The sequence below is a fragment of the Massilia scottii genome, from assembly GCF_030846495.1.
Taxonomy (GTDB): Bacteria; Pseudomonadota; Gammaproteobacteria; order Burkholderiales; family Burkholderiaceae_D; genus Telluria_A; species Telluria_A violaceinigra.
Map to the genome: position 1 here is coordinate 1 of NZ_JAVCWM010000001.1, position 57,671 is coordinate 57,671.

At 64.7% G+C, this 57,671-nt stretch carries 44 protein-coding genes (1 of these 44 running past the window's edge); 15 read left to right on the forward strand and 29 right to left on the reverse strand.

Annotated features, from left to right (window positions below):
* Positions 1 to 140, forward strand: a 140-nt coding sequence (locus RBA41_RS00005) for a transposase domain-containing protein (protein WP_306620618.1), incomplete at its 5' end; no start/stop codon positions are given.
* Entirely contained in the window at positions 137 to 646 is a 510-nt protein-coding gene (locus RBA41_RS00010; RefSeq protein WP_306619744.1) for a hypothetical protein, read from the forward strand. The genes RBA41_RS00005 and RBA41_RS00010, both read left to right, overlap by 4 nt.
* Before the next feature lie 673 nt (positions 647 to 1,319).
* On the opposite strand, the gene RBA41_RS00015 is transcribed toward RBA41_RS00010, so the two are convergent.
* Positions 1,320 to 3,683, reverse strand: coding sequence for an RHS repeat-associated core domain-containing protein (locus tag RBA41_RS00015; protein WP_306619746.1), 2,364 nt, complete (start codon positions 3,681 to 3,683; stop codon positions 1,320 to 1,322).
* Positions 3,680 to 6,157: a DUF6531 domain-containing protein gene (locus RBA41_RS00020; protein ID WP_306619748.1), complete on the reverse strand. Its 2,478-nt coding sequence runs from the start codon at positions 6,155 to 6,157 to the stop codon at positions 3,680 to 3,682. Before RBA41_RS00020 ends, RBA41_RS00015 begins: the two co-directional genes overlap by 4 nt.
* Before the next feature lie 839 nt (positions 6,158 to 6,996).
* On the opposite strand from RBA41_RS00020, the gene RBA41_RS00025 reads away from it, so the two are divergent.
* Together RBA41_RS00025 and RBA41_RS00030 are read left to right on the forward strand one after the other, a co-directional pair.
* Positions 6,997 to 7,746, forward strand: coding sequence for a class I SAM-dependent methyltransferase (locus RBA41_RS00025; RefSeq protein WP_306619750.1), 750 nt, complete (start codon positions 6,997 to 6,999; stop codon positions 7,744 to 7,746).
* A gap of 120 nt (positions 7,747 to 7,866) precedes the next feature.
* A complete protein-coding gene (locus RBA41_RS00030; protein ID WP_306619752.1) occupies positions 7,867 to 10,974 on the forward strand; it encodes a CHASE domain-containing protein in 3,108 nt (1,035 codons plus the stop codon).
* Between the two features lie 16 nt (positions 10,975 to 10,990).
* On the opposite strand, the gene RBA41_RS00035 is transcribed toward RBA41_RS00030, so the two are convergent.
* Positions 10,991 to 11,302: a YdhR family protein gene (locus tag RBA41_RS00035; RefSeq protein ID WP_306619754.1), complete on the reverse strand. Its 312-nt coding sequence runs from the start codon at positions 11,300 to 11,302 to the stop codon at positions 10,991 to 10,993.
* Between the two features lie 186 nt (positions 11,303 to 11,488).
* Between RBA41_RS00035 and RBA41_RS00040 the strand changes: the two genes are divergently transcribed.
* Positions 11,489 to 12,052: a hypothetical protein gene (locus RBA41_RS00040; RefSeq protein WP_306619756.1), complete on the forward strand. Its 564-nt coding sequence runs from the start codon at positions 11,489 to 11,491 to the stop codon at positions 12,050 to 12,052.
* A 41-nt stretch (positions 12,053 to 12,093) separates the two neighbouring features.
* Positions 12,094 to 12,660, forward strand: a complete 567-nt coding sequence (locus RBA41_RS00045; RefSeq protein WP_306619758.1) for a hypothetical protein — start codon at positions 12,094 to 12,096, stop codon at positions 12,658 to 12,660.
* 42 nt (positions 12,661 to 12,702) lie between these two features.
* Here RBA41_RS00045 and RBA41_RS00050 read toward each other — a convergent pair whose 3' ends face one another.
* On the reverse strand, positions 12,703 to 14,025 hold the full coding sequence (locus tag RBA41_RS00050; RefSeq protein WP_306619760.1) for a sigma-54 interaction domain-containing protein: 1,323 nt from the start codon (positions 14,023 to 14,025) through the stop codon (positions 12,703 to 12,705).
* Between the two features lie 212 nt (positions 14,026 to 14,237).
* Between RBA41_RS00050 and RBA41_RS00055 the strand changes: the two genes are divergently transcribed.
* The 6 genes from RBA41_RS00055 (at position 14,238) to RBA41_RS00080 (ending at position 19,642) form a co-directional block, all read left to right on the forward strand.
* The gene (locus RBA41_RS00055; RefSeq protein ID WP_306619762.1) at positions 14,238 to 15,119 is read left to right on the forward strand and encodes an MBL fold metallo-hydrolase; all 882 of its coding nucleotides are present in this window, start codon (positions 14,238 to 14,240) and stop codon (positions 15,117 to 15,119) included.
* A 14-nt stretch (positions 15,120 to 15,133) separates the two neighbouring features.
* Positions 15,134 to 16,804, forward strand: a complete 1,671-nt coding sequence (locus RBA41_RS00060) for a bifunctional protein tyrosine phosphatase family protein/NAD(P)/FAD-dependent oxidoreductase (protein ID WP_306619764.1) — start codon at positions 15,134 to 15,136, stop codon at positions 16,802 to 16,804.
* Positions 16,805 to 16,814: 10 nt separating this feature from the next.
* Positions 16,815 to 17,612, forward strand: coding sequence for a sulfite exporter TauE/SafE family protein (locus RBA41_RS00065; RefSeq protein ID WP_306619766.1), 798 nt, complete (start codon positions 16,815 to 16,817; stop codon positions 17,610 to 17,612).
* A gap of 136 nt (positions 17,613 to 17,748) precedes the next feature.
* A complete protein-coding gene (locus tag RBA41_RS00070) occupies positions 17,749 to 18,180 on the forward strand; it encodes a hypothetical protein (protein ID WP_306619768.1) in 432 nt (143 codons plus the stop codon).
* A complete protein-coding gene (locus tag RBA41_RS00075; RefSeq protein WP_306619770.1) occupies positions 18,177 to 18,620 on the forward strand; it encodes a hypothetical protein in 444 nt (147 codons plus the stop codon). The genes RBA41_RS00070 and RBA41_RS00075 overlap by 4 nt, the downstream gene beginning before the upstream one ends.
* Complete coding sequence (locus tag RBA41_RS00080; protein ID WP_306619772.1) at positions 18,614 to 19,642, forward strand: energy transducer TonB; 1,029 nt, start codon at positions 18,614 to 18,616, stop codon at positions 19,640 to 19,642. Before RBA41_RS00075 ends, RBA41_RS00080 begins: the two co-directional genes overlap by 7 nt.
* A gap of 42 nt (positions 19,643 to 19,684) precedes the next feature.
* On the opposite strand, the gene RBA41_RS00085 is transcribed toward RBA41_RS00080, so the two are convergent.
* The 18 genes from RBA41_RS00085 to RBA41_RS00170 form a co-directional block, all read right to left on the reverse strand.
* A complete protein-coding gene (locus tag RBA41_RS00085) occupies positions 19,685 to 21,262 on the reverse strand; it encodes a chitinase (protein WP_306619774.1) in 1,578 nt (525 codons plus the stop codon).
* 525 nt (positions 21,263 to 21,787) lie between these two features.
* On the reverse strand, positions 21,788 to 24,628 hold the full coding sequence (locus RBA41_RS00090; protein ID WP_306619776.1) for a hypothetical protein: 2,841 nt from the start codon (positions 24,626 to 24,628) through the stop codon (positions 21,788 to 21,790).
* 6 nt (positions 24,629 to 24,634) lie between these two features.
* Entirely contained in the window at positions 24,635 to 26,005 is a 1,371-nt protein-coding gene (locus RBA41_RS00095) for an ATP-binding protein (RefSeq protein ID WP_306619779.1), read from the reverse strand.
* A gap of 10 nt (positions 26,006 to 26,015) precedes the next feature.
* Positions 26,016 to 32,522, reverse strand: coding sequence for a contractile injection system tape measure protein (locus RBA41_RS00100; protein ID WP_306619781.1), 6,507 nt, complete (start codon positions 32,520 to 32,522; stop codon positions 26,016 to 26,018).
* Between the two features lie 4 nt (positions 32,523 to 32,526).
* Entirely contained in the window at positions 32,527 to 35,016 is a 2,490-nt protein-coding gene (locus RBA41_RS00105; protein WP_306619784.1) for a contractile injection system baseplate wedge protein, read from the reverse strand.
* Positions 35,013 to 35,285, reverse strand: coding sequence for a hypothetical protein (locus RBA41_RS00110; protein WP_306619786.1), 273 nt, complete (start codon positions 35,283 to 35,285; stop codon positions 35,013 to 35,015). Before RBA41_RS00110 ends, RBA41_RS00105 begins: the two co-directional genes overlap by 4 nt.
* Positions 35,282 to 36,124 (reverse strand): contractile injection system tail -fiber like adhesin, encoded by an 843-nt coding sequence (locus RBA41_RS00115; protein WP_306619788.1) that lies wholly within the window; start codon positions 36,122 to 36,124, stop codon positions 35,282 to 35,284. Before RBA41_RS00115 ends, RBA41_RS00110 begins: the two co-directional genes overlap by 4 nt.
* Positions 36,111 to 39,806 (reverse strand): baseplate J/gp47 family protein, encoded by a 3,696-nt coding sequence (locus tag RBA41_RS00120; RefSeq protein ID WP_306619790.1) that lies wholly within the window; start codon positions 39,804 to 39,806, stop codon positions 36,111 to 36,113. Before RBA41_RS00120 ends, RBA41_RS00115 begins: the two co-directional genes overlap by 14 nt.
* On the reverse strand, positions 39,793 to 40,227 hold the full coding sequence (locus RBA41_RS00125; RefSeq protein ID WP_306619792.1) for a gp25 family contractile injection system sheath assembly initiator: 435 nt from the start codon (positions 40,225 to 40,227) through the stop codon (positions 39,793 to 39,795). Before RBA41_RS00125 ends, RBA41_RS00120 begins: the two co-directional genes overlap by 14 nt.
* Before the next feature lie 7 nt (positions 40,228 to 40,234).
* A complete protein-coding gene (locus RBA41_RS00130) occupies positions 40,235 to 40,537 on the reverse strand; it encodes a PAAR domain-containing contractile injection system baseplate protein (protein ID WP_099878580.1) in 303 nt (100 codons plus the stop codon).
* Positions 40,538 to 40,593: 56 nt separating this feature from the next.
* Positions 40,594 to 42,429 (reverse strand): type VI secretion system tip protein VgrG, encoded by a 1,836-nt coding sequence (vgrG, locus tag RBA41_RS00135; protein WP_306619795.1) that lies wholly within the window; start codon positions 42,427 to 42,429, stop codon positions 40,594 to 40,596.
* Between the two features lie 17 nt (positions 42,430 to 42,446).
* Entirely contained in the window at positions 42,447 to 43,154 is a 708-nt protein-coding gene (locus tag RBA41_RS00140; protein WP_306619797.1) for a CIS tube protein, read from the reverse strand.
* Positions 43,155 to 43,361 (reverse strand): DUF5908 family protein, encoded by a 207-nt coding sequence (locus tag RBA41_RS00145; RefSeq protein ID WP_306619799.1) that lies wholly within the window; start codon positions 43,359 to 43,361, stop codon positions 43,155 to 43,157.
* Between the two features lie 2 nt (positions 43,362 to 43,363).
* Positions 43,364 to 43,840 (reverse strand): phage tail protein, encoded by a 477-nt coding sequence (locus RBA41_RS00150; RefSeq protein WP_306619801.1) that lies wholly within the window; start codon positions 43,838 to 43,840, stop codon positions 43,364 to 43,366.
* Positions 43,841 to 43,851: 11 nt separating this feature from the next.
* Complete coding sequence (locus RBA41_RS00155; protein WP_306619803.1) at positions 43,852 to 44,310, reverse strand: phage tail protein; 459 nt, start codon at positions 44,308 to 44,310, stop codon at positions 43,852 to 43,854.
* A 50-nt stretch (positions 44,311 to 44,360) separates the two neighbouring features.
* Positions 44,361 to 46,361, reverse strand: a complete 2,001-nt coding sequence (locus RBA41_RS00160; protein WP_306619805.1) for a contractile injection system sheath protein — start codon at positions 46,359 to 46,361, stop codon at positions 44,361 to 44,363.
* A 23-nt stretch (positions 46,362 to 46,384) separates the two neighbouring features.
* Entirely contained in the window at positions 46,385 to 47,236 is an 852-nt protein-coding gene (locus RBA41_RS00165) for a contractile injection system cap adaptor (protein ID WP_306619807.1), read from the reverse strand.
* A gap of 3 nt (positions 47,237 to 47,239) precedes the next feature.
* A complete protein-coding gene (locus tag RBA41_RS00170) occupies positions 47,240 to 47,818 on the reverse strand; it encodes a contractile injection system cap protein (protein ID WP_306619809.1) in 579 nt (192 codons plus the stop codon).
* Between the two features lie 18 nt (positions 47,819 to 47,836).
* Between RBA41_RS00170 and RBA41_RS00175 the strand changes: the two genes are divergently transcribed.
* The 3 genes from RBA41_RS00175 (at position 47,837) to RBA41_RS00185 (ending at position 49,316) form a co-directional block, all read left to right on the forward strand.
* A complete protein-coding gene (locus RBA41_RS00175) occupies positions 47,837 to 48,112 on the forward strand; it encodes a hypothetical protein (RefSeq protein ID WP_306619811.1) in 276 nt (91 codons plus the stop codon).
* Entirely contained in the window at positions 48,102 to 48,734 is a 633-nt protein-coding gene (locus RBA41_RS00180) for an eCIS core domain-containing protein (protein WP_306619813.1), read from the forward strand. The genes RBA41_RS00175 and RBA41_RS00180 overlap by 11 nt, the downstream gene beginning before the upstream one ends.
* A 336-nt stretch (positions 48,735 to 49,070) precedes the next feature.
* On the forward strand, positions 49,071 to 49,316 hold the full coding sequence (locus RBA41_RS00185; protein ID WP_306619815.1) for a hypothetical protein: 246 nt from the start codon (positions 49,071 to 49,073) through the stop codon (positions 49,314 to 49,316).
* 21 nt (positions 49,317 to 49,337) lie between these two features.
* On the opposite strand, the gene RBA41_RS00190 is transcribed toward RBA41_RS00185, so the two are convergent.
* From RBA41_RS00190 to RBA41_RS00220, 7 genes are all read right to left on the reverse strand, one after another.
* Positions 49,338 to 50,486: a branched-chain amino acid ABC transporter substrate-binding protein gene (locus RBA41_RS00190; RefSeq protein ID WP_306619817.1), complete on the reverse strand. Its 1,149-nt coding sequence runs from the start codon at positions 50,484 to 50,486 to the stop codon at positions 49,338 to 49,340.
* 102 nt (positions 50,487 to 50,588) lie between these two features.
* Complete coding sequence (locus RBA41_RS00195) at positions 50,589 to 51,692, reverse strand: HAF repeat-containing protein (RefSeq protein WP_306619819.1); 1,104 nt, start codon at positions 51,690 to 51,692, stop codon at positions 50,589 to 50,591.
* A gap of 191 nt (positions 51,693 to 51,883) precedes the next feature.
* On the reverse strand, positions 51,884 to 52,150 hold the full coding sequence (locus tag RBA41_RS00200; protein ID WP_306619821.1) for a hypothetical protein: 267 nt from the start codon (positions 52,148 to 52,150) through the stop codon (positions 51,884 to 51,886).
* A gap of 336 nt (positions 52,151 to 52,486) precedes the next feature.
* Entirely contained in the window at positions 52,487 to 52,858 is a 372-nt protein-coding gene (locus RBA41_RS00205) for a CCDC90 family protein (RefSeq protein ID WP_306619823.1), read from the reverse strand.
* Between the two features lie 371 nt (positions 52,859 to 53,229).
* Positions 53,230 to 53,514: a hypothetical protein gene (locus RBA41_RS00210; protein WP_306619825.1), complete on the reverse strand. Its 285-nt coding sequence runs from the start codon at positions 53,512 to 53,514 to the stop codon at positions 53,230 to 53,232.
* Between the two features lie 375 nt (positions 53,515 to 53,889).
* The gene (locus RBA41_RS00215; RefSeq protein ID WP_306619827.1) at positions 53,890 to 56,001 is read right to left on the reverse strand and encodes a TonB-dependent receptor; all 2,112 of its coding nucleotides are present in this window, start codon (positions 55,999 to 56,001) and stop codon (positions 53,890 to 53,892) included.
* A gap of 127 nt (positions 56,002 to 56,128) precedes the next feature.
* Positions 56,129 to 57,671 carry the 3' portion of a DNA polymerase II gene (locus RBA41_RS00220; RefSeq protein WP_306619829.1) on the reverse strand. Its footprint extends 836 nt past the window's final position, so only the last 1,543 of its 2,379 coding nucleotides appear in the window; its start codon lies beyond the right edge, outside the window; its stop codon occupies positions 56,129 to 56,131.

Below are 57,671 nucleotides of genomic sequence, written 5' to 3' on the forward strand. Positions count from 1 at the left end.
TTGAACCGTATCAATGGCTGTGCCAAGTGCTGCGTGATTTGCCCGCTGCAAAAACCGTCGACGATGTGGAGGCGCTGCTACCTTGGAATATCGGGGCGGAGTCCAGCCGCCAAATTAGTTCGGCAGGCGCAGCGCCATGAGCCGCGTTTCGCAGAACGCGGTTGTTAGCGCCATCAAATCGGTGAGCGCCATGGACCTGCGGCAAAAGGAAGCGCTTGCCGACGAGTTGTTCCGTGCGCAGCCAAACATGTTCGGCTCGGTGCTGGTTCTGCAGCGCATGGGAGTCTCGCCGGAGAAAATGGACTTCGCGCTTAACCTGCTGTTCATTTGCTTCCAAGCGATGAAGGAAGCCGGCTTGCCCTGGCCGCTGATTACCGAAGCCGAGCAGGACAAGCAAATGGCGCGCTATGTCGCCGCTGTTCGCTTCGGCGAAGACCTGAGCCCGGCGCAGAGCCAGCGCGCCATGATGCAATACCTCAATGCTCACCCAGAAAAGCAACTACTGGCCTACGTCACGACAGAACTCACGAAATGGCTCGGCAGCGTTGCCCCCGATGAATCCGACAAGTACGTCATGCTGGGATGCGCCAACCTGGTGAACTGCATCGCCTTCGTCCCTATGCCCGCCACCGGCAAGAAAGCCTAATACGGACCGGACTCAGGCCATATGATGCTGGTCTTAGGTGCAGGCGGCAAGGCTGGGGTTCATGGATCGCTTACACTGCATCGCCTTCGTCCCTATGCCCGCCACCGGCAAGAAAGCCTAATACGGACCGGACTCAGGCCATATGATGCTGGTCTTGGTGCAGGCGGCAAGGCTGGGGTTCATGGATCGCTTACAACGTTCAGCTTCGTGCGATGATATTTCCCGCCACAGAAGGCAATTCTTTCGAGAAAAGGCCAGGCTGGAGGAGATGGGGAGAGCCAGGACGAGAGCTCCTGGCGATCCAGCGGACCGTTGCCGCAGGCAGCGGCGGGCCGCGAACTGCCCCCGTGCCGCCAAACCGCCGGGGAGGGGGGCAGTGAATCCGTGTCATGCGCTTACGGATTTTTTGTTAAATCCCATCCACAATTGGCGCATTTTTTACGAAAAAATGCCTTTGGTATCTTAAGATTCGGATACCGGCTAGGCTCTTCAAAAACTAATGAAACTCCACACTTGGGACAAGTAACTTTATCCAGTACCAATCGCGCACCAAATATTATAATGGCAAATGGAACTATAAACCAGGAGGATACGTAGATTATAAAAATTCCTAGTGTCCACGCACTAATCAAAATTATCGCCCACGCAATCCGATTTTTTGTATAAGCAGTCATTATTTTTTTGGTGGGCAATTTTTCGTATTTCGATTGAATCGATCATAAATGGAGCGCCCGATCCAACCACCTATATCACTTAATCCCCACGCACCAGTATTTGCATAAGTTGCAGACAAGCCAAACCCGACAGCCGGCCCTGCGGTGACACCAATAACGTTTCCATCCGCATCAAACATGACCGTACCGCCCACTGGCGCCACGCCTCCGTTAATATTGTAAGTCAACCCTCGAATATCGCTCACATTCCCTTTAATTGCACCGGCCTGCCAACCCATTCCGGTATTATATCCAGCTGCCATTCCTCCGGTAACATAAACGCCGACGTCGAAGTTATTATTCCCGATAAACGGCAAAGTAATGTAAATTCCGGCAGATCCTTCAATTCCAGCTGCCCTAACCCAGCTCCCGCCGCCGCCTAGCACTAAATTTGCTAATCCGAAAGGATCTTTGCCGTCTACAGGGCGTGAGTGAACATACGCGTAAGTATTAATACCATCAGCCAAGCCGGTAGGATCAGATTGAATGTAACGTCCAGTCTGCGGATCGTAGTCCCTGTGATAGTTGTGAAACAGGTTGGTGCTTCGGTCGTAGTACTGGCCTGGCATCCGCAAATTGAATGTAAAGGTGCCTGATCCATTGAAATACTCGGTCGGCGGTGTCAGTCCGAACGGGTCACTATTGTCCCAGCGCCAGACAATCTTGTTGTCGAGCGTACGTGTGATCATTCGTGGCGTTCCCAGATGATCCGGATGAATATGGAACACGTTAGTCGCTGTGCTTTGGGCAGGTGCCGTACCAGTCACTGTCTGCGTCAGCACTGCGACCGGCAGGTTGCCCAGGTACACCGTATCGCGCGTCGCCTTGCCGGTGATATAGCTGTACTCACCTACCAACTGTCCTTGTTCGTCATAGACGAATATACCACCACCGTAAGTCTGGAATACACGCTGATCCAAGCCGTTGAACAGCTGGTGGGTTGTGACAGCACCGTTCTGGTTACGGTACGGCCGTGCCCGTCCGCTATAAGTGATGACGTGCGTGCCATCAGTCGTACGATCACCCACGCCATTATAGACATTTGTCTTTGCCGGCCCCGGACCGGTGGTCGCGCTCAGCTTGTTGCTGAGCGGGTCGATGGTGTTAGTGTAGCTGTTCGCCCCGAAGCTGGCCTTGGTCCGGTTACCGCTGGCATCGTAAGCGTAGGTCTGGCTGGTGCCGTTGCCGTCGTAGCTGGTCAGGCGATTCAACTCGTCATAGCCAAACGTCTGATTCAGGCTGGCCGGGCTAGGCGCTGTTCCTGTGCCGGCGTGAGTATATCCCTTGATGCGGCTGGCGGCATCATAGTTGACCGTACGTACAACACCGTTGGCCGTTGGGCTTCCCAAGGTATAGCTGCTGATCCGGCCATCGAGGTCGTAGGTGCGCACGTGTGCGTACTGGTTTGCTGGAGTGCCATTGCCCCATGTCCAACCGGTGGTTCCGCCAAACGGTGCATAGGTAATATTGTTCAGTAAAACAATGCTGCTGTTGATGTTGGTGTCGGTACCGTTGGCGTCCACCGGGTTCAGCGTGATACTGGTGACTTGGCCCGCATGGTTGTAGCCATAGTTAACGCGGTTCCCGCTCGGGTAGGTCACGCTCGCCAGCCGGCCGTCCGCATCGTATGCATAGACAAGCGTATGCGTGTTGGTGTAGCTCCCCAAGCCGGTGGTGGTCTGGGCTTTGGTCGCGAGCCTCCCGTATGTGTCATAGGTATATTTCGTATAACCCGATTCATCCGTCATCAGCGTCATTTTGCCGGCCGCATTCGGGGTCGGGGTAGCACCGCCGTCGTACTCGAACGTGGTACCGATGGTGATCGTATGGGCGATCCGGATCAGCCGGTTGAGCGCATCATAAAAATAGGTATCCGTGTAACCGCTGCCGTACGTTCTCGTTTTCAGGTTGCCGGCGGCATCGTAAGTCGATTTTGTGAGGCCCGTATCGGGGCTTCCCAGCTCGCTGCGGTTACCCAGGCCGTCGACGGCGTAACGCGTCTCCAGGTTGCGCGGATCGGTCACTGTCGCCAGCTGGTCGATGCCGTCGTAACCATATTTGATGATCGGACGGGCGCCGTTGGTCAGCGGCTGCTCCACCTGCTTTACACGGTCGAGCGGGTCGTAAGTGAAGTTCGTCACCCGTCCCAGCGGATCGGTCACCTCCTTGAGGTTGCCGACAAGGTCGTACTTGTAACTGGTGGCCACTTCCGGCACCGACTGAGCCGATGCGAGGGTGCCGGTATAGGCACCCAGCAGCGGGGTGTAGGTCATGACAACAATCAGTGCGCCGGACGTCATACGGCTAAGAATACGGCGGGTCATCGTGCTGCTCCGGTTTGGCTCGTCATACGGCCGGTTTTGTCGTAGGTACGGGTAATCTGGCGCGCCAGGTTACCGTTGGGGTCGCGCACTTCTTCCTTGATCCGATTGCCGGTGAGGTCGAGTGTATAAATGATGCTCTCGTCACGGTCGCTGACCACGGAAGTGAGGCGGTGGGCGACATCGTAGGTGTACTTCGTTACGCTCTTGTCAGGGAAGGTGACCGTCTCGACCTGACCTGACGGCTTGTAGGCGTACGTGGTCGTCTGTGTGGTGGTGCCGTCCGATACCGCTTGCGACTCAACCCATCCGCGCACTGTGTAGCTCAGCTTGGTAGTGACGCCGTTTGGCGCGCGAATCGTGTGAACCCGGCCGTGGGCATCGTAGTCCCCGAAGGTCGTTACCTGCTTGGCGGCGTTCGTTACCGTGACCAGATAGCCGGTGGATGCCTCATAGTCGTACTTGGTGAGGTCGACGATGTCGGTACGCGGACCGGCCACGCTGAGCAATTGCCCCACAGTGTTGTACGAATATGTCCACTTGCGGGCGATGCCCGTCAAGGGTGCGTTCAATCCCTGCGCGCCCGTCAGGTCGGTGGTGGCCTGCTCAGTTCTGGAGCGTACATTGCCGGAGCCGTCGTAGATGTATGTCGTAAGACGCTTGGGTTGGGCAATGGTTTCGGGCAGGCGGAATTGGGCATGCCATTTGGTCGTGATTTTACGTGCCGGCGAAACAAGTGTCTGCGCAGCCAGCAGCGAGGGACAATCTGCGGTTGAAGCACCTTCAACCCGCGTCGTTTCAAGATTGCGCCCGGCCTCGTATGCGAAGCAGCTGTAACTGCTGTTGAAATCCTTCGTCATGGAGACGTTGCCAATGGCGTCATATTTACGTTCGGCGATTGTGCCGCATTCGACGCATGGCGCGCCAACTGTCGTGGTTTTGGCAACTCCTTGCACATATGTTTTTCGGAAGTGGCTCACCGACGTCGCCGGCTTTTCCTTCGGCCCCACATAGTGAGTCACCGTTGCCAATGGCGGGCCACCGTCCTCTGGCCGACGGAAATAGGCGACCGTGACTTTGTTGACGTCTTCGCCGAGTTGCGACGATGTTGCACGGCCCCCGCAGTCGTAGGTCCAGCTGATGTGGCGCTCCTCATTTTCGTCGACCAAGCCAGTCATCAGGTTACTGAAAGCCGTCGGGCCTAAACCATTTCCGGTTGTTTCTGACAAAAGGCTGCATTCCGCACCATCGTTAATTTGGATTTTGTTCGCTTCGTTGTACCAATACGTCTGACTTTTTCCGTCAGGGTACGTCACCTTGGTCAGATTGTTTGCCTTGCAGGCGACTGTGGATTCATTGCCGGGAATGCAGCCGCCCGAGGGGCCGTCGTATTCATAAAGAGTGGACTGACCCGCCGGATCGATTAATTCGGTAATGCGACCTTTTACGTCATACCGGAACTGAAGCTGGCGTCCCCAATTGTTCGTCACGCAAAGCAGACGGCCAGCTGGAAGCACGCCGTCCGGGTGCTCGCTTGCACAAGCGGGAGCGGTCGCTGGTAAATGGCTGACGCTGGTGTTGTTGCTGACGCCGTCGCTATACGTGAATTCTTGCTTGAGGCCGCTGCGTTCCGTCACGGACAACAGCAAACCCTTGGCGTCAAAACGTTCCGTGCGGTCCTGCTGCGCGCTGAAAAGAGTCCATTCTTTCACGGCCAAATTGTCCGCTGTCATGACCGGCGAGAGCTTATCGCACACATCAGCGGAACTGGTGTACTTGCCGGTGGTGGCGGAACGGGTGAACATGGTTTGCTTCCCGTCCGGATGGCTGATGGATACCCGGCCTGGAATAGGTTCCTCGCTCCGGAAACCTGACGAACACTCGAGCGAACCATCCCAGCTAGAGCGCCAGCAGATGTTGCCATTGGCGTATTGTTTTTCTGGCCTGAGCGATTTGTTATAAGAATGGGTCCAGCGCACGCCAAACCCACGAACCACGCGGGGATCCGGATAGGTGGGCGCACTGTTATAGATACGGCTCAGCGTCAGGTTACTCGCGCCTTTCGACGCTTGGTAATCCGTAATGAGGTGCCACATGTTGCCCGTGGCTGGCTGGATCGGTTCGCCGACCGTCGGTCCAGTTGAACCGACGGTCGGTCCTTTTTCAGGACATCCCTCTCCGATGTTTTTCCCGTCCGCGTCGTCGTTTGCCTCAGGGGTGACATAGACGCATCGACCTTCCTGGGCGGAATAGCGCTGGTTTTTCGCTGAGCTGCATACCCATCGCTCGCGCGTCATGGTAAAAATACCGTCGCCATATTTTATGTTTTGGGTGCATACGCCATCCTTCATGGTATAGATGTATGCGTCTATCGGCTTGCTTGCCGAAGCCATAGTTCCATACTCACTCGTTACTTCGGGCCCGTAGACTGATGACGCGGGCGGCACAAAAGTCACGTTGCAATAGAAGCCGTTCACGTCCGGGGCTCTTATGAATTTAATCGCACTCTTTATAGCGCCAGCCTCATCCAAGTCGCGACCTGCGTCAAAAATAAAATATTTATACGGACCAAATGTGTCCGGCTGGGGCGTGGGCTCAGCGGCCCGGGCGGGGAATGCGACGCACAGAAGAACTGCGGACATCAACAAGAAAAAAAAGCGGCGGGGTGATAGCCGCGATAAAAATGGGGCACCTGCGAACGGAAAAGCCATCTCATACCTTAGGTTTTGAAAGTTGCAGAATTATCTCATAGAACGTCAATACATTTTTGTATTTGGCAACTATTTGTTTTCGAATAACTTTACACTTAAACTAAAATTAACTGTGGAATTATCTTGACATTATCGCCGGGACCATTGTTGGTTCCGATGCGAGGTCGGCAAACGGCTGCGGCGGGCTTACCCACTGCTGCGCTTATTCTGCGGTATCAAGATGGCGATTCGCGCCTTGTCGCGTCACCGGCGCCAGGGGTGAGTGCGTGGCGACGTCATTGGGAAATGTTGATGTCCTGCATGCTAAAACGGTTGACTATGTACGGCGGGTTTTTCACGCTGGGCGAGACTGCACCGATGATGTAACGATCGGTTTGAGAGGCTGCCCTTGCACTGTGGATGCTCACTGATCGCCGCAATCGGTATCCGCGCGTCTGGCGCCGCGTCGGTCCACGTCGGCGGGGTATCAGTGGGCTGGACTTCGGGCGACACCGTCCATTGAGGCTTCCAACTGCAAAAAAACACATGCGGCCCACGCAAAGTTGCTTGAATGATATTATTCCCTTCGACCCGCGATCCTGCACTTTTCCATTCATGAGGAACCCATGTCCGATTTTTACGACCGCCTGACGCCGTTCTATCACCTGATCCACCAGGACTGGCACGCCAGCGTCGCGCTGCAAGGCGAGCAGCTCGCCAAACTGATCGACACCGAATGGCCCGGCAAGCGCAAGCTGCTGGACGTTTCCTGCGGCATCGGCACCCAGGCCATCGGCCTGGCCCAGCGGGGTTTCTCCACCACCGCCTCCGACCTGTCCGAAAAGGAAATCGAGCGCGCCCGGCGCGAGGCCGGGCTGGCCGGCGCCGCCGTCGACTTCTCCGTCTGCGACATGCGCCGCGCGCACGAGCACCACGGGTCCGGCTTCGATATCGTCCTTTCCTGCGACAATTCGCTGCCGCACCTGCTCACCGACGACGACCTGCTCACCGCGCTGCGCCAGATGTTCGCCTGCCTGTCGCCCGGCGGCGGCTTCCTGATGTCGATGCGCGACTACGAGCGCGAAGAGCGCGGCGTCAACCTGGTCAAGCCCTACGGCGCGCGTACCGAAAACGGCAAGCGCTACGTGCTGTTCCAGGTCTGGGACTTCACCGGCGAACACTACGACCTGACCTTCTATTTCATCGAAGAAGACCTCGCCACCCGGGCGGTCCACACCCACGCGCTGCGCTCGCGCTACTACGCCATTTCCACCGACAAGATGTGCGCCCTGATGCGCGAAGCGGGATTTGCTCAGGTGCGCCGAATCGACGACGCCTTCTACCAGCCGATCCTGGTGGGCACCCGCCCAGCATAATTGGCGCGTCAGTGCAAGCTGGGTGAACTGACTAGGCGCTAAGTAGGCGTACTGCAACACTTTTCCTTTGGGAATGCCGCGTTTGGTGAATAATAGAGGCTGATCTTTTCGAAGAAGCCTATGCCGACCAGCGTTGACCAGCCCGACGAAAAGCGCAGTGGTGGACCAGGTATCGCCCGCCTGCGCGGTAAATACGCTCCGTTGATCCTGGCGTTGTCCATTTTCCTCCTTGCCATTATCGCAACCGGTTTTGCCTGGCAGTTCGCGCGCACCCAATTGCTGGACAGCCAGAACGCCGAATTTGCCTTCGAGGCGCGCCAGATGGAGCGGCGCATCGAGCAGCGCATGGCCACCTATGAGCAGGTCCAGCGCGGCACCCAGGCCTTCCTGCTTGGGGCGATGCAGGTCGAACGCAAGGACTTTCGCGCCTATATCGCCACGCTGAGGCTCGAAGAAACCTATCCCGGCATCCAGGGCATCGCCCTGGTCGAACTGGTCGCGCCCGCACGGCTCGACGCCCACATCGCCGCGCAGCGCCGCGAGAGCCCGGGTTACGCCGTCCGTCCCTTGGGCGAGCGGCCGGTGTTTTCAGCCATCACCCACATCGAGCCGTTCACCGGTCTGAACCTGCGCGCGCTCGGCTTCGACATGCTGAGCGACCAGACCCGGCGCGTGGCAATGGAACGGGCGCGCGATACCGGCCATGCGGCCGCCTCCGGCAAGGTGCGCCTGATCCAGGAAAACGGCCGCAACGAGCAGGCCGGGCTGGTCATGTACCTGCCCGTGTACCGGCGCGACGCCCCGACCGCCACGGTGGCCGAGCGGCGCGCGCATATCATCGGCTGGGTCGGCGCACCGTTCCGCATGGACGACCTGATGGCCGGCCTGGGCGGCGAGCGGTCCAGCGACATCATGCTGTCGATCTACGACGGCAACACGGTCGACGACAGCACCCGGCTGTTCCGCTCGGCCCGCGAAACACCGGCGGAAATGCAGCGCGAGGCGCGCTTTTCCACCACCTTGCGCGTGGTCGTCGCCGGACGTCCCTGGACGCTGCAGATGCGCTCGGCCGCGCAGTTCGAGGCGCGCCTGCAGTCGGACCGGCCGCAGTTCATCGCCATCGTCGGCGTCGCCGCCGCGGCCTTGCTGGCGCTGCTGGTGTGGACCCTCGCATCGGGCCGCGGACGCGCCATGGCGCTGGCGGCCGAGACCACGCAGCAGCTCAGCGCAAGCGAATTTCGCTGGAAATACGCGCTCGAAGGCGCCGGCGACGGCGTCTGGGACTGGAACCGCGGCACCGGTGCCATTGTCCATTCGCGCCGCTGGAAAGAAATGCTGGGGTATGGCGCCGAAGAGATCGCACCGAACAACGCCGCCTTCGAGGCGCTGATCCACGACGAGGACCGCGCGCGCGTGCTGGCCACCCTCAATGCCTACGTCGACAGCACCGATCAATCCTACGAGTGCCAGTTCCGGCTGCGCTGCAAGAACGGCACCTGGCGCTGGATCCGCTCGCGCGGCATGGCGGTGACGCGCGACGCCCAAGGCCATCCGTTGCGTACCATCGGCACCCATACCGACATTACGCGCGCCAAGGCGGACGAACGCACCCTGGTCGAAGCGAATGCGCGCCTGGCGGCCGAGCAGCACCGGGTCAGCGTCATCCTCGACCATTCGCACGATGCGTTTGTTGCGGTCAGCGCGGATGGGTGCATCACCGACTGGAACGCCAAGGCCGAAGCCATGTTCGGCTGGCCGGCGGCGGCGGCCATCGGGCACGATCTGGCCGGGCTGATCATTCCACCCGAGCTGCGCGCCGCCCACAACGCGGGCATCGCGCGCATGGTCGCCAGCGGTACCGGCACCGTGATCCGCAATGTGTTCGAGGTCAGCGCGCTGCACCGCGACGGACGGCGCGTGCCGGTGGAACTGGCCATCGCCGGCTTTCCGCAAGCGTCCGGCTTTGTGGTGAGCGCCTTCATGCGCGATGTCTCCGAGCGCAAACAGGCCGAGCAGCTCGAAGTCGAACGCAGCCGGGCGCTGGAAGACGCGCGCCATGCGCTGCAGCATTCGCAAAAACTCGAAGCGGTCGGCAAGCTGACCGGCGGCGTGGCGCACGACTTCAACAACGTGCTGCACGTCATCGGCGGCAACGTGCAACTGCTTCAGCTGAGCAACCGCGACGATGCGCGCCTGCAGAGGCGCCTGCTCAGCATACAGTCGGCGGTCGACCGCGGCGCCAAGCTGGCCTCGCAGCTGCTCGCCTTCGCCCGCCGCCAGCCGCTGCAGCCGGTGGTGCTCAATCCGCTGCAAACCTTGCAGGCCATGGACGACCTGCTGCAGCGCGCGCTGGGCGAGTCGGTGCGCATCCGCATCGAAGCCGATGAAGGATTGTGGAACACGCTGGTCGATCCCGGTCAATGGGAAAACGTGGTCATCAACCTCGCGATCAATGCGCGCGACGCCATGCCCGGCGGCGGCGTGCTGACCGTCGGCCTGCAGAACCAGCGCATCGATGCCGGCCAGGCCGGCGCGCTGCTCGACCTGGCGCCGGGCGACTACATCCGCTTCAGCTTTGCCGATACCGGGCAGGGGATGGACGGCGAGGTGATGGCGCACGCCTTTGAACCCTTCTTCACCACCAAGCCGGTGGGGCAGGGAACCGGCCTGGGGCTGAGCATGGCGTACGGCTTCGTCAAGCAGAGCGGGGGCCATATCGTTCTCGAAAGCGAGGCGGGCAAGGGCACCACGGTGGTGATCTACCTGCCGCGCTCGGCCGAGCGGGCGACCGGCAAGGTTGCCTCGGCCGAGCAGAACGTGGTGGGCGGCGGCGAGACGGTCCTGGTGGTGGAGGACGATGCGGAAGTGCGTGCCACCGCAGTGGCGACCTTGAACGAACTGGGTTACTGCGTGCTGGAAGCGCACGACGGCGCCAGCGCGCTGGCCATGATCCGCGCCGGCGCCTGGATCGACCTGTTATTTACCGATGTGGTCATGCCGGGGCCGGTGTCGAGCATCGAACTGGCGTTGCTGGTGCAGCAGGCGCTGCCGGGAGTGGCGGTGCTGTACACGTCGGGCTACACGCGCGACGCGCTCACCACCGGCGGCCGGCTCGATGAGGGCGTGCGCCTGCTGGGCAAACCGTACCGGCGCGCGCAACTGGCCCAGCATGTGCGCGATGCGCTGGCGGGACGTACGCTTGGTTTGTTGAACGATACGACACCGTAATGGCCGGCGTGGATCGCTAGTAAGTAAAGACTTGCTGAGCCACGTTGTCGACCATCACGGGGCTATCGAAGTAGGTGACGGTTGGGTCGGTGCCGTATTTTTCGCGGACGAATGCGCGCCAGGCGTCCGTGTACAGCGCTTGCGCTTCCGCCCGCGAATTCCAGAGATAGACGCCGCCTGCCGTGGCGCCATCTTCGGAGAGCACGTAGTGCTTGCGAAGCAAACCGGGCACGTCCTGGTAAGTTGGCGCGGTGCTCAGGAAGATGCTGCGCGCCTCCCCGTGAGTGAGTGGCTTCGGCAAGGCGAACGCAATAATGGCGATAATCATCTGTTACTCCTGTTGTGCTGTGTGGCCGGTGAAGACCAGCTTCCCTCGAACGGCATCGTGCCAATGTATCATGTCTGATCTTAATGCGGGACCGAGGTCCAGCCAGTGTCGCCACACTTTCATGCGCTCGCCTGGCGCTGATCGATCCGTGCGGATACCATCAATGGCGTAAGCCAAAGGAAAAAAATGAGCATATCCGTTTTGCTGCTGAAAAAAACGCTAGGACCATTATTTGCCGGAATTTTACTGCTGCAAGGATGTGCTTCCACGGTCAATAACGACGTGCTGGCATATTCAAGCCATGACTTCGGTTTGCTTTGCTTCGGCGGAGTCAGTAACGTACGGCTGACATATGGCGGTGCCCCACACAAACTGTACTATGGCAAAGGCGATGCGGCACCGGAGAAAAAAACCGCTGATGCGACGCGCATTCCCGGATTCCTATCCGGTACGTATGACACCTTCGTAGGGCCAATCGACATGCAGTGGCGCTCGCGCGACGGCTCCGAGCTGCGCCACGCCGTCGACCTCAACAAGGAAATTACCGGCCGCCATATCCCGTATGCCCACCCGGAGCGCGTCTACGCCGTGAAGCCATTCGTTAGAAAACCAGTGATCATTGTCGAGTTTGACAATCGGACCGTGAATGTCTACCTTGTCGCCACATTGCAGGTGACGCCTCTCGACGCCGCCAAGCCAACCCTCGACCATGTGCAGTCCCGCACGCTTGTGTATTCCAAGACCTTGTGATGGACCCGCGCACCCGTAGTGAAAGCCCAGGAAGAAAGCAAATGCGTATCCCCGTTTCCCTAGCAAAAAGTGCCATGAAGCCATTGTTCGCCGGGCTTTTGCTGTTGCAAGGGTGCGCTTCGATGCCCAGGGGCGATGTGCTGAAATATTCAACTCATGAGCTGGGTTTACTGTGCTACGGGGGAATCAGTAAGGTCTGGCTGAGCTACGCCGGGTCCGGACACAAGCTGTTCGACGATAAAGGCGATGTCGCCCGCGAGAAAACCCCGGCCGACGCACAGCGGGTTCCGGGCTTTACATCCGGCTCTTACAAAACGTTTGCCGGACCGATAGAAATGACGTGGCGCTCGCGCGATGGCTCCGGGCTGAGTCATACCATCGACCTCAACAAGGAAATTCCGCATCCCCGCATTCCGTACGATCATCCGGAACAAGTCTGGCGCGAGAACCCGTTCGAGGGCGGCGAGCCAACCCTCATCGTCGAAATTAATGACCGCACCGTGCATGTCTACGTTGCCGCGACACTGCTGGTAAAGCCCGCCGCTCCGGCCCAGAAATCCTTTGATCGGGTGAAGTCGTACACGCTCGTGCATTCACGAACGCTATGATTCTGCCCGGCCAGGGTGCGGCTGACCACGCCGCACCAGGAATCAGGACTTTCCCTGCTGTTTGAGGCGCCGGTACAGCGTGCGCTCACTGATGCCGAGCGACGCCGCCAGCTCGCTGCGGGTCCCGGCAAATTGGCTTAGCACGCCGTCCAGCGCGCCGTCGGCGGCCCTCGGGGTCGGGCCGGGCAGCGCCGGCGCCTCAGGCAGATGGGCGACGCGAATCACGCCATCGTCGGCGAACAGGCTGGCGCGCTCCAGCACATTGCGCAGCTCGCGGATATTGCCCGGCCACGCCAGCCGCTGCAGAACGGCCAGCGCATCCGGATCGATACTGAGCGCGCGCGTACCGCCGCCAGCGCGCCGCAGGAAGGAGTCGGCCAGCAGGGCGATGTCGCCGGCGCGCTCGCGCAGGGGCGGCAGACGGATCGGGAACGCATTGATGCGGTAATACAGGTCTTGCCGGAACTCGCCGCGCGCCACCATGGCATCGAGCGGCTTGTGGGTGGCGGCAATGAGGCGAAAGTCGGCATGCAGCGTTTCCACGCCCCCCACGCGCCGGTAGGTGCCCGTTTCGATCAGGCGCAGCAGCTTGACCTGCATCGCCAGCGGCACGTCGCCAATTTCATCGAGGAAAATGGTGCCACCCTGGGCCGTCTCCACCAGGCCCGGCTTACGTACTGCGGCCCCGGTAAACGCCCCTTTTTCATGGCCGAACAGTTCGCTTTCGAACAGGGTTTCGCTCAGGCCCGAGCAGTCGACCACGACCAGCGGGCCGCCGGCCCGTGCACTGGTGGCGTGCACGGCGCGCGCGAACAATTCCTTGCCGGTCCCCGATTCGCCCAGCAGCAGCACCGGCAGCATCGATGGCGCCACCCGCTGCAGCGCCGCCAGTGCCTGGTTGAAGGCGGGCGCGCGGCCGACCAGCCCATCGTCGCTGGGCCGCGCCGACGCGCTGCGCACCGTCGACAGACGCTCGACGTAGGCAGTGATTACCCCGTGTTCATCGAAGATCGGGCGCAGCTCGACATCCACGTGTTCGGGGCCGCGCGGGGTATGGTGAATGTGCAGCACGCGGTCCGGGCCGCGCAGCTCCTGCGCCTTTTTCATCGGGCAATGCTCGCCCGCCTGGTCGCAGGGCAGGTCGTAGTGATGCGAGACGCGGTAGCACTTCTGCCCGATGAATGGCTTGCCGGTGCCGCCGAACTGGCGCCGGTACGCATCATTGGCGGCCAGGATGTTGTAGCCCGGATCGAGCACGATCATCGGCTGCGCCTCGTGCTCGAGGAACGACACCAGCGACTGCATCTGCGCGGAGAGCGGGGCGGCTATGGCGGGAACGGCCGCACTGGTGGGATCGATGGGCATGTCGTGGCTCCTGGTCAGCGTGCATGGTGGCTCAGCACTGCCATGACTGTCAAGCGACACTGCCACATGGCAGTGTGATGGCAGTCCGCGTCCGGCCAGTAAAAATGTAAATTCCTCAACAAATCAATGATCTGGATCATGCATTTCATACCTGGATGCGCTGGCATGCGTTTTGCGTTGTCTCTCCCTGAACCACAGGAGACTGCCACAGCATGAGCACAGCACCATTCCAGGTCGAGGGTTTCTTCGACATTGCCACCAGCACCGTCAGCTACCTCGTACTCGACCGCGCCACGCGCCGCTGCGCCCTGATCGACAGCGTGCTCGACTTCGACCAGAAATCGGGCCGCACGGCCACCACCTCGGCCGACAAGCTGATCGCCCGCGTGGCCGAACTGGGCGCCACGGTGGAGTGGATCCTGGAAACGCACGTCCATGCCGACCACCTGACCGCCGCGCCCTACCTGCAGGAGCGCCTCGGCGGCAAAACCGGCATCGGCCGCCACATCGCCGCCGTGCAGGAAGTCTTCGGCACCTTGCTCAACACCGGCGCCGGCATGGCGCGCGACGGCAGCCAGTTCGATCACCTGTTCGCCGACGGCGACACCTTCCGCATCGGCGGCACCGAGTGCCGCGCGCTGCACACGCCAGGCCACACGCCGGCCTGCCTGAGCTACGTGGTCGGCAGCGGCGGGCAACTGGCCGCCTTCGTGGGCGACACCCTGTTCATGCCCGACTACGGCACCGCGCGCTGCGATTTTCCGGGCGGCGACGCGGCCACGCTGTTCCGTTCGATCAGCAAGGTGCTTGCTTTGCCTGACGACACCTTGCTCTATATGTGCCACGACTACCAGCCCGGCGGGCGCGAGGTGCGCTTCGTCAGTACGGTGGCCGAGGAGCGCGCCCACAACGTCCACGTCGGCAGCGGCATCAGCGAAGACGCCTTCGTGGCCATGCGCACCCGGCGCGACGCCACCCTGGCCATGCCGGCCCTGATCCTGCCGTCGGTCCAGATCAACATGCGCGCCGGGCACTTTCCCGAACCCGAGGCGAACGGCCAGCGCTACCTCAAGATTCCTCTCAACGCGCTCTGAGCGCAGCAGGCACCATGGACATTCACGCGCTCACGCCCGCACTGGCGGTGTCGGCCCAAATCCTGCCGGAGCAGCTCGAAGCCCTGCGGCAAGCCGGCTTTTGCAGCATCATTTGCAACCGTCCCGATGGCGAAGCCGGCGACCAGCCCCTGTTTGCCGACATCGAGCGCACCGCGCGGGCGTTGGGGATGGCCGCCCACTACCTGCCGGCCGAGTCGGGCAAGGTGACGGACGAGCAGGGCGCCGCCTTCGGTGCCTTGCTCGACAGGCTGCCCAAGCCGGTGCTGGCGTACTGCCGCAGCGGCATGCGCTCGACCACGATGTGGGCGCTGTCGCAGGCCGACCGGCTGCCGCTGCCGCAGATTGTCGACGCCGCGCGCAAGGCCGGCTACAACATGCAGGGTGTGGTGCGGCGCATCGCCAACCACGGCCGCACGCCGCTCGATGTGGCCGAGGCCGAGCATGCGGTGCTCATCATCGGCGGCGGCGCGGCCGGCATTGCAACGGCGGCCAGCCTGCTGGCGCGGGCCCCGCAGCTCGACATCGCCATCGTCGACCCGGCCGATGTGCATTACTACCAGCCTGGCTGGACCCTGGTGGGCGGCGGCGTGTTCGACGCCGCGCGCACGGCCCACACCATGGCCTCGGTCATCCCGCGCGGCGTCAAGTGGATCAAGGCGGCGGTGGCGGCCTTCGAGCCGGAGCGCAACGCGGTCATCCTGGACGGCTGCCGCGTGGTGCGTTACGGCCACCTGGTGGTGTGCCCCGGCCTGAAGCTCGACTGGCACGCCATCGCGGGCCTGGCCGACACGCTCGGCAGCAATGGCGTGACCTCCAACTACCTGTACCACCTGGCGCCATACACCTGGCAGCTGGTACGCACGCTGCGCGCCGGCCAGGCCATCTTTACCCAGCCGCCGGCGCCGATCAAATGCGCGGGCGCGCCGCAAAAGGCCATGTACCTGGCGGCCGACCACTGGAAGCGCGGCGGCCTGCTGGAGAAGGTGCGGGTCGATTTCTGCAGCGCCGCGCCGGCCCTGTTCGGCGTGCCCGACTACGTGCCGGCGCTGATGCAATACGTGAACGCCTACGGCATCGGCCTTCATCTGGGCCACACCCTGACCGCTGTCGACGGGCCGGCGCGGCGCGCCACCTTTACGCGCGTGAACGCCGACGGCGGCAAGGAAACGCTCACGCGCGCATTCGACCTGCTGCACGTGGTGCCGCCCCAGGTGGCGCCGGACTTCGTGCGCGTCAGTCCGCTGGCCGACGCGGCCGGCTGGATCGACGTCGATCCGGCCACCCTGCGCCACAGGCAGTGGGCCAATATCCACGCGCTGGGCGACGCCATCAACACCACCAACGCCAAGACCGCGGCGGCGGCGCGCAAGCAGGCGCCGGTGGTGGCGCACAACGTGCTCGCTGCGCTGGGCAAGCGCGCCGGCGTGGCCCGCTACGATGGCTACGGCGCCTGTCCGCTGACGGTGGAGCGGGGCAAGATCGTGCTGGCCGAGTTCAATTACGGCGGCAAGCTCGCCCCCAGTTTTCCTTCCTGGCTGATCGACGGCACCCGCCCGTCGCGGCTGGCGTGGCTGCTCAAGGAACGCATCCTGCCGCCGCTGTACTGGCGCGGCATGCTCAAGGGGCGCGAGTGGCTGGCCAAACCCACCCTGGCCGACGCGTGAGCATGGCCCGATGACGATGGTCGCGCTGCTCGGTTTTACGGTCGGCATCGTGCTGGCGCTGACCGGCGCCGGCGGCGGCATCCTGGCCGTGCCGCTGCTGGTGTTCGGGGCGGGCCTGTCCATGGCCGAAGCCGGGCCGATCGGTTTGCTGGCGGTGGCCCTGGCGGCCAGCCTGGGCGCCGTCATGGGCCTGCGCAGCGGGACGGTGCGCTACAAGGCGGCGCTGCTGGTGGCGGCGGCCGGGGTGGTGTGCTCGCCGCTGGGGCTGTGGCTGGCGCAGCGCATGCCGAACCGGCCGCTGACGGCCGTGTTTGCCGTGGTGCTGATGTACGTCGCCGTGCGTGCCTGGCAGCGCTCGCACTGCGCGGGAGGCACGGCGCCGCCACGGCGCGCGCCGCCGCCATGCCGGCTCGACCTCGCGCGCGGCAAGTTGAACTGGACGGCGCCGTGCGCCCGGGCGTTGTGCTGGTCCGGGGTGGCGGCGGGGGGACTGTCCGGCCTGCTGGGCGTGGGCGGCGGTTTCGTCATGGTGCCGGCGCTGCAGCGCTTCACCGACCTGGGCACGCAATCGGTGATGGCAACCTCGCTGGCGGTCATCGCGCTGGTGTCGATGTCGGGCGTGGCCGCCAGCGCCGCCAGCGGGCACCTGCAGTGGGCCATCGCCTTGCCGTTCGCACTGGGCGCACTGGCCGGCATGGGCGGCGGCCGGCTGGTCGCGGCGCGCCTGCCCGGGGCGCGCCTGCAGCAAGGCTTTGCGCTGGTGTCGGCGCTGGTGGCCCTGGCGCTGCTGATCCGTGCCCTTGGCTAAGCTGGTGCAGTGTGGTTGTTTCGCACACAGGCAGTGTCATTTCCACAAAAACCTTGAGCCTTGCTACAGTTTCAGATAAAGTTGCAGTCCGGAAATTTCCGTATTTACTTTAACTGACAGGTTTGATATGTACCGAATGCTAAGCGCACTTGCGCTCGGTCTGCTTTTAAGCGGCTGCGCCACCCAATACCAGAGCATGGGCATGACTGGTGGCCACGCCAGCGGGCAAGGTCCCGGCAAGCTCAAACGGGTGGTCTTCGCCGGCAATGGCTATACCAAGGCCGATCTGACGCAGGCGTACGCCAAGTACCGCTGCGCCGAAATGGCCCAGGCCAACAAAAAGCCTTTCTTTATCATGTACGAGTCGCTGTTTGCGGCAGCCGCCGAGCGGCCGTCGACCACGCCGCGCGTCGGAATGGTGCATAACAAGCCGGTCTCCACGGTCTTCATGCTGATGCTCGACGCCCCGCGTCCGGGCGTGCTCGAAACCGCGGTTGTCCTCCAGGAACTGGGCCCCATCGTCAATGGCGGGCCGGTCGAATCAAGTACACAAGGCGGAACGCAATGAACTTTCCATCGAACGGCGTGCGCGCGGCAATCGCATGCGGCATTCTTCTCCTGACCGCCTGCGGTACGCCGATACCGGTGTACGTACCCGAGGCGGGCGCGGCAAGCACCAAAGTGAGCCTGATGGGCGGCGGCACGCCATATATGTGCCTCGCAGGCCAGTTCTACCGGTTCGACGTGCAGGCCGGCGCCGATGGCACGTCCACCGTGCAGGTCCCGGTCGGCACGCGCCTGACCATGCGCAACGTCATGACCTATCAGGGCCATAACGTCGTCAGTACGTGCAGGCCCGCGTTCAGCGTGATCCCGAAGGAAGGCCAGACCCTGTTCGTCAATAGCGGCCTCAGGGCCGGCACGTGTTTCACTGAAGCGGTGCGCGAGGACAACAGCAAGGATACCGGCGTGGCGCTCGAACCATCGCTGGGAGCGCCGCAATGCTGAGGCTTGGCGCCCTGGTGGCGCTGACCGTGATGGCATCGGCCGCGTCTGGCGCCGACCTGCCCTTGTCCGCCTGTGCGGCCCAGGCCTATCCGGCCGAAGCCTTGCGCTATCGTATGGAGGGCGCAACGCGCGTCCAGCTCGGCGCAGACAAGGCCGCGCGCGTGATCGCCGAAAGCGGCTACGCCGTGCTCGACCGCGCATCGCTGGCCCTGGCCGCCACCTGCAAACCGGCGCGCGCCAGCGAAGATGGCACGCCGTGGGTGATCACGGTGCCGTGGAAGCTGCCGGTCCAGGCGGGCTACACCGCCGCGCGGCTGACTGCCGAGCGCTGCACGCGCAGGAATAAACTGATCCGTTTCCCCGAGCTCGATGGCCCGCCGCCCAACCTGACCGTGCGCGTGCTGGTATGGACCGATGGCGCGCCGTACACGCCGAAGATTGAAATGTCGAGCGGCGAGCCGCTGGTCGACAAGCAGGCCATCGACATCGTCGAGAACTGCCGTTTCGATCCCGCCACCCTGGCTGGCGCGGCGGTGGAGGGTGCCGTGCTGGTGCCGCTCGCTTTCGACACCGCCGGCGTGTCCGACGAGAGGATGCGCGCGGCGTACAAGCGCCTGACCGATCCGCTGGTGGGCAAGAAGGATTACAAGCTGGCGCAAATCCGCTACGAGTCCGAAACCGAAGCGACCCGGGTGATCGGGGAAATCAACGGCGGGGCCAGCTTTGCCGAAATCGCCCGCACCCGCGCAAAAACGCCGGCCGAAGCCAAGCTCGAAGGCAAACTCGGCTGGATGCGCCTGGCACAGATGGACAATCCCGTTGCGCGCGCCATCGAGGCGCACGGCGTGCCCGGATTGTTGCCGACCGCCTTGCGCGGCCATAGCGGCGGCTGGCACGTGATCGAGATCCAGCAGACGCGCCCGGCCGAGTCGGCAGGCTACGACCAGATCAAGACTGAACTCAGGCGCAAGCTGATCGAGGAACGCGACATCGTGGTGGAGCAGCCTCCTGCCGTGAACTGATGTAAATGAACGGGGCCGCATTCGCGGCCCCTTCTTTTTTGCTTACGGCAGTGTTTTCAGGGTCGCCTTCACAGGCACCGAGAAGTTATAGCCATCGTACCTGTCCCAGTTGATCGACCACGTCATCACGCCGCGGAACTCTGGGTAAGCCTTGACCGGCTTGATGGTGCCGCAGTTGAGCAGCCGGGTCAGGCAGTTGAGCGCGTTGTTGACGTCGGTCGTGGTGGTAAAGCCTGAACCGGCCGAACTTCTGCCCGACGGCACGCCAAAGCCCACCTGGTCCGGACGCAGGCCGGCAAAGGTATTGCCGCCATAGGTAAAGCCTTCGATCAGCATGCGTGCCGTGGCGACCAGCTGGTCGGTCGACCCGGCCTTGATCGGGCCGGTTGCATACGGCGTGTAGATGTCGCCGTTGTTGTAATACTGCGGATGCAGCACCGTCAGTTCATTGCGCAGCGCGTTGATGATCGGGATGTACGCGCCCCAGATCGAACCGTAGCTGGTGTAGCCGCCTTCCACATACACCCATTCCGGCGCCATCGACAGATAGAAGCCTGCGCCCACCTTGGCCTTGAGGTTCTTGACCGCGATCGGCAGGTAAGTCTGGATCGCCGCGCCTTGCGAGACGCCGTTTTCCAGATCGATATCGATGCCGTCGAAGCCGTATTTGACGATGATCCCGTGCAGCGAGTTGGTGAAGTTGGTCGCTTCGGCGGTCGAGCCGACCGATACCGAGCCGTTCTGTCCGCCCAGCGAGAGGATGACCTTCTTGCCCTGCGCCTTTTTGGCCTTGATGTCGGCGATGAACTGCGCTTCGCTGCCGGCGCTCGGGTCGACCGTGAAGCTGACGTTGCCGCCGCCAGCGTTATCGGCGAACGAGACCACGATCACGTCCCAGTCGTTGCTGACCTGGCTGATCGGATAGGTGTTGCCGCTCGGGTTGGAGAAATTATGCCAATAGCCGATCAGCGCGTGTTTGGCCAGGCCAGTCGGAGTTGGCGTTGGCGTCGGTGTTGGTGTTGGAGTTGGAGTCGGCGTCGGCGTCGGAGTCGGCGTCGGCGTCGGAGTAGGCGTCGGTGTCGCGCAGGTGCCGCCGGCGGTCCACAGCGTCGGTGAATCTTTCGGATTCCAGTTGGTGCCAACGTACGCGGTGTGAGCGACGAGCGCCTTGTACGACGCGCCGAGGTAGCTGACCACCTGGCCGGCGGTATAGGAGCTTCCTTCGGCCCACAGCGCGCAGCCTGCCGGCGTTGGGGGCGGCGTTGGGCCGGGTGGCGGGGTGGGCGTCGGCGTTGGTGTCGGCGTTGGCGTTGGCGTGGTGCCGCACGTGCCGCTCACTGTCCAGGGCTTGCCGCTTCCACCGGCCCCGTTGTTGGTCGATGGATTGTCTCCCTGCGTCCAGTAGGCGGCCGTGTAGTTGATTCCCCCGTAGCTGGCTGATTTGCCACCGTCGTAGGCGGTGGCGCTGTTCCAAGCTGCATAACACACGCTCGTTGCCGCCATCATCCTGCTTTGGGACGACTGGGCGCCGGTGGAGGTGTTTTCGCTGCCGCCGCCGCACGCGGCCAGCGATCCGCCCAGTACGCTGACGATCAGGCTGTTGATGATTGTTCTGTTCAATTGAAGCTCCATATCAAATTGTCGGGACACGTGCGTGCCGGATGTAAATCAGGTCGATCCATTTGCCGCGCGACGCTCTCCCTTGCCGGAGGGGCGACGGCGGAATCGATCTGCGCGGCCATTCTGATGCTTTATGTGCAAGATCGATATACCAATATAACACCAATATGCGGAAATATGCATACCAGATTAAGCGATATCAATACCAAAGGATGAGCCAATACCGACTACATGCAAGCGCGCACCGGCGCCAGGGCCAACCCGGCCGCCGCGCCAGCGTCCCCCAACGGCGCCTGCATGCTCGGTTTCGAGAAATACCAGAAGGGGCACGCTGGCGCCGGTCGACCTCGACCCGGGGCGCAACTTCGCTTATCGGGTGGCCTTCCAGAATTACATGGCAGGTATCGCGCGCGCCAAGATGCCGGGAATGCTGGATACAAGGCGAGCTACACCCGTCCCGGCGAGAGTGACAGTAAGAAACAGCGGCTATAACGGGCACAGCAGTGCAGGCTCGCTTCCCCGGGCTTACGGCCGCTCGTTGCGCTCCTTGAATTTCGCGCGGAAATAGAAATACATGCCGATCAGGCACAGCACCAGCACGGCCGGGATCAGGTAGCCGTCCGACGCTGGCGCCAGGTAGGGATCGAACAGCAGCAAGGCCACCAGCACCAGTACGGCCAGCAGCGCGACGGCCAGCGGCGCCACGTAGTGTTTGCGCAGCAGCGTGCGCACCTGGCACGAGCGCCAATACGCGATCGCCAGTACCACCAGGACGATAAGCAGCACATCGAATGCGAAGCGCAGCGGCCAGCGGTACTCGCAAACGAGCTTGCTGACCGTGCTGTCGGTGCTGCTGGCCTGGCCCGGCGGATCGCGGAAAAAGTCCTGGATGCAATCGTCCACCGATTGCGATTCGCCGCAGTCCTTGACGCCGGCCACGGCGCGCCTGGCCGGCGCCGCATTGGCTGGCGTCCAGCCCGGCCAGAAACCGACCCCGCCGAAATTCTGGTTAAAGTAGACCAGGTCTTCCTGCAGCTGTTGCCAGCCGCTGCCATCGAAATTAATGACCGGCACGATCCGGTTCAAGAGGCGGAGCTGATCCATGGTCGTACCATCGCTCTCGATCTCGCGCCGCAGCAGTTGCTTGTTGTACCCGCTCGGCTCATCGAACAAGACCAGGAGATTGGGTAGCTTGCGCATCTGTTCGCGCTGCAACATCTGATGGCGCCGTTCCGTCATCCACCATGGCGCCAGCGTCTCGTCGGCACGCACCATGCCGGCCAGCTTGCTGTATTGGTAGATACCCTGGTTCAGTTCGGTGCGGCGCATCATGATGTTCAGGCGAAAATGTTTCTGGTCGAGCCGCTTGCGCAGATCGCCAAGAAAGGTCTCGAACTGGCCCACCGAAGCGGCGTCGCGCGGATAGCCATCGAAATACAGAGTCACGCCATCGCCGCGGACCGGCACCGGTGTCGTGCCGAACGACAGCCATGGCCGTGCCCTGGACGCCAGGTCGGTCATGGGCGCGGTGAGCAGGCTCTCAATGTTCTTCGACAGCAGGGCAAAGCGGCGTGCGCGCTCCTCGATGCCGAGCGCCGACCACGGCCCCCAGGCGCTGCGCTGAATCACCCAGTCGACACTGACCCGGTGCCGGCGCGCGGCGGTGACGAAGTCGAGCTGCCGGTCGTCGCTGCCACCGAACAGTTCGTCGATCCTGGCGCCGCTGTTGGCCATGATCAGCGTGCCGCTATCGTCGAACGTGACCCCGTAGTAGTTAACGCGCGACACCAGGCTGAAATCGATCCGCTGGGCGGCCCCGCCCTGCCAGAACGGCAGGAAGCGAAACACCTGGGTTCTCTGGTCGTCGCTGCAACCGCACAGGTCCGCTGCCAGTGTGATCGGTGCGGACCGGTCGTACGCTGGCGTCTTGCGGCTCACCTGGTCGAACAGGTAGCTGTAGCGCGTGTACAGGTCGCCCATCGTTCTGCGTTCCTTGTATCCGGGGCTCGCGCTGGCAGTCGAGCCGTCGAGGGCGAACTCGGGATCCGCCGGCCCGCAGTAATTGGCGTCGCGCAGGGTTCGGAGGCGCTTGCCAAGATCGGGGTCGGCATCCTGGCCGTAACTGACGGCCTTGATCAGCGCCGCCATGTCCTCGTCGCTCATGCGCCCGGATGGCCCCGGCGCCCGGCGCGCGGGCGACGCCACCGGCTGGCAACTGCCGATGCCCACCGTCAGCCGGTCCAGCAGCGCCCGTGCGAACAGTTGCTGGTGCGGGTATTGCATGCCGACCACCGGTTGCAGCAGGGTGGCCAGTGGCGCCGGCAGTACCGGCCGCGCGGCGATGGCGGCCAGGGTCTCGTCGGTCACACCGATGCCGTGATCGGTCTTGACCGCATGCTCTTTCAGCAGCGGCAGCAGGGGGGCCGGCTTCTGGGTGGTGTCCGCCAGCACCGCCTTCACTTCCTCCTCGAAGTCGGTGTGCGCGATGACGGTGTCCGGTTCGACCAGCGCCTTGAGCGCCTTGACCGTGGCGGCTGAAAATTGGCGCTTGCTGGCAATGGTCTTGAGGTCCTCCGCCGTCAGTCCGTACCAGTAAGCCTGGCCGACCTTGTCGCCCACGTTGGCAACTTGCGCACTGGCCTTCGCGTGGTAGCGCACCAGCACCGGCGGCAGCTTGACCTCGTCGAGCCGGAGGCGGATCGGATACAGCGTGGCGCGGTCGGCTTGCCCGTCGATCCAGCGCCCGAACTCGACGCTCAGGACATCGGGGCGCCATTCCTTGTGCGCCGCCAGCCGGTCGGCGAAATGCAGCAGGGCCTCAACCGACGCTTCGGACACATTCGGCGCCGGCTCCATGTTGTAGTAGAGCCAGAAGCGCGTGATGAAGGACAGCGTGATCGGTCCCACCACATTGTCCGACAGAGGTTGGCCGGCTGCGGCATGGGCCTTCACGTAGGATGCGTCGCCCTGGAAGATCTGCTTGAGCGCATCCTGGATGCGCTTGCGCTTTTTGGCGTCGTAACGCTGCAGCACCTCGACCGACAGCAGGCGCGGCGCCGCACCCGCCTTGGGCGGCGCCGGCGTGGGCGCCGCAACCGTCTTGGGTGGCGCTGGCGTGACCGCCGCAACCGCTTTGGGTGGTGCCGGCGTGACCGCCGCAACCGCCGCCGGCTCGGCCACGACAACTGTTTCTGGACTTGGTACGGGCACGGTAGCCGCTTCCGGCGGCGCCGGCCTGGACACCGAGACAGGCTTGGGCGGTGCCGTCGGTGCCGGCGTGGCCGCAGCCACAGCCGGTTCGGACAGCGCCAACAGGACGCCCAGCGCCGCACAAGGCAGGAAAGACCAGCGTGAATGTAGGTTCATAGATCCCTAAAGGGTGCGTCCTTCTTTGATGAATTCCTTCTTGATCGCGCGCTCCAGGTCGTCCAGTTCGATGCGCACGCTGGCCGTGGCCTGCTTTTCCTGGCGCCGCGCCGCGCGAATGGCGGCGTAGCGCGCCACGTTGGTCAGGGCACCGCCCGAGAGCACGTGCTTGTCGGCCAGGCGGTGCAGATCGACGTCGGCAGCCAGCAAATCGCGGTCCTGAAACAGCTTGTCCCACAATTGTTCACGTTGCAGCGCGTCCGGCAGCGGAAAATAGATCGCCGACTGGAAGCGGCGCGCAAACGCCTCGTCCAGATTGGAGCGCAGGTTGGTCGCGAGGATGACGACGCCGGGGAAGTCCTCCACCCGTTGCAGCAGGTACGAGATTTCCTGGTTCGCGTGACGGTCGTTCGAGCTGCTGCCTTCGGTGCGCTTGCCGAACAGCGCGTCGGCCTCGTCGAAAAACAGGATCCAGTTCTTGTTCTGCGCCTGGTCGAACACATTGGCCAGGTTCTTTTCGGTCTCGCCGATATATTTGGAGACGATCATCGACAGGTCGATGCGGTACACGTCCACGCCAACCGATTGCCCAAGCAGGGTCGCCGTGAGCGTCTTGCCGGTGCCGGGAGGTCCGTAGAACAGGGCGCGAAAGCCCGCCTTGACCTTCGTCTCCAGGCCCCAGCGGCGCAGCAGGGCGGGACCGCCGCGCATCCAGGCGCGGATCTGCTCGATTTCATCCATCACCTCGGGCGCCAGCACCAGGTCGGACCACGCCAGCGGCGTGGTTATCAGCTTGGCCGGGAAGCCGGCGCCGAAGTCCGGCTTGTGCTGCTGGCCGACGGTGAGCCGGTGCAGATAATCGGTCTCCACCGCCAGCGTCGCGCGCAGCGCCGGCTCGCCGCCGGCCGCCTGCTGCATGCGCAGGATGCCCAGCTTCGCAAAAAAGTGCGATGGCTCGAACAGGAGTCCCACCTCGAAGCGGCGTTGCAAATCGTCGCCGGCGAGGATGAAGACGGCAGTTTCGCCGGTCGGCAGCAAGCCGCTGTGCGCCGCGCCGCGCACGCCGCCGAACTCGGTGAAGGTGCGTTCGATCAGCTTGTTATGCGTCAGCAGCAGATCCAGCGCCTGCGGACGGATGTGCGGCAGCAGTGCCAGAATCAGGACGATGCGCTCGTCGGCGCTCATCGCCACTCCGGCGCCCGTGCGCACGGTGTCGGCGAACAGCGAAGGATCGCCGGCCAGATCGGGCGGCGCCGGGAAGACCGGCACCACCCCGGCGTCGGCATCCTGCGCCACGAAGTAGGTCTCGAAACGCGCCGTCAGCACCGCCCCGAACCAGTCGATCTCGCGCGCCAGGCTGCGCGCGTTGGCTGTCATTGCCTCTTTTTCAGCGCCATTCGACATGCACGGCCCTTTCCATCCATGGATGCCGGATCACCGAGAATGACCACGGCAGCGCGTCGAGCAGCATGTCGAACGAGCCGGCTTCCACTTTCAGGCGCCAGGCGTCGTCTTTCAGGTGCATGCTGCCGGGCCGCTGCAGGAACGATTGCCGCAAGCCGTCGGGCGAGGTGTTGCCGATGGTTTTCCAGTGCGCGATCATCGCCCGCAGCATCGTGTCCACCGCCTCGCGCTCCTCGTCGGTCGGCACGATCTCGCGCACGATCGGGGCGCTCAGCTTCAAGCCGCACAAGACCTTGTTCAGTCCAAGCTGGTATTCCGGGCAGCCGGTCTGGCCGCTGACGATGAACTGCACCAGGTGTACCGCGCGCTCGGCCGCCTCGGTGCTCTTGAAGCGGGCGCCCTCGGTCAGGCCCACCATCGCAAACAGGCGCGGAAGGTAAGGGCCGGCCAGTACCTGGCCGGCGTTCGACAGGTACAGGGCGTCGCACTCGTCATCGAGCACGCTGGCGGCGCCCGGCGCCAGGGCCGGCGCATGGCGCTGCGCTGGCGCGGCAACGCCGGCTGCTTCGGTCAGATGGGCCGCCAACGCGCGCGCATACGCGGCCGGTTCGAAGTGCAGGCGCTGCTCGAAGAACCAGCCAAAGGCAAATTGCCTGGTGCGCAGCCCGATGCGGGCCGCAGCGGGCGCCGGCAGATCCCGTGCCAGGGGGCCGCCAACCTCACGCGCGCAGCGCTGCACTGCCTCCAGGTCGGCCCCGGCCAGCAGCGTGACCACGCTGTCCAGCAGGCCCGCCGAAAACTGCGCGCTGTCCTCGCCGGCGCCGTGGAGCAGGGGGGCCAGCGCCGCGCGCTGCGCCGGCGCATGGGCGGCGAGGGCGCGCGCGCAGGAGACGGCGGCTCGCTTCGGAGCGGGCGACGGCGGTGCGGCGAAACGCTCGTCGAGATCGTCGAGATCGACCGCACGCTCGTTGGCCAGGTCGTCGAGCACCTGGCGCAGGTAGGCCTGCGGCGCGGCGCTGCGGCTGGCATGGGCCTGGGCGGCGCCAAGCAGGGTTCTTCCGTGCTCGCCGACGTTGTCGAGGTGGGCGGCGATCCGCCGCAGCACGTCGGGATCGGACTGCGCGTGGATGGTCGGTACGGCAGGCATGGGATCCTCCGGGGTGGATGGCACGGTGCTTGCGGGTGGCGGTTCCGCTTCGGCAGGCTGGCTGTCGACGTGTTCGGCGATGGCTTCGAGGTCGATCGCCTCGCCGCGCTCCAGGGCCATGTTGACGGCGCGCAGGAAGCCGGCGGTATCCGCGCTGCGTTCCGCATACGCGCTGATGGCGTGCTGCAGCACGCTGTCCGGGCTGGCCATGTGCGTCTCGATGGCTTGCCACAGCCGGCCAACTGTATCGCGGTGGGCGGCGTGTGTTGCCGCTTGCGCGCCGGGCATCGGGGCTGCGGTCAGTTGCATGACGGCGGCCAGCCAGCGGGCGCGGTCGGGCTGTGGCGCGCGCCCGGCGTGCGGCTCCAGCAAGGCGCTGAGTGCATCGAGCACCGGCGCCGGGAACTGCTGCGCGACCCGCTCCCACACGGCGGCGCGCGCGCCGATGTCGATGATCGCCTTGCGGGCATCGTCGCCGAGACCTGCAAAGACGGCCGGTACGAGGCCGGCCGCATCGCCGTCGACGAGTGCGCGCAGAAGGAACGCGGTGCGGGCACGCGCATCGACGGCGGTCAGGTCGATACGTTGTGAGTGTTCAAGCGCGTCGTGGGCGGCGCGCAGGAAATCCGGGAGACACGCGCTGTGCGCGGCATGCACGGCGATGGCCTGCATCTGCATGTCGCGCTGCAAATGGTTCTCCACGGCGGCCATGCGGGCGGCTACTTGCCGCCACAGGTCGATCACGGGAGTACTCGGGGCGCGCAGGGCGGCGTTGTAGCGCTCCGGATCGAAGGGCGTCACCGCCAGGTGCATGATGCTGGCGAGCCAGAGGTCGCGTACCGGCGCCCCGGACGCGGCCGCGATGTTGCGCAGGATGGCGGGCGCCTGCGGCGCCACCAGTGTCGTCAATTCGTCCAGCAGCGCGAGCGGGAAACGCCGGGCGACACGCTGCCACACATCGAAGCGGGCGCCGGTCCGCGCCATCGCCTGACGCGCCGCGTCGCTGTGTGCCGAGAGCAGATCGGCCGTAAGAGCCGTCGCATCGGCATTGTCGAGCGCCGCCAGGATGCGCTGGACCGGTTGCACGATGTCGTCGGGCGGCATATTCGACGGCACAGGCGCGCCGACCGCCGCCGCATAGCGTATCGGGTCGAACGGCATGGCCGCCAGGTGCATCATGCTGGCCAGCCACCGTTCGCGCGCGGGCAGTTTCACTGCGCCGGTGGCGATTTGCGGCTGCCGCAGGATGGCGGCCGCGGCCGGGGCCATCAAGGCCGTCATGTCATCGAGCAGCGCAAGCGGGAAGCGCCGCGCGACCGGCTGCCATACGTCGGCACGGGCGCCGATGCGGGCGATGGCCTGGCGCGCAGCGTCGGTGTGCACGACAAGGACATCGGGCAGCAAGGCTGCCGCATCGGTGGCGAGTAACGCGGCCAGGATGCGCCGTGCCGGTTCGGCGCCCGGTTCAATGGCCGCCGCGTTCATTGCGGCGGTATAGCGCGCGGCGTCGAACGCGGTGGCGGTGAGGTGCGTGATGCTGGCGAGCCAACGGCGACGCTCGGGAATCGCTGCGCCGTGCGCACCGGCATGCAGATCGCGCAGGATGATGGCCGCCTGCGGCGCCAGCAAGGTGGTGATCCGACCGAGCAGCGCAAGCGGGAAGCGCTGCGCGACACGCTGCCATACATCGAAGCGGGCGCCGATGCTGGCGATTGCCTGGCGCGCCTCGTCGCCCTCCACCGCAAGCAGGCCCGCCTCGAAGGCGTCCGCATCGGATGACCGAAGCGCTGACAAGATGCGCTGCTCCGGGTCGGTGGCGATGTCGATCCGGTCGCGCAGGACAGGAATGGCTGGTGTTGGCTGGCTCTGACGTGCGGGCGCGTGCCCGGCCAATGCGGCCGCATGGCGGCGCGGGTTGAAAGGCATGGCTGCCAGGTGCATGAAGCTGGCGAGCCAGCGGTCCCGGTCCTGGATCGGTAGCTCCCTTTGCGGTGCCAGCAACGCCGTCATCCGGTCCAGAACATCGAGCGGGAATCGCCGTGCCACGCGCTCCCAGACGTCGTCCCGCGCGCCGATGCGGGTGATGGCGGCGCGTGCCGCTGCGCTGTGCTCAATGAATATATCCGCCGGCAGATTCGCCGCGTCCCCAGCCAGCAAGGCTGACAGAATGTGCTGTTCCATCTCTGCGCGACTCGTCGAGCCCATGGCGTTGGCATGGCGCGCCGGGTTAAGTGGTACTGCGGTCAGGTGCATGAAGCTGGCGAGCCAGTGGTCTCGATCCTGGATCGGTAGCTCGTTTTGCGGTGCTAGCAATGCCGTCATCCGTTGCAGAACATCGAGCGGGAATCGCCGTGCCACGCGCTCCCAGATGTCGTTACGCGATCCGATCCGTGCGATGGCATTGCGTGCCGCGTCGCTGTGTTCACTGAATATCTCCGCCGGGAGATTCGCCACGTCCGCAGCCAGCAAGGCTGACAAAATGCGCTGTTCGATGTCCGCGCGATTCGTCAGGCCCATGGCGGCGGCGTAGCGCGCGGCGTCGAACGGCATCGCGGTCAGGTGCATGAAGCTGGCAAGCCAGCGGTCCCGATCCCGGATCGGCAGCTCGCGCAATACGTCTTCGGCCTGGGGCGCCAGCAATGCCGTCATCCGGTGAAGTACATCGAGCGGGAAGCGCTGCGCCACGGGCTTCCAGACATCGGTGCGTGCGCCGATGCGGGTAATGGCTTCGCGTGCCGCTTCGCTGTGCGCGTCGAACATGTCCGGTGGCAGATGCGCCAAGTCCCCGGCCAGCAATGCCGAGTAGATGCGCTGTTCGGTGTCCGTGCCACTCGCCAGGTGCATGAAGCTGGCGAGCCAGCGATTGCGATCGGCGATCGGCAGCCCCCGCTGCGGCGCCAGCAATGCAGTCAGCCCGTTGAGTACATCGAGCGGGAAGCGCTGCGCCACGCGTTCCCAGACGTCGCCACGCGCGCCGATGCGGGCGATGGCGGCGCGTGCCGCTTCGCTGTGCGTACCGAACATGTCCGGTGGCAGAGTCGCCGCATCCCCGGCCAGCAGTGCCGCGAAAATGCGCTGTCCGGCGTCTGCGCGGCTGGTCAAGCCCATTGCGGCGGCATAGCTGGCGGCCTCGAACGGCAGCGCCGTCAGGTGCATGAAGCTGGCGAGCCAGCGGTCCGGCCCGCAGACCGGCAGCTCGCGCAAGATGTCCCCGGCCTGCGGTGCCAGCAACGCCGTCATTTGATAAAGGACATCAGGCGGGAAGCGCTGCGCCACGCGCTCCCACACCTCTTTGCGCGCGCCGATGCGGGCGATGGCATCACGTGCCGCTTCGCGGTGTGTAACAAAAGTATCGGACGGGAGGCTAGCCACGTCCGCTTCCAGCAACGCGGAAAAAATGCGCGCCTGCGCCGCCGCGCCGACGGCAAGGCTCATCGCAGCGGTATAGCGGGTCGCGTCGAACGGCATGGCGGCGAGGTGCATCATGCTGGCGAACCAGCAGTCTCGCTCGGCCAGCACGGCGTTGCCCATGCGGTGCAGGAGGGCGGGTGCCTGCGGCGCCATCAGCATGGTCATCTCATCGAGCAGCGCCATGGGAAAGCGCTGGGATACGCGCGCCCAGACTTGCGCGTTGGCGCCGATATGTGCAATCGCCGCGCGCGCCGGTTCGCCGGACAGGTCCGATAGCGCGGACGCGTCGGCGTCGAGCAGCGCGCGCAGCACGTATGCCGTCGCGGCGCGCGCTTCGACGGCCGCGGGATCGAAGGTCGTGCCTTGCCGCAGATCGTCCCACGCAGCGCGCAGAAAGTCCGCCGGACTGACGCTGCCGGCTGCATGGGCTGCGATCTCCTGCCTGCGGATCCCGGTTAGCTGGTCGCCCTGGGCGCCGGCCAGGCATGTTTCGATCCGCTGCCACAGCTTGACCACGAGCGCACTCGGGGCGCGCAGCGCGGCGCGGTAGCGTGCAGCGTCGAACGGCACGGCGCTCAGGTGCATCACGCCCGCGAGCCACGCGCTGCGCGCTGTTGCGGGCGATTGCGCCGCCACGCGGGCTTCCGGGATCGACACCGCCTGCGGCGCCAGGAGCATGGTCAGTTCGTCGAGCAGCGTGAGGGGAAAGCGCTGCGCGACCCGCTGCCAGACATCATGGCGTGCGCCGATACCGCGCATCGCGCCTGCCAGCGCATCGGCATGGACTGCGCGCAGGGCCGTCCATGCGGCTGGCAGATAGTCCGGGTTGGCTTCCGACAGCATGCGGACGAACTGCCTGATCTTCGCGTCGGCGGCAGCGGCTGGCGCCAGCGCCTCGAACATGGCGTCGGCCCATACATCGTGCTCGCGACCCGCCGCCGATCCGGCCAGCGTCGCCATGTCGTCGAGCATGGACAGCGGAAAATGCGCGGCGATACGCTGCCATAAGGCCTGGTCAGCGCCCTGACGCAGCATGACCGCGCGCAGGGCCGGGGCGTGGTGCGCCACCAGCTCGTCCCAGTCGGCGCAGATGGATGCCGCGTCGGCGGCCGCCAGCGCCTGCGCGAAGCGCGCCTGGGCATCGTCGGCGGGGTGCGCGCGGGTGGCGCTGTCGATGCCGATTGCCCGCAGCAGTGCCTGGGTTTGCGCGCCGGCGTCAGGTCCGAGTGCGCCGGCGGCTGCGCGCAATGCCGGCGTGGCCTCGCCCGATGCCACGCCCAGCACGTGCGCCAGCACCAGCTCCCACAGCATGCGCACCTGATGACGCCGCGCCCCGGCGCCGCCAGCAAGGGCGGCGCCGATCGCGTCGACCAATGCCAGCCACGCCCCGGCGTCCTGCGTCAGCAGCGGCACAAGGCGGCGCAGTTGCTCGCCATCGAACTGCTGCGCCAGGCGCCTGGCGACACCCGGCCGGGCCACGGCGCGGCGCAGAATGCTGGGCAAGGCCAGGGCATCGTTGGCCAGCATGCGTTCGAGCAGCGCCGCGGGGGTGTCGCCACGTCCGTCCAATCCGCCGCTGCGCAGGAAGCGTTCGAACAGGGCGGCATCGCTGGACGAAGCGCTCGCGTCGGCGACGACGCCAGGGTTGGCGTGCAAGGCGTCGACCAGTGCGGCGCGCAGCAGTTCGCGCAGACGTTGGCCCAATTCGGCATCGAGCAGGTGCGCAGGCACATCGCCCAGATCGATGTCGAGCCGCTCGATGCGGCGCAGGCGGCCATCATCCATGTCGTCGAGCACCGCTTCGAGCTCCGGCAGCATGCGCCCCTGCACCAGTTCCAGCAGGCGCTCGTGCGGCATCGGCTGGAGGCGCGGCGCGTCGCTTTCGAACGTCAGCTCGACATGCAGTTCTCCGATGCGGTGGACGGCGCTCATCGGCTCATACCCAGTGACTGTGGGCGTCGCGCTGCTGCTGGCGCAGCAGGAAACTGATCAGATAGGCGGAGGCGTCGTCGAGGGCTTTGTCGGCACCCCCGTCCGGCTCCGCCGCGTCGTGGCCGGCCAGCGTGGCGTGTCTCAGCTTGTCGAGCCAGTTGCGGAAACGCGATTCGAAATCGTCCATCTGCACGTAGCCCAGCCAGTAAAACGTGGGCAGGATGTGCGCCGGAAGATTCAGGCTGACGGTGTCCTGCGCAAATTTTTGGAACTCCGGATCGTGAAAGCGTGCGGTCCAGTTGGGGAACACGACACTGACGCGGAACGGGAAAAAGCCCTCGCCGGCGGCAGGAAATTGCGCGCTATCGCCACGGCGCGGCCGCAGCAGGGTGTGTTCGACCAGGTGAAAGCCTTCGCAGCGCATGTTCAGCGCGCGCAAGGTCGTGCTCAGTTCCTTCAGTTCGGCGGCGCCTTCGCCGGACTCCAGCTCGCCCAGATGCCAGTATGTCAATGGCGCGCTTTTGACCTTGAAACGGACGGCGGCGCGCCCCTCGGACGTGCGGTCGATCTCCAGGCGGCCGGGCGCGAAGGCCTTGCGCATCAGCGTCGTGGCGACGTTCATGGTGGCGCCGGGACGCGCCGCGCGCACGTGCCTGAACACGCCGGACAGTGCTCCTTCGCCGATGTGGGCGTCGGGTACGATGCGCAAGCCGGCGCGGCGCATCGGCTCGCACAGCGAGCGGCAGCAGGGATGTTCGTGCAGTCCCAGCAAGATGGCGATCTTGCGCTGGGCGCCGCTGACATTGTCGCTGTCCCAGGCCGGCAGGTCGTAGCGAAAGCCGGCGGCGCGCTGCCGCAGCAGCACCACGATGCGGGTGAGGAAGGCCAGTTTGTTGTCGAGCAGCCAGGCGTGCATCGTCTGGCGCACCGGGAAGTACGCATTGAATTTGCGCAGCGCCTGTTGTGTGTAGCACTCGCCGTACATCGCCAGCATGACGTCGATCACGCGCTCGCGCCGGTCCTCGAAGGGATCGAGGCGGCGCCGGATAGCGTCGAGTTCCTGCGCCATCTGGTCCGGCTCGCGCGTGTACAGCGGTTCGATATCGGGCAGCATCGCGTTGTTCAGGGTTTGGGAAAAATACGATTGGGTCAGGTCCGTGTCGATCGAAAACACGCTGGCGATGCCGGCCAGGTTCTGCAGGTAGTTCGCCATCACCTGTTCGAAGACGTACAGGTAGGCCTTGAGCTGGCGCGCGTGGGCGTGGGTTTCGGGCGGGGCGCTGGCGGGTACGCCGTAGGCATTGATGCCGTAAATGGCCGGGAACTGGTGCTGGATCGAGTAGTACGGCGCCAGCGGCTGGCCGGCGCCGGCCGGAATCTCGCCCAGGTGCTCCAGCGAGGCGTGGCGCTGGCGTAGCGCGCGCGCTTCGAACTGCAGTTTGTTCAAATTGATCCTGGCGCGCGAGATCAGTGCGCTTACGGCGTCGGCGTCGCTCTCGTCGTCGTCGTCGTTGTCGGGGCCCGCTGTCTGGCCCATGAAATGCACGCGCAGCATGCGCTTTTGCCGTTCATTTCTGGGGAAGCACAGGCGCGGCACCAGCCGCTTGCCGCCCGCGCCATGGAGCCTGGCGGACTTGCCCTCGGCGTCGCACAAGTCCAGCATGTGGACCTGGCGCACGCCATCGACGCCGCGAATCAGTCCGATCAGGCGCGGCAGCGAAATGCCCGCGTCGGGCGCGCGCTGCGCGCTCTCGGTAATGTGGCCGTGCGTGGTAAACGGTCCGGAAAAGAGCGCGTCGGGCGGCACGCCGTCGGCCGCCGCATGCTCGTAGCTGTCGAATTGCAGGCCGGAGATGAGGTGGTGGGCGCACAGGAAAAAAATGTCGGCGTAGATCGCGGCAGGATCGCGCAGGCTGTGCACCTCGATATCGCCCGTCAGGTAGAAATCCTCGGTCTCGAGCACGGCGATGCGTCCGATGTCCTGGCACAGCGCGCGCGCGGCGCCGGCCTCGGCGCGGATGCGGCGCGCCACGTCGCCCGCCTGCGCCGCCGTCGGCTGCGCGCGCACGCCGGTGGGAGGGTCGCCCAGCTTGAAGGCGATGTCGATCAGGCCGTCGGCGGAGCCGGCCTGGGTCACCCACACATCCTCGATTTCGGCAATGCGGTCGTACAGCAGGCGGCGCCAGTCGTCGGCGGTGACCGGCTCGCTCGGGAAGATGTCTTGCGGCAGGTGCAGCGCGTGCCGTTCCAGGTCGATCGTACCGTCGCGCCCGGCCAGGTAATCCTCATGCCGGAAGGCGGAGCGGTAGGCCAGTTCGGTGAGCGCGTAGCTGAGCTGGTCGAGCATGGTCACGCCCGGATCGTGGGCGTTGTAGTCGGTCCAGCGCTGACCGCACAGTGCCTGCAGCATGGCGGTGCCGGTGCGCTGCAGGGCCTCGAAATCGAGGCCGTCGGGATCGGGCCCGCGACTGCGAATGGTCAGCGCTGCGCTCATGCCTCGCCCATGCCGGCCACCTGTTCCTCGAGTGCGTCCATCAGCAGGTGCACGCGGTGGTAGGGCAGCAGGCGCAGGGCGCCGACGATCAGCTGCAGGTCGGGCAGGCTGACGCTGTAGGCGTGGGCAGCATCGGCATCGGCGGCGGCATTGGCCTGGCGGTTCAGGCGTCCGATCAGGTCGAACACGGTCTTGAACGGCAGTTCGGCCAGCGCCTCGATCACCAGCGCGCCCTGGTCGGCGCGCAGCGACAGGGTGAGCGCGCTCACGGCTGGCCGCCGCGCGCCGATGCCGGCCAGCTTGCCTTCATCGCCGGGTCGAACCAGAGCTGGGTCAGGTAGACCCGGATCGCGCTGCGTTCGGCCGGCGCGGTGCCGTCGGCGTCGTAGGCGCAGCCGACCCGGATTTGCAGCCGGTACGGCGAGGTGGCGGCCTTGTCGGTGCCGCACCAGCGCAGTTCGAGGCGGCTGCATTTGCTGCCGTAGTGGGCCTGATGACACGTGATTTCGTTTTTGCCGCCCTGGAAGGCGGACAGCGCGAAGGCGTGCAGCACCGCATACTTGCCCGAGTCGCGCTTGCCGGCGCCGGCCATGACCTCGAACGCCTGGCAGCCGGTCAGGTCGGAGGTGACGTCGTGCCAGTCGCCGTCGGCCGGCACGCTGGCGCAGGCGCGCCCGATGCGCCCGTCCGCCACGATCCGCCCTTGCAGGTCGAGCTCGAACTGGCTGGTGGCCGGGCGCGGCGGGCCGGCCAGGGTGGCGAAGCCGATCTCGGCGCCGGCCGGGCTGAGCGCCATCGCCTTGCGGTAGCCGGGCGTGCCGTCCGGGCCGTCGGCCGATTGCGGCCCGCCGGTGCCGAACACCAGGCTGCCGCCGCCCTTGTCCATGCGCACCGACCAGATCGCACTCTTGTCGGCGATGTCGTGGTAGAAGCTCATCAGGCGGCCCTGGCCGATCTGGCCGACCTTCAGGCCGTCGTGGGCATTCTTGTCGAACTGCTGGTCGACGATGTTGAGCATCGATTCGATCAGGGCGCCGAACGCGTCCTGGGCTGGCATCGCGCCTTTCTGGAACAGCCGCTTGAGTGTTTCCCGGCTATGAAGCGCCATTGCTATCCTCTGGTGAAATGATGAAGGTGGAACCGATATCGAGCGAGTTCAGGTCGGCCGCGCGGGCGGCGTCGGCGCTGGCGATCCCGATCAGGTGGCTGTGCAGCGGCACCGCCACGCTCCACGGATACTGCGGCGTGAGCGCGGCGTCGGCGGCGTCGGCGCCGCGCGCCGTGTCCGACAGCACGAAGCGCGCAGCCCCGGTGGGCGCCACGCGCAGCATGGAGCAGCCGCTGACGTCGGCAATGTAGTCGAGGCCGATGATGAACGATTCGACGTCGTGCATGCGCACGCGCCAGCCGAAGTGGGTTTGCGGTCCCGGCGCGCGCCACGGCGACAGGAAGGCGGAAATATCCTGGTTCAGGCGCGTGATGTAGTGGCCGCCGGCCAGCCCGTCCTTGAGGCGGATGCCGCAGCGCACCTGGATTTGCTCGTACACCGGCGGCTTGACCGCAATCGTGGCCGCCGGCGGCGCCACGGTGCGGATGAAGCGCTCGATGTCGTCGACCAGCTTGCCGTTCAGGTGGGGCATGGCGTCGAGCGGGGCGCCATCGGCCACATGCGGCAGCGCGACGATCAGCAAATGGCCGGGACGCACCCAGTCGCGCGCCGAAAGGCCTTCGGTGACCAGATTGGGAAAGCACTTGACCTTGTACACATCGGGGAATTGCTGCAGGATCAGCGCCTCGTAATCGGCCGGCGTCACCGCGCGTCCCTTGTGGCGCAGGCGCTCGGCGATCCGGGTATGCATCTGGGTGCGGCTCTCCGGCAAGGCGCCGCCGGACGAGGCGGCCACCTGGGTGATCTTGCCCAGGCCGGGAATGACGGTGCGGCTGCGCTCGATGCTGGCGGCCGGCAGGATCATGCTCGCCAGCGTCCCCGCGACCGCGCTCTGGCGCTCGATTTGCAGGGCGTGGGCATACACCGTGTAGACGCTGGAGAAGTGCTCCAGCGCGGCCGAGGCGCCGACCCGCAGCCAGTACAGGCCGGCCGGCATGACGGTGTGCTCGAGGCTGATGTCGGGCGGGATCGACAGCGTGACCACGCCCGAGGTCATGAAGGCGCTGGTGCCGTCGGCGATGATATTGCGCCGCGCTAGTGTTTTCCAGCGGTTGCCGCTCAGGTAAGACCAGTGCGGTTCGACCGGATGGCCGGGCACCGAATCGTCGCGCAGGTGGAAAAACAAGGTCAGGGCAGCCTCGAAGCCGCTGGCCGACAGGCCGATATGCAGGTTGCCCAGGTCCTGGCAATCGGGAATCAGGGTGACGCCGGTCTCGGTGGCCGCGCCGACCGCTTCCCAGCCGTGCGGGTGCAGGTGGATCAGCACGTTGTTGGCCAGCGCCTTGGGCGCCGCGCTGCGGTGCAGGTCGATATGGGCGATGGCGTTGTAGTTGAGCGCGATCGTGTTCACCAGCGGCGTGTAGGGCAGGTCGGGCACGCCGGCCTGGAAGTGGCGGCTCTTGTCGCGCAGGTTGCGCGTCATGGCGTGGCTGAGCGCGTACGGATACTCGCGGTGGCCGAAGGCGAAGCGCGGTGCGGCCAGGGTGAACTTGAAAAAGCCGTTGCGCGCCGTCGCGCTGTAGCTGGTGTCGGGCGTGGCCGGCGCGGCGACCGGCTTGACGCGCCCGATCACGCCGTCGCACGGCAGGGTGACGTGGCGCAGCACGCGCTTGCTGGCGCTGTGGCCGTAGTCGGTCCGAAACAGCGGCAGCCATGGCGCTTCGGCTTCGTCCGGTCCCCAGACGCCGTCGGCCAGCGCCTCGATCCTGGCGAAATACTGGTCGCTGCCCTGTGCGCCCGGATAGTCGTGATAGTACTCCAGGAAGCCGCCGCTGTCGGGCGGCAGGTCGCCCCATTCGAGGTCGATGTCGGCGCTGGTGAGCGTCTTGACGGCCGCTTCGTCGCTGCCGACGATCAGGTAGGAGCCGACCGTCGGCAGCGCGCCGAAGGGCTGGAACGGCAGGGCCGGGCTGAGCATGCCGATATGGTTGTGCAGCAACAGCTGGCGGCAGCCGCACACGCGTACCGCGATCGCGGCGGCGGCCAGGTGCAGCGCGCGCAGCAGGCCGAAGGGGTAGACATAGCTGTCCGGATTGAGGCGCAGGCGCAGCACCGGCACGGCGACCTGGTAATCCTCGCCGTGCAGCGCTGGCGCGTAGGGCACCACGGGCGGGGCGTCCAGGCCCAGCTCGAAGTCGATGCGCAGCGTGGGCGAGAGCGGCGCCGCGCCGGCGTCCGTGTCGCCCTCCCAGCGGGGATAGTAGGCAGGCACCGGCAGCCAGCCGGCCGGCCCGCTCAGTTCGATCAGGAACAGGCCGCGCAGGATGCGTGCGCGCACCGCCTCGTGGTCGATGCGCTGCTCGCTGTCCGGTCCGCCCGGGTGCGTGTCGCGCAACACCTGTTCCAGTGCGCGCAGGCGCTGGCCGAGCGTGTCGTCGTCGAAGCGCAAGGTCAGGCTGACCTGGCGAATGCCTTCGCGCATCAGGAGCACCGTGCTGGCCAGCGCCACGCCGAAGCGTGCATCCTGCACGGCGCGCTTGTCGCCCGGGTTCTTGGGCGCGCCCATCAGCGGCACGGCCGACAGCGGCGCGGGATCGGTGACGACCAGCTTGTCCGGCACGTCCAGCTGGCGGCACCAGATGTTGCTGGGCCAGGCGGCATGGGCAGGCGCCTTGCCTTTCTCATCCATGTCGGTCTCGGGGGCGATATCGGGGTCGCGGTGGCAGTACAGGGTGCTCAGCGCGCGCACCCGGGCGTCGCCCACCGTCAGGGCGTGCTCGGTCTGGTACACCAGGGGGGCGCCGGCGGCGCCGGACTGCGCGAAAAACTCGGTCCCCGCCGGCACCTCCACGTACTGGCCGGGGGCACAGGGGGCCACCACCAGGCAGGCATGGTCGGGCACGGCCGGCAGCGGCTTCATGCCCAGCACGCGCTCGTAATAAAAATCGATATGGGCGCCGGTGAAGCGGTTCAGGCGCCCGTGCAGGCGCTCGGCCATCTTGATGAAGGCGATCAGGAGCGCCACGCCGGGGTCGTGCTCGCCGCTCACCAGCGAATCGGGCAGCAGACGGGCCGCTTCCTGCTGCACCATTTCGATCGCCTTGATGAAGGCGAAATAGCTGGCCCGCATGCTCGCCTTGCTGATGTCGCCGGCGGGCGCGCTGTGCCATTGCGGCCCCAGCCCCAGTCCGGGCGCCGGCAGGAAGGCGGCAAAACCCCCGCCGTCGTCGCACAGGGTGGCGGTCACGCTCACCAGCAGGGTGTGCAGCTTGCGCCCGGCGTTGCCGGGACTGGTCGACAGGGAGCGCGTCCAGCGCTCGAGCATCCCGGTGGCCAGCGCCGTCATCGGCAGCGTGTCGACCCGCCACTCCGCTACCTCGGCGGCGCTGTCCCACCACTGCTCGAAGTCGCCCTGCAGGCGCGTCAGATTGGTCGAGAGAATGCGCGCGATGACGATGGTTTCGTCGGCCGAAAAATACGCTTCCCAGTTGCCGCCGACGCTGTTGTCGAGCTGGTAGAACTTGACCAGGCCGGCGTACTCGCTGGCCATGGCGAGCAGGTCGGGAAAGGACATTTCGGCCAGCGAAAAATAGCCGTCCTGCAGCGCCGGCAGGAGGCGCCCGGCCTGGCTGGTGCCGTCGCGCACGAACAGGCGCGGGGGATCGGCGTCAAAGGGTGGCATTGGTGCCTTCGGCGAAGTAGAACGGATAGACCATATTGCTGCGCGTATTGGTCAGGCGCACCGTGTAGGCGAGGTGGATGTCGAGCCGGCCCTGATCGATGCCGGCGTCGCCGATCTCGATCCGGTCGAGCGTGATGCGCGGCTCGAAAAACAGGATGGCGTGCGCGATCATGCCCTTGATTTCGGTCAGGGTGTTGTAGCTGATGCTGTCGAACACATGCAGCTTGATGCCGCAGCCGAAGGTGGGGCGCATGACCCGCTCGCCCGGCGCGGTCGAGAGCAGGATGCGCAGGCTCTGGCCGATATCGTCGTCGCCCGATACCATGGCCGCCTGGCCGCCCGCGCTGTACGGCCCGTCCGATTTGGTGAACGCCGGCGGAAAGGCCCAGCCGCGCCCGAGGAAGGATTGGTCGATGCTCATGGCTGCCTCACCCGCCGATCATGACAGTGGGGCAACCGAGCACGATGGTGCCGCCATGCTGGCACGGGTCGCCCACGCGCGCGGCCGCCTTGCCGCCGATGAAGACCGTGGTGGAGCCTTGGGCGATCTGATCCGGCGGGCCGACGCAGGTGCATTTGTCCCCCATCACGGCGGCCACCAGTTTGCCGATCAGGACCGTGGGTACGCCGGGGCCGATCACCGGGCCGCCCACGTGCGGAATCGGGGACGGGACGGCCGGCGTCTGCATCGGGCACACGTGCATATCGGTCTGGCGGGCGGCGGGCGGCATGGCGGCATCCTTTCGGGAGCGGTGGTCGGGGGCGGCAAAACGGTCGTCCGGCGCGGTCAGTTGATGTTCACGGTCGCTCCCTTGATGGTGGTCTGGCCGCTGGCCGAGAATTCGGCGCTGCTCGCCCCTTTCGCCACCATCGCCATGCCGGCCTTGATGGTGATGTTCTGGGCGTCCTGCGTCATATCCTTGCCGGCCTTGAGCGCCATGTCGCTGCCGGCCGTGACCGTGATCTTGGCCTTGGCGGTGAGCACGATGTCGGAGGCGCTGTCGAGCAGGATGCCTTTCTCGCTGAGCGAAATCGTGTTGCCGTTCTGGTCGGTGGCGACGATGGATTTGGCGTCGTCGCTCATGACCACCTTGTTGCCGGCGGGCGTGAGCAGGCTGATGACCTTTTTCTCGTCGTCGAACTCGACCTTCAGCAAGCCCTTGGTGACGATCGCCTTGGTATAGTTCTCGGCGCTGAGCGCGTAGGGCGGGGTACGCATGCTGCTGTACAGGCTGGCGATGACGACCGGGTTGGACGGGTCGTTGTTGAGATAGGCGACGATCACCTCGTCGCCGATCTCGGGAATGAAGAAGGCGCCCACCTTGTCCGAGCCGTAGGCGCTGGCCAGGCGCGCCCAGACCCCGCCGGCATCGTCCTGCAGCACCGGCAAGGTGACCTGGATGCGGTTTTCGCCGCCCGGATCGGCATCGAGCTTGGCGACCTTGCCGATGTGCAGGCCGGTCACGCCGGGCATCAGGCCGGACGCGGCTTCGCCGGCCCCGCCATGGCGGGCGCCGCCCCAGTCGGGGTCGAGGCCGAAATCGACGTCGGTGATCCAGTTGCCGTCGGCGATGTGATGCTCGACCGAACTGACGAACACCTTGCCGCTGAAGCGCGTGCCCACGCCCTTGAGCTCGATCAGGGTGCCGGGCAAGGCCAGTGGGCTGCCCTGGAAGGCCATGCTGCCGCGCACCCGCGCCAGCGCGGCCTTGACCTGGCGCGCCTTGGTCCAGGCCGTGAGCGCCGCCGTCTCCAGCGGCACCGGGGTTTGCAGGCGCAGCGAGGCGATGCCGCCCACCTTGCCCAGGGTGGCCGCGTCCAGGTTGCCCTGCAGCGACAGGTCCGCGGGCCCGGCGCTCTGGGTGGCGATCGCCTGGGTGGCGGGGTCCCAGCTCACCCCGGTCACCTGGGCGTACTGGGTGCGGGCATCGATCTCCGCCTCGAAGCGCATGATGTCGGTGCCATAGGTCAGGCTCAGCACGGCCGTGGCGCTGGTGTCGGGCGGCTTGACCGTGACGGTCTCGTCGCCGGTGATGACCAGCAAACCGTTCGCCTCGGCGCGCGCCAGCAGGAAGTCCCAGTCGCTGCTGTAGTACTGCACCAGCCCGTGATATTCGCTGGTGGTGTCGGCAACCTCGGCGCTGATGCCGGAACAGCCGCCCAGCAGCGCCGTGATGGCGGCGCTGTCGGTGCTGTCGACATGGTTCTTGTTGTTGCGGCTTAAGGTCAGTGCGAAGGCCGGATGGCGGCATTCGATGCACACGCGCACCCGGTTGCCGGCGTCGATGCGCACGCCGTGCTTGATGACGACGCCGGAAAAGATCGGCCACGTCTTGGCGCCATAGCCGGCTTCGATGCTGATGCGCGCGCCCGGCACCAGCTGCGCGGCATCGCTGACGGCGAAGGTCTTGGCCGCCATGTCGCCGTCGGCCACGTAGATGCGCGCCTGCGCCAGCTTGTTGACGCTGCGCGACACTTCCACGGCGATGACGCGCATGCTGTCGGGCAGCACCGTGCCGTCGCTCTTGACGACCAGCTTGAACACGCCCTTGCTGGCAGCGGTGGGCGAGGGCGGGCCGCCAGGGGCGGCGGCGTCGGACACGGAATCGGGCGGGGGACACATCGGCGCGGCCTTGTGGTTCAGTTAATCGGAGGAAAGCGCAGCACCATGCCGGGCGTCAGGGCGCGAAAGCCGACCAGGCCGTTGACACGGGCAACCTCCATGTAATAGCCGGGATCGGCATAGATGCGCTCGCATAGCAGGGGCAGGGTGTCGCCGGCGCGCACGGCCACCAGGTGCGACAGGTCGGGCGAACTCCTGGTCGCGCTTTGTTCGATTTTCTTGGGGCTGGCCATGGCCAGCACGCCCAGCGTGACCTTGGCGCGCAGCGGTTGTCCGCTGGGCTTGAACAGGGTGTAGTCGATATCCATCGACTCGACCACCCCGATGAAATTCATGTCGCCCCAGACGAAGCGCAGCACGTTCGGCTCGTGGATGTCGCCCTGGTAGTCGTAGACCAGGGCGCGCAGGGCGGCGAGCATGTCGGTGACACTGGCGCTCAGGCCGCCAGTGCTCATCAGCGAGCTGGCGTCGATCAGCGACACCACGCCGGTGCCGTCGAGGATCAGTTGCGGCAAGGTCAGCTTTTCCGGGTTGACCGCGCTGAACTTGGGCGTGGCGCCCGGCTGGCCCAGGGTGGGGCACTGGTTGTACTGCACGCTCAGGCGATGCTGGTAGCTGGCCGGATTGATCTGCACTTCGAAGGATGGTCCGGCGATGTCGGTGCCGTCCGCATCGCAGGTCGAAATCTTGAGCAGGTTTTTCGAGCCGAGGCTGATGCCGCCCATCTAGCGCTCCTGCATCTGGTTGATGGCGTCGCGCAGCAGGCGGGTGCGCTGGGCCACGGTCTTGTCGTCCGCGCCGAGCTGCGGCCCGCCGGGAACGCAGGTGTCTTTCTTGACGGGCGGCGCTTCCTGGGCGCGCGCGGCAGCGGCGCCGGGCGCGCCCTGTACCACGTTCGACTTGATGTTCAACTGGTTGATTTCGATGGGCATGGTCAGGTCAGTCGGTTGGAATAGTTATAGCTGAGGGTAATGTTTTCGATGGCGACTTCATTCTTTTCCGAGCCGAAGCCCTCGACTTCCCATTTGGTCGGATAGGCGTTGGCGAAACTCCAGGAGCGGATCGGCAAGCCCTGGGCATTCATCAGGCACACCACGAGCGGCTGGGCCACGATGGGGAGCACGAAGTCGCCCTCGAACACCGAGCGGCACCACAGCACCAGGGGCGAGCTCATCGGGGCGATGCCGCGCTTGAGCTGCAGGCTGCGCGACTTGTAGTGGGTCGGCAGGGTATGCACGTAACGGTTCTCGCCGCCTTCGACCACGGTTTCCGTCTCCAGTTCCGCGGAAATGCCCGACACTTCCTTGAAGGAAGTGTCGGCCAGGCCCAGGGTGGCCCCGAACATGACCTTGAAGTAGAAGGCGGACGGCTGGTAGCCGTCCGACGTCAGCAGCGATAGCGGGTTGAACATGCGTGGTCCGCTTAGCCGTTAGCGATGGTCAAGCCTTCGTGCACGATCTCGATCGTCTCGATCGATGCCTCGTTGCCCTCGGCCTTGAGATCGGTGCCGGTGATCTTGGTCGGCCAGGCGTTGGCCAGGGTCCAGACCATGGTCGGGGCCCCGGTTTCGTCGAGCAGGCTGATGGTCACCGGTACGCGCTTGACGGTGTTCATCTTGATCTGGTTGAACCACTCCCAGAATTTGTTGTCCGACTTGAACACCCCTTTTTTCATGGTCACGTTGCCGACCTTTTTCAGGCCGGGCATCTTGATCACCGAAAATTCGGGACTGTCGCCGTGGCGGTACTTGATTTCCTCGGACTGGATATCGAGCCCGCTGACTTCCTGGAACGACATGACCTGGGAATCCCATTTCACCTGGAAATAGAACTTGGGGAGCGGCCATACCGCTGTCGATTGTTTTGAGCCATCATCTGCCATCGCGAACCTCTTTCGTAAGTCACATCAGGGAAGAACTGCCCGTTGTTGCGTCAGGATTTTTGCATCTGTTGCTGGAAGGTGATCTCGATGAACTCGGCCGGCCGGCTGACCGCCACCAGGATGGTGACGCGCAGGATGCCTTCGAGAATATCTTCGGCGGTCATGGTTTCGTTCAGGCCGACCGAGACGCTGAAGGCGTCGTCCGGGCTGGCGCCGGCCAGGCCGCCGCGCTTCCAGATGCCGGTCAGGAAGTTGCGCGCCATGCTCTTGATGGTGACCCAGGTGTTGGCCACGTTCGGCTCGAACACATAGGCCTTGCTGGCCAGGCGCAGCGATTCTTCCAGCATGATCATGGTGCGCCGCACGTTGATGTAGCGCCAGTCGAGGCTGTTGCCGTCGAGGGTGCGCGCGCCCCACACCAGGGTGCCTTCGCCGATGAAGGTGCGGATCGCATTGATCGATTTGCCGGTGGTGCTGACGTTCAGGTCTTCCTGGTCGTCATGGGTGATGTTGACCGACGGCGAGGTCACTGCCGCCAGGCTGACGTTGGCCGGGGCCTTCCAGACCCCGCGCGTATTGTCGACCATGGTGTACATGCCGGCCATGGCGGCGCTCGGCGGCAGCAGGTTGAGGTTGCGCTGCACGGCCAGCAGGATGCGCGTGTACAGCGGGCTGATGGCCGCCAGGGTGCTGTGCAGCGTGGCGATTCGGTGCAGGCGATCGGCACGGTCCTCGACCAGCTTCCAGTCCTTCTCCAGGTTGTTGAGGATATCGCGCACCTGGCCGGCCTTGATGCGGGCCGCCGGACTCTTGCTGGTGTCGGCATACAGCACGCTGGCCAGGTCGTTGCTGAGCAGGTCCTTGAGCTTGCTGCGGTTGTCCGCATCGAAGCAGGTGAAATCGAGCTCCTTGGCGGCCACGATGGTCGTGTTCACCCACGGATAGTAAGCGGCGCCGAAAGCGAGGAAGCTGGTGCCGACCCCTTCGCGGAACGCGTTGACGGGGCCGTCGTTCAATTCCTTGTCGCCGTCGTACACATCGAGAATCGCAAAGCGGCTCTTCATCTTGTAGCCGCAGTGCTGCAGCATTTGTATTTGCAGCGCGTAGCAGTCATCCCTGGCGAGGAGAACGGCTTCCGGAATGACCAGCATGGTCGGTTCCTGTTCCTTGAGCAGGATATCGATGCCGCCCGTGAGGCCTTCGGTGTCGGGCTGCTTGTCGTAATTGCCCACCGAGACGATGTAGCAGGCGCCGCCGCCGTTCTGGAAGAACAGCTTCATGCTGTGATACAGCAGGTGCTTGCCCGCGGTCTTGGTCAGCTTGTAGGGCGCGCTCTGGCGCGCCTTTTCCCGCTTGAGGTTCTCCACATTGGCAGCTGCCATGGCCGTGCCGGCTGCCGTGGCATCTGTCTCGGCCGCCTTTGCAGCCGTATCGGCCGTGTCGTAAGCGGTTTTTTTGGCTGCCTTGTCCGCGTCGGCGGCTTTGTCGAGATCCGCCTTGGCGACATCCGCGGCCTTGCGCAGCGCCGCTGCCTTGTCGGTGGCAGCCTTGGCGGCGGCCGCGGGATCGCCGGCGGCGCCGCTGTCGGCAGCGCTGGCCTTGGCGTCGGCGTCGGCCTTCGTGGCGGCGGCCTCGGCGGCGTCATAAGCGCTTTGCATGTCGGCCTTGTCGGCTTCGGCGGCGCTGTCGAGCGCCTTTTTGGCATCCTCGGCGGTTAATCTGGCCTTCTCCGCCGCAGCGCGCAAGTCGGCATTTTCGCCGCCGGCGCCGGCGGCGCCCTCGGGCAGCGGCGCGGCGGCCGAGAAATCGGCGTCGTCGGGGCGCTCGATGTTGGCGAAGGCGAACACCGGCAATGGCGGGCCGCCGAAGTGGACCTCGAACTCGGCCATCGAGCTGATCCGCATGGCCTTGTTGTTCAGGGACGAGCCCTTGTAATCGGCAATTTGCGTGTGGCCGATAAAGGCCGGCACCGCGGTCGCGACCTCGACCACCGAGTTGGGGAATGCGTTCTGCTCAACGATGTAGACCCCGGGAGTTTTATATTGCGCCATCTTGCGTCCTTTCTGGTGGGTAATCAGGGGATGTAGATTTCCGACACTAATACTGGTACGGCACTTCCTTCTGTAATTTCCCGCCCGATGGCTGCCACGCTCGCGTTCGGCAGTCGCTTGATGAGAATTCTTTGGCCCAGCTCGCCCTGGTCGCGCAGCTGCAGGCGTTGTTGCGGGGTCTTGCGCATAGCGATCGCCTGTTCGCTGGCAAAGGTCAGTGCCGACCGGTTGCCGGGCAGGGGCGTGCGCCCGCGCGCCGCGAAGCGCAGTTTGTCGTCGAGGTCGACGATGACCGGATTAGGTGCATCCAGGTCGCTCAAAAAATGGTACTTCCAGACGCTGGCGCGGGCCCCGAAGCGGACCAGCCAGACTGGCGCGGCAGCCTGCGCCAGCGCCCCCGCCACATCGGCCAGGGCCAGCACCATGAAAAACGCGGGCCTGGCGCCTTGCCCGGCCAGACCCGCGGCCTTGTCCGGCACGCGCGGACGGCGCCAGGCCGCCGGCCCGGCCAGTTCATCGGGATGCAGGCGCCAGCGGCCCACGCCTTCGGCCTGGGCCCGGGCACTGTGGAAAAACAGGCAGGCGTCGGGTGCGGGCGCATCGAGCCCGGTGAACAGGGAAAAGTGGGGATCGGCCGAGAGCACGCCAAATTCGAGTTCCGCGCCCGCTTCGCGGCCGCCTTGCAGATCGGCGCGCGCCGCGGCCTGGCCGGCCAGCGCCAGGCCGCGGGCGGACGGACGGGTGAGGATGCCGAAGCGATCGAGCAGGGCGGCGCACTGCGGCGTCGGCACGAAGCGGAAATTGGCGCTGGCCCCATCGGGGAAATACGCGTGCTCGGCACGCAATTCCAGGAGAAGGGAATATGCGCCGTGCATGGCTCAGTGGCTTGCGTTGGTGATCGGTTCGGCCACGGTGCCGACCTGGTGCGTGATGTCGTCGCCGCCCACGGTAATCATGCGCACCTTGTATATGACGGAGGGCAGATAGCGCCCGCTGAGCATGGTCCAGAGATTGCTCAGCTCATGCGTCTTGAGGTTTTCGATATCGAGCAGGAGCCGTTCGATGCGCTCGTCGAGATCGGGCGTGACCTGATGGTCGAACACCGGCGTGCGCTGGAAAAAGGCGATGGCGCTGGAAATGAAGCGCAGTGCCTCGGGATAATTCTTGTCGCTGAAATTGGCGGCGACCACTACGTACAGATTGAGGAACAGCGGCCGGCTGAAGACCGGCGTGCGGCCGGCGCCGGGGCTGGGCGCGAATGCCTGCTGGGGCAGCGTGTCTTTCTCGATATTGGTCAGGCAGATCACCACCTTGTTGGCGATGTGCGGGGCGATGGCCCCGTCCTGGCCGATGATATTCGACACCACCACGATGTCGTCGGCGAGCTTGTGGCTGCGCCGCAAAAACTGATTCAGGTGCTGCGCGAGGTGATCGATGGCGGCCTCAATCATCAGCATGCTCTCCGTTCGGAACGCTTGGGAAAGATGACCGGCAGGCGCATTTCTGATCTCCCTGTTGTTGTAATTTCGGAAGACTTTATCATAAGACACTGTGTGGTTTTTTTTATTTTTGCGATGTCGCAATCGCCACATCAACGTGGTAATTTATGCGATTGTGAGGATCATTTCGTGATCGGTTTCGCCGGCGAAAACTGCACCGTGAGCGTGCGGCCGGCAGGCAAGCGCGGCTGTAGCGGCGGGCTGCGCGCCATTTTTCTGTTCTGTTCATGCGAGGTGAACGATGAGTGCTGATGCGCTTTACCAGGCGGCACAAGCCGGTCCCGAACCACAGCGAGAGCGCCAGGCGCGCGCCCCCGGGCCGGCGCAAGGCGTGGCCGGCGGATGTGTCGCCCGGTTCGTCGATGGACGGGCGCAAGCGGGCGCGCAAATGCAATTACAAACGCTCGCCGACAAACGGTTACAGGCGCGCCAATGCAAGGCCATCGGCAGCCTGATACAAGAAAGTGCGCGCGTACGGCAGATGCAGGCGCTGGCCCGCATGGCGGATAAAGCACCGGTGCAGCGTCAGGCCGGGGCGAACGATGCCGGACTGCCCGATCAACTCAAGGCTGGCATGGAAAGCCTGTCGGGGATGAGCATGGAGCACGTCAAGGTGCACTACAATTCGGCGCAGCCGGCGCAATTGAATGCGCATGCGTTTGCGCAGGGCAGCGATATCCACCTGGCGCCGGGCCAGGAGCGGCATTTGCCGCACGAAGCCTGGCATGTCGTGCAGCAGGCGCAGGGGCGGGTCAGGCCGACGATGCAGATGAAGGCAGGCGTGCCGGTCAACGATGATGCGGGCCTGGAGAGCGAGGCCGACGTCATGGGAGCGCGGGCGGCTGCTTTCGGTGGGTCGCCACGGCAGTACTAGAGCGCCGCGGCGCATGGCGCGGGCAGCGCGGTTGTGCAACCCTGTGTGCGTGCTATCGCGGACCATGGGGAGTGCGCCGCCCGATACCGATGAGGCCGGCATGGTGGTCATCAAGACCGGTCTGGAACGACTGGTCGCCGCCCACGACCCGGTGCGAATCGCTGCGTTGATGGATCTATTGCGTCAGCATGACCCCGACCGCATGCCGGCAATTGAACTTCATTGTGAACAGTACACGCCAGGGCAAAAGCGTATCGCGGCAGTCCGCATTCGAGTGGCGTATTGGCAGGCCAGTAGGCGGCCGACGTTGCCGCGCGTGCCCAGCTTGGTTCGGGCATGTACAACGCCTTGATCGCTTCCAGGGCCGGCACCGGCAACGTGCAGGCCGCCGTCGATCGGATCATGCTCGGCATGCGCGGCGACGCGCCGACCTTTTCGACTGGCATGGGAGTCAACCGGGCGTTGCCAGGCGGTGCCAGGGCAAGGGAAGGGCATGCGGACAGGGGCGAGGCCGGCCATGTGCAGTCGGTTCCTCCCTATCTGCTGAGGTTGCAGCATCTCACCGACGACCGCGACCTCTGACCCCCCTGCCGGCCACGCCGCTTACTGGATGACGCTGAGGCGCTGGCGCTTGCCGCTCTTGAAGGTGAACAGCGTCAGGCGGCCATCTTTCACATCGCCCCGGGCGTCGAAGGCGGTCACGCCGGTCACGCCCTTGTGGCGCACCCTGGCCAGCGCCGGCAGGTACGCCGCCGGATCGGTCGAGCCGGCCTGCTGCATGGCGGCCACCATCGCATGCATGGCATCGTAGGCATACGGCGCATACGTCATCACGTCGATACCGTAGCGGCGCCGGTAGGCCGCGCGGAAATCATCCATGCCTTTTTGCTGCTGCGCATCCACCCCGCCGGCTTCCGCGCAGATGACCTGGCCATCGGCCATGCCCTCGCCGGCGAGCTTGGCCAGCGAATCGGAACACATGCCGTCGCCGCCCATGAAGCGCAGCGGCATGCCCAGCTGCTTCATCTGGCGCAGCATGGGTCCGGCCACGGCATCCATGCCGCCGAAGAAAACCAGGTCCGGCTTGGTGGCTTTGATGGCGGTCAGGATCGCGCCGAAATCGGTGGCCTTGTCGGTGGTGTATTGTTGCGAGACCACGCGCGCGCCCTGGCCGGCGCGCTTGACGTTCTTGATGAATTCGTCAGCCAGGCCTTTGCCGTAGGCGGTGCGGTCGTCGATGACGGCAATCTGCCTGGCCTTGCCGGTTTGTACCGCGTACTTGGCGAGCGCGGCGCCCAGCTGTTCGTCGTTGGCGACGTTGCGAAACGCTGTATTGAAACCCTGGCGCGTGTACTTGGGATTGCTGGCCGAAGGCGAAATTTGCGGGATGCCCGCGTCGAAGTAGATTTTCGAGGCCGGGATCGTGGTGCCCGAGGTTTCGTGGCCGATCACGCCGCGCACCTTGGCGTCGACCAGCTTTTGGGCCACGGTAGTGCCTTGTTTGGGATCGCCGGCGTCGTCCTCTGCCAGCATCTCCACGCGGTAGCGCTTGCCGCCGATCAGCACGCCCTTGGCATTCAACTCCTCGACCGCCATGCGCGCGCCGTTTTCATTGTCCTTGCCGAGGTGGGCGATGGCGCCGGAGGTGGCAGCCACGTGCCCGATCCGGAGCACGTCCTGCGCCTGCGCCACGCCGCCGGACAAGCTGGCCAGCACCGCCGCGCGCAGCGCCCATCGAGAATTGAACCGCATAGCTTCCTTTTTCGTTGACGCGGCCGGTATGCCGCGGAGCGGCCAGCATACCACGCAGGAATCGTCCGCGCGCCTGCGGCTTTCCCCAACCGGCGGCCCGCCTCAGCTGCCTGAGCCGGTGATCTCGATGCCGCGGTTGCGCACGTGATACAGCACGGCCAGGCCCGCCAGGGTCAGCACCCCGGCGATCAGGGTCAGCAGCTCGCTGCCGCCGCGGGTAATCACGGCTGCGGCGTTCGAGGCCATGGTCGCGGCGGTCATGCCGTGATCGTAGGTGGCGCCGATGACGAGTTCGCGGTCGTTGATGGCGTTGGTCAGGTGCAGGCCCTGGCCGCCGCGGTGCACTGTCATCTTCTTGTCGCGCCACACGAAGGACATGCGCTCCGAACCGACCATGACGGTGCCGACCACGTGGCCGGCGTTGTTGATATCGGTGGCAAAGCTGTTGTAGTTGCCGATCAGCGCACCCAGGTCGACCATGCGCTTGCCGTCGTGCATAAAGGCGCGCCAGCGGCGGTCCTTCGTTTCCGAGGCGCCGACCACGACGCCATTGTCATTGATCGCCATGGCCGAGCTTTGGCGCCCGCCCAGCGTGCCCAGGTCGACCATGCCGCGCTCGGCGGTGTACAGGAAGGCGTGGCGATAGCCGTCTGCGTTGGCGGCCGTGCCGACCACATGCCGGTGCTTGTTGATGCCGCTGGCGTAGCTGATGTTGCCGCCCAAGGTGCCGAGATCTTGCAGCTGCTCGCCGCCGTCGTTGATGAAGGCGTGCCAGTCGCCGTTGGGAATGTCGGCAAAGCCGACGCTGATGCCTTCCTGGTTGATGCCCATGCCGTAGCTGCTGGGGCCGCCAAGGGTGCCCATCACGCGCATGCCGCTGCTGCGATGGAAAAGGAAAGCGTTCCAGGTGCCATCCTTGTTGCGCGCCGATCCGATGATCTGGCCATGGTCGTTGATGCCGCGCGCATCGCTGTGCATGCCGCCGCGCGAGCCCAGGTCGGTGATTTTGCCTTTCTCGAACAGCACGCCGCGCGTGTTGCCGTCGCCATCTTCCAGCACGGCGGCCACCTGGCCGGCGCCGTTCATGTCGTAGGCAATGGTCGACTCGCCCGTGGGTACGGCGATGCCGAGCGAATGGGGGCGGGCACTGGCCTCGCCTCCCAGCAGGATCAGAACGGCGAGGCAGGCAGGCAGGGCAGGGCGCATGCGGAATTCCTTTCGATAATGGGCGTCGGGGCGATATCCGTCGTAAAACGAATATCGATGAATATACGCCAGCATTGCGACCTTGAGGAATATTTTTTTGCTATGTCCTGGTAATTTTATTGCGCTGCTGGTGTGAATAGTAAACAACCCGCACGGAGCGGGTTGTTGGCGACAAACGGCAGGGCACGCGGTCAGATGGATTGTTCGATGATGCGAACCATGGTGGGTACCAGCTGGGCCAGGAAAACGAGGCCCGCGACCCAGATGATGATCGCCGACTTCGCCTCGGCGATTTTTGTATGAACTTCTGCAATGTCCGATTTGGTCGCGCCAATTGCCTTGATCACGCCAATATCGATCTTCATTGCCGCGACATCAATTTTGATGGCGGCAACATTGGCTTCCAGTTTTGTTATGCTGGCTTCCATGCCCCCATGATCGTGCAGTTCACCGCTCATGTCCATAGTGTTCCTTGACCATGTAAACGTTCTATTGTCCGGGGAGGGCAGTACCTTGCAAGGACACGCTCCCCGCAGGTTGGATGATCAGCCGCCGTGCAATGCGAACGAGTCCGGTCGATACTCGGCACATCCCTGCCGGGTCGACGATGCGTTGATAAAGGAGACTCGTACGGGGCAGGTACTGCTCATCACAGTAAGACCTCGTCCATTGGAATTAGTTCTGCTGTTCCGGCACCATCACGTATTGGTTTCGTCCAGTCCGATCGGGTTCACGGCGTGCTGATGAACGTGGTAAAGCCCGCGTTGGGTTTTCGATCACCAAGGATGAGCGCATCAGATGTACTTCTCGATGAGGCGTACCGCTGCCGGCACTAACTGAGCCAGGAAAACGACGCCTGAAATCCAGAGGATAATTGCCGACTTCGCGTCCGCCACGGTGCTGCGTATCTCCAAACGCACACCGGCAATGTCGGACCGCACTACCGCGATTTCGGACCGTACCTCGGCAATCTCGGACCGAAACTCGGAACGCACCCCGGCAATCTCGGACCGAAACTCGGAACGCAGTTCAGCAATATCTGATTTCGTCGCGCCATTGGCCTTGATCACCGCTACATCGATCTTGATGGCGGTGATGTCAGCTTCCAGCTTGGCTACGCGGGCTTCCATGTCGCCATAATCATGCAGGTCGCCGTTCGTGTCCATTGTGTTTCCTCATGATTGACAGGATTTCGCCCGGTGGCACGGGGCCACTTCTGCTCTTTACAGTAAGACCTCGTCTGTTGAGCTTCGTTCTGTCGGACCGGTGCCAACATGCATGCCGCCACACGCAAAGTCGGTAGCCGGCCGGTAAAAGCAGCCTGTGACGCGGTTCATGGTGGTTGTACGGGAAGTTGCTTGCCTGGTGCGCAAAGAAGGAATTTGTTCGACTGGATTCGTTTCGCGCGCTCTGCGGAAGACGCCAACCGTCGCGTCAATTTTCTACGAGGTCTCGCGCGCCATCGTTAAATTTGCCGTCAATGCAGAAATGTGTAAAAACTTGCTCAGAGGCGGATCCTGAACGCCAACGGTGCGGGTCAGATGTACCTCTCGATCAGGCGCACTGCCGCGGGTACCAGCTGAGCCAGGAAAACAAGGCCTGCAACCCACATGATGATGACCGACTTCGCTTCGGCCACAGTGCTGCGTATTTCCGACCGTACTTCGGCGACCTCGGCACGCACTTCGGCAATATCCGACTTGGTCGCACCCGTAGCCCTGATCACCGCTATGTCGATTTTCATCGCGGCAAAATCGGCTTCCAGTCTTGTTATGCGAGCTTCCATGTTGCCATGATCACGCGGTTCGCCGGTCATGTCCATCGTGTTCCCAAATGAGTTAGCGGTTTTCCGCACGCTGATGCCAGTCGGTCGCACGCACACGGCACCTGCGCGCGCAATGGTCGACCGCCATATCATGCGATTGATGCCGGCGGCAACTCGGTTTCCGCCGGCCATCCCGGCGACGCGTTGGCGAAAGATGGCCGCGCGCGACCACTATCGCCCACCAGAGTAAGACCTCGGCTATCGTATTTGGTTCTGCCGCATGAGGGGCGTCATGCCTGCGGCGAGATGCAGGGCGGTGGCCATCCGGCCAGCGCCGAGCAGGCGCTTGCACTGTTCACCCTGGCACCGGATGGCGCTGCGCGGATGCGCGAGGAAGGCAATCGTCCCGATTGCCCTGGATTGCCTCATTTCTCAGAACGCATAGCGCGCCGTCAGCTGGACCGAGCGCGGCGCGCCAGGCAGGTTCAGATTGCCGTTGCTGCCATGCCCGGCAACGATGTACTGGCGGTCAGCCAGGTTCATCGCATTGAGCTGGATGTCGACCTTGCCCTGGCGGTAGTACGCCATCGCATCGATTGTCGCGTAGCCCGGCAGCGCCACGGTATTGCCCGGATTGGCAAAGCGCTTGCCGACGGCATTGCTGCCGGCGCCCACGCCGAAGCCGTTGCCGAGCGACTTGGTCAGCCACACGTTGGCGCTGTGCACGGGCGTGAGGGTAGGGCGCTTGCCCTGCACCGGTTGACCGGAATCGATGGCGACCGACGACACCGCCCGCGCATCCAGATACGCGTAGCCCGACCACAGCTGCCAGCCATCGCCAAGCTTGCCGGCGAAGGTCAGCTCGATGCCATCGCTGCGCTGGGTACCGATCGGAATGAGGCGGTTGGTGGTAGGGTCGGTCGCCTTGATGTTGGTGCGCTCCAGACGGAACAGCGACACCGCGGCGGTGGCATTGCCATCGAACAGGTCGAACTTGGCGCCGATTTCCTTGTTGGTGGTTTCCTCGGGCGCGATCTGGGCGTTGTTCGCGGCCAGCGCAAACGATTCGCCCGACGGCTGGAACGACTTGCTGAAGGACGCGAAGTACGATTGCGTCTCGCCCGGCTGATAAACGAGGCCGGCGCGCGGGCTCCAGGCGCGGTCGACGCGGGCGAGGTTCGACTGGCCGGCGCGGCGTTCGCGGGTTTCCTGTTCAAAACGGTCGAAGCGCACCCCGGCCAGCGCCTTCCACTGCGCCGACAAGGTCGCCATATCCTGCACATAAGCGCTGGCCACCGTCAACACGCCCAGGTTGTCGGTCGACGGCGCGGCGCTCACGGTAAACGGCAGCACTGGCGCGACCGGATTGAACAGGTTGACCTTGGCGATATTGTTCTGCGAGCGGAACAGCTGGTCCTTCTCCTGCTTGCCGATCTCTATACCGTACAGCAACTGGTGGCGCATGCCGGCCAGGTTGGCGATTTGTTTCAGCTCGGTCTGGTTGAAGTAGCCGGTTTCATCGCGCATCACATTGCTGCGGTTCAGCGACGCCGTCAGCGCCTTTTCATCGACCGCGCCAGCCAGCGTATTGTTGCGGTCGAGCGTGTAGTTATAGTGGCGGAAGGCATTGCGCAGCGACCAGGCATCGTTGAAACGGTGATCCAGCGTAAAGCCGAAGGCCTTCACTTCCGCTTCGGAGTAATCGTTGTTTTTCGCGTTGGCCGCGCCGTAGTAGGTGCCGGCGGGAACGTCGACCGCCCTGCCGCGATACGCCGGCACGCCGAAATCGGTCACCCGCTTGTCGCTCAGGTATTCGGCTTGCAGCAGCAGCCTGGTGGCGTCGCCGAGCTTGAGCGAGACCGATGGCGCAAACGCTTCGCGGTCGAGAAACTGCTGGTCGCGGTAGCTGTCGGCACGTTCGATGGCGCCGGTCACGCGTACCGCCACCGGGCTGGCGCTGTCAGCGCGGGCGATGTCGATTTCGGCGCGGCGCTGGTTCCAGCTGCCGGCCTGCAGGCTTACCTCGTTCTTGTTGATGCCGGGCTTTTTGCTGATGCGGTTGATCAAACCGCCGGACGAGCCGCGCCCGTACAGCACCGATGCCGGCCCCTTGATGATCTCGACCTGCTCCGTGTTGGACAGGTCGCGGAAGTACAGCGCATCGTCGCGCATGCCGTCGACGAACTGGTCGGCGATGGCGGTAAAGCCGCGGATGGTCACCTGGTCGCGCTGGCCGTCGCCGTGCGACAGGCCAATGCCCGGCACCGCCTTGAGCACATCCTGCAGCGAGCGCGCGCCCTGGTCGCGCAGCACGGAAAGCGGCACCACGTTGACGGTTTGCGGAATATCGCGCAGCGGTGCGTCGATCTTGGTGGCGCTCGTTGCGCTGGCCGGGTTGTAGCTGGTGTCCTGGTCGCGCGTGGCGGTGACGGTGATTTCCTTGAGCGCGGTCTGCGGCGTCGCTGTCTGCGCGAGCGCAGGGCTGGACAGTTGAGGGAGCGCGAGCGCGATGATGACGGCCAGCCGGGTCTTTTGCATTGCCATATTGCATCCTTTTGTTTTTACGTTGCTTAGCTAGTACTACGAATGATAATGATTCCTATTACTATTATTGCTGAGCAACGTAAATATGGCAAATTTAATGTGCATTGCATAGATTTTTAGGCCGGCATCAGAACAGGGTCTGTTGCAAACTCGTCAGGCTGGAGAAATCGTCGCCCAGGAAGGGCAGGATGGCGTCCGCGATCGGCTGCAGCTGGCGCGTGACGTAATGGTCGTAATCGATGCGCGAGCGCAGCGTTTCCAGCGGTTCGGGGCCGGCCAGCGTCATCACGTACTGGATCCAGCCGCCTTTCTGGTACTGCAGCGGACGGCCGTGAAGGCGGTTGAAGTCGTCCGCAAGGCGCGCCGCCCGCACCGGGGGCGGCGTATTGCCCTGGTATTGATCGAGCGGGCGGCGGATGCGCTTGCGGTACACCAGCAGGTCGTCGAAGTCGCCGCGCAAGGTGCTGTTGACGTACTCGCGCACGTAATCGCGGTAGCTTTCGCGCCTGAAGATGCGCAGGTACAGGGCTTGCTGGAATTGCTGCGCCAGCGGCGTCCAGTCGCTGCGCACCGTCTCCAGGCCCTTGAATACCATCTCCTCGCCGCCGTCGTCCTTGCCGACCAGCCCCGCATAGCGCTTCTTGCTGCCTTCTTCCGAATTGCGGATGGTCGGCATCAGGAAGCGCCGGTAATGCGTTTCGTACTGGAGTTCGAGCGCGCTGTCGAGGCCGAATTCCTGCTGCAGATGCCGGGTCCACCACGCATTGACATGGGCGACGAGCGCGCGGCCGATCTCGCCCGCCTGCGCGTCGTCGTGCGCGTGCTTGAGCCAGACGAAGGTCGAATCGGTGTCGCCGTAGATCACCTGGAAGCCGCGTTCCTCGATCAGCTCGCGCGTGCGGTGCATGATCTCCTGTCCGCGCAGGGTGATCGAGGAGGCCAGGCGCGGGTCGAAGAAGCGGCAGCCATCGGACCCGAGCACGCCGTAGAACGCGTTCATGATGATCTTGAGCGCCTGCGACAGTGGCTGGTTGCGCTCGCGCTTGGCCGCTTCGCGCCCCTGCGCGATCTGGCTGACGATGGCCGGCAGGCAGTGCTTTTCGCGCGCGAAGCGCGCACCCCAAAAGCCCGGCACGGTGGCGCCGCTGTCGTCGCGCAGGCCTTCGATCAGGCCGACCGGATCAATCAGGAAGGTGCGGATAATCGAGGGATACAGGCTTTTGTAGTCGAGCACCAGCACCGAGTCGTACAGGCCCGAACGCGAATCCATGACGTAGCCGCCCGGGCTGTTTTCGCCGGCGACATCGCCCAGGTTCGGCGCCACGTAGCCCTGGCGGTGCATGCGCGGCAGGTACAGGTGCTCGAAGGCGGCCACCGAGCCGCCGCTGCGGTCCACCGCCAGCCCGGTGACGCTGGCCCGTTCGAGCAGGAAGGGCAGCAGCTCGGTCTTCTCGAAAATGCGCGTGACCAGTTCGCAGTCCTTGAGGTTGTAGTGCGCCAGCGCCGGCTTGTCCTCATTGAAGCGGCGTTCGATTTCGGCCATGCGCTGGTAGGGATTGTCGATCGCCTTGCCAACGCCGAGCAGGGTGCGCGACACGTTTTCCAGGCTGAAGGAGGAAAAGCGCCAGGTCGCCGATTTGAGCGCGTCGATGCCGTCGATGATCAGGCGC

Excerpts from the sequence above, each read along its gene's own strand:
- RBA41_RS00070 (WP_306619768.1), top strand. The coding sequence starts at position 17,749 with ATGCTAAGCGCACTTGCGCTCGGTCTGCTTTTAAGCGGCTGCGCCACC.
- RBA41_RS00130 (WP_099878580.1), bottom strand. The coding sequence starts at position 40,537 with ATGCCGCCCGCCGCCCGCCAGACCGATATGCACGTGTGCCCGATGCAG.
- RBA41_RS00050 (WP_306619760.1), bottom strand. The coding sequence starts at position 14,025 with ATGCCCATCGATCCCACCAGTGCGGCCGTTCCCGCCATAGCCGCCCCG.
- RBA41_RS00095 (WP_306619779.1), bottom strand. The coding sequence starts at position 26,005 with ATGACAGCCAACGCGCGCAGCCTGGCGCGCGAGATCGACTGGTTCGGG.
- RBA41_RS00075 (WP_306619770.1), top strand. The coding sequence starts at position 18,177 with ATGAACTTTCCATCGAACGGCGTGCGCGCGGCAATCGCATGCGGCATT.
- RBA41_RS00045 (WP_306619758.1), top strand. The coding sequence starts at position 12,094 with ATGCGTATCCCCGTTTCCCTAGCAAAAAGTGCCATGAAGCCATTGTTC.
- RBA41_RS00170 (WP_306619809.1), bottom strand. The coding sequence starts at position 47,818 with ATGCTGATGATTGAGGCCGCCATCGATCACCTCGCGCAGCACCTGAAT.
- RBA41_RS00025 (WP_306619750.1), top strand. The coding sequence starts at position 6,997 with ATGTCCGATTTTTACGACCGCCTGACGCCGTTCTATCACCTGATCCAC.
- RBA41_RS00160 (WP_306619805.1), bottom strand. The coding sequence starts at position 46,361 with ATGGCGCAATATAAAACTCCCGGGGTCTACATCGTTGAGCAGAACGCA.
- RBA41_RS00035 (WP_306619754.1), bottom strand. The coding sequence starts at position 11,302 with ATGATTATCGCCATTATTGCGTTCGCCTTGCCGAAGCCACTCACTCAC.
- RBA41_RS00140 (WP_306619797.1), bottom strand. The coding sequence starts at position 43,154 with ATGGGCGGCATCAGCCTCGGCTCGAAAAACCTGCTCAAGATTTCGACC.
- RBA41_RS00030 (WP_306619752.1), top strand. The coding sequence starts at position 7,867 with ATGCCGACCAGCGTTGACCAGCCCGACGAAAAGCGCAGTGGTGGACCA.
- RBA41_RS00185 (WP_306619815.1), top strand. The coding sequence starts at position 49,071 with ATGTACAACGCCTTGATCGCTTCCAGGGCCGGCACCGGCAACGTGCAG.
- RBA41_RS00215 (WP_306619827.1), bottom strand. The coding sequence starts at position 56,001 with ATGGCAATGCAAAAGACCCGGCTGGCCGTCATCATCGCGCTCGCGCTC.
- RBA41_RS00155 (WP_306619803.1), bottom strand. The coding sequence starts at position 44,310 with ATGGCAGATGATGGCTCAAAACAATCGACAGCGGTATGGCCGCTCCCC.
- RBA41_RS00055 (WP_306619762.1), top strand. The coding sequence starts at position 14,238 with ATGAGCACAGCACCATTCCAGGTCGAGGGTTTCTTCGACATTGCCACC.
- RBA41_RS00120 (WP_306619790.1), bottom strand. The coding sequence starts at position 39,806 with ATGCCACCCTTTGACGCCGATCCCCCGCGCCTGTTCGTGCGCGACGGC.
- RBA41_RS00200 (WP_306619821.1), bottom strand. The coding sequence starts at position 52,150 with ATGAGCGGTGAACTGCACGATCATGGGGGCATGGAAGCCAGCATAACA.
- RBA41_RS00150 (WP_306619801.1), bottom strand. The coding sequence starts at position 43,840 with ATGTTCAACCCGCTATCGCTGCTGACGTCGGACGGCTACCAGCCGTCC.
- RBA41_RS00080 (WP_306619772.1), top strand. The coding sequence starts at position 18,614 with ATGCTGAGGCTTGGCGCCCTGGTGGCGCTGACCGTGATGGCATCGGCC.
- RBA41_RS00015 (WP_306619746.1), bottom strand. The coding sequence starts at position 3,683 with ATGACCCGCCGTATTCTTAGCCGTATGACGTCCGGCGCACTGATTGTT.
- RBA41_RS00065 (WP_306619766.1), top strand. The coding sequence starts at position 16,815 with ATGACGATGGTCGCGCTGCTCGGTTTTACGGTCGGCATCGTGCTGGCG.
- RBA41_RS00145 (WP_306619799.1), bottom strand. The coding sequence starts at position 43,361 with ATGCCCATCGAAATCAACCAGTTGAACATCAAGTCGAACGTGGTACAG.
- RBA41_RS00210 (WP_306619825.1), bottom strand. The coding sequence starts at position 53,514 with ATGGACATGACCGGCGAACCGCGTGATCATGGCAACATGGAAGCTCGC.
- RBA41_RS00190 (WP_306619817.1), bottom strand. The coding sequence starts at position 50,486 with ATGCGGTTCAATTCTCGATGGGCGCTGCGCGCGGCGGTGCTGGCCAGC.
- RBA41_RS00105 (WP_306619784.1), bottom strand. The coding sequence starts at position 35,016 with ATGAGCGCAGCGCTGACCATTCGCAGTCGCGGGCCCGATCCCGACGGC.
- RBA41_RS00195 (WP_306619819.1), bottom strand. The coding sequence starts at position 51,692 with ATGCGCCCTGCCCTGCCTGCCTGCCTCGCCGTTCTGATCCTGCTGGGA.
- RBA41_RS00010 (WP_306619744.1), top strand. The coding sequence starts at position 137 with ATGAGCCGCGTTTCGCAGAACGCGGTTGTTAGCGCCATCAAATCGGTG.
- RBA41_RS00090 (WP_306619776.1), bottom strand. The coding sequence starts at position 24,628 with ATGAACCTACATTCACGCTGGTCTTTCCTGCCTTGTGCGGCGCTGGGC.
- RBA41_RS00115 (WP_306619788.1), bottom strand. The coding sequence starts at position 36,124 with ATGGCGCTTCATAGCCGGGAAACACTCAAGCGGCTGTTCCAGAAAGGC.
- RBA41_RS00165 (WP_306619807.1), bottom strand. The coding sequence starts at position 47,236 with ATGCACGGCGCATATTCCCTTCTCCTGGAATTGCGTGCCGAGCACGCG.
- RBA41_RS00100 (WP_306619781.1), bottom strand. The coding sequence starts at position 32,522 with ATGAGCGCCGTCCACCGCATCGGAGAACTGCATGTCGAGCTGACGTTC.
- RBA41_RS00040 (WP_306619756.1), top strand. The coding sequence starts at position 11,489 with ATGAGCATATCCGTTTTGCTGCTGAAAAAAACGCTAGGACCATTATTT.
- RBA41_RS00060 (WP_306619764.1), top strand. The coding sequence starts at position 15,134 with ATGGACATTCACGCGCTCACGCCCGCACTGGCGGTGTCGGCCCAAATC.
- RBA41_RS00180 (WP_306619813.1), top strand. The coding sequence starts at position 48,102 with ATGAGTGCTGATGCGCTTTACCAGGCGGCACAAGCCGGTCCCGAACCA.
- vgrG (WP_306619795.1), bottom strand. The coding sequence starts at position 42,429 with ATGTGTCCCCCGCCCGATTCCGTGTCCGACGCCGCCGCCCCTGGCGGC.
- RBA41_RS00125 (WP_306619792.1), bottom strand. The coding sequence starts at position 40,227 with ATGAGCATCGACCAATCCTTCCTCGGGCGCGGCTGGGCCTTTCCGCCG.
- RBA41_RS00205 (WP_306619823.1), bottom strand. The coding sequence starts at position 52,858 with ATGGACACGAACGGCGACCTGCATGATTATGGCGACATGGAAGCCCGC.